Genomic DNA, 57,671 nt, shown 5'->3' with positions numbered 1-57,671 from the left:
ACGGCCTACTGGAGCACGCTCACCACCGTTACTTCAACCGGTTCTGTTAATGGGATGCACGACAGCACCATGCCGCTTACCGGCTTGTGGGAGCTTTTGGCCATGATGATCAACGGATTTTTTGGCGGCTGCGGCGTAGGGCTGCTCAACTACTTTATTTACCTCATCATTGCGGTGTTTATCTCCGGGCTAATGGTAGGCCGTACACCAGAATTTTTAGGCCATAAAGTAGAAGCCAGGGAAGTTAAAATTGCCGCTTTGATTACGCTCCTCAGCCCGTTTTTGATTATGGCAGGTACGGCTTTGTCTTCCTATATCCTCACAGAACATACCAACATCAATTGGGCGGTTAAACCTTCAACCTGGCTGAACAACCCCGGCTACCATGGTTTTTCGGAAATGCTGTACCAATACACTTCTTCCAATGCCAACAACGGTTCTGGCTTTGAAGGTTTGGGCGACAACAACATTTTCTGGAATGTATCTGCAGGCATCGTTATCCTGCTTGGCCGCTTTTTGCCCATCATCGGCCCGGTTGCTATCGCAGGTTTACTGGCACAAAAGAAGTATGTGCCCGAATCTGCCGGTACGCTTAAAATTGATACCGTAACCTTTGGCCTCATGACGTTTGCCGTTATTATGGTATTAAATGCTTTATCCTATTTCCCTGCACTGGCTTTAGGCCCGTTGGCAGAGTATTTTTCAATGCCTAAGTAAGCCAGAGCCTCACCCCAACCCCTCTCCTTTTTAGAGGGGCTTTTAGAAATGAAATATTAAAATGAAAGCTTCTAATAAATTATTTGAACCGGCCTTAGTGCAAACTGCGCTAAAAGAGTCGTTCATCAAACTCAACCCAAAAGTAATGCTCCGCAACCCGGTGATGTTTACGGTTGAGATTGGTACAGTCATCATGCTGTACGTTACCATTTACAGTTTCAGCCACCACGACCAGGGTTCTTTCGGCTACAACTTCGTGATATTTTTGGTGCTGTTTTTAACCGTGTTGTTTGCAAATTTTGCCGAAGCCATTGCCGAAGCACGCGGCAAAGCACAAGCCGACAGCCTGCGCAAAACCCGCGAAGAAACACCCGCCAAATTAATCGGCGAAGATGGCAGCATTTCTTCTGTTTCTTCCAGCCAACTTAAAAAAGGCGATGTGTTTGTGTGTGAAACCGGCGACACCATTCCAACCGATGGTGAAATTATAGAAGGTTTGGCCACGATTGATGAATCGGCCATTACGGGAGAATCTGCACCGATGATCCGCGAAGCGGGCGGCGATAAATCATCGGTAACTGGCGGAACGATGGTTTTGTCCGACAAAATCAAAGTGGTGGTTACCACCGAACCCGGCGAAAGCTTTTTAGACAAAATGATTGCTTTGGTAGAAGGTGCATCGCGCCAAAAAACACCAAACGAAATCGCCCTGACCATTTTGCTCGCCAGTTTTACGCTGATCTTTATCATCGTTTGCGTAACCTTAAAACCTTTTGCCGATTATGCCCATACGCCAATCACCATTGCAGCTTTGATTTCGCTGTTTGTTTGTTTGATCCCAACGACAATCGGCGGTTTATTATCAGCCATTGGTATTGCCGGGATGGACCGCGCTTTGCGTGCAAACGTGATTACCAAATCCGGTAAAGCGGTGGAAACGGCTGGCGATATTGATGTTTTGCTGCTGGATAAAACCGGAACCATCACCATTGGTAACCGCAAAGCCACCAATTTTTGGCCGGCAAAAGGAGTATTGCCGTTTGATCTGATCAAAGCAGCCGTACTTTCTTCTTTGGCAGATGAAACTCCGGAAGGTAAATCTATCATCGAGCTGGCCAAAGAAGGCAACGGCAAACTGGCGTTGGATGCGCCTGCCGGTTCTGAGTTTATCAAGTTTACGGCCGAAACCCGTTCCAGCGGCATCAACACGCCTCAAGGTTTGCGCATCCGTAAAGGCGCTTCGGATTCGATCCGTAACATGACGGTTACTGCCGGAAATGCTTACCCGGAAGATGTGGACGAACGTGTAAAAACAGTTTCCAAAAACGGTGGAACGCCGTTGGTAGTTTCGCAAAACGAAGTGGTTTTAGGAACGGTTGAATTGCAAGACATCATCAAAACCGGAATTGCCGAACGTTTTGAACGCCTCAGAAAGATGGGCATAAAAACAGTAATGGTTACGGGCGACAACCCGCTGACTGCAAAATTTATTGCCGAAAAAGCCGGTGTGGACGATTTTATTGCCGAAGCCAAACCGGAAGATAAAATGCACTACATCAAACAAGAGCAAAACAGCGGAAAATTGGTTGCCATGATGGGCGACGGAACAAACGATGCGCCGGCTTTGGCTCAGGCTGATGTTGGCGTGGCGATGAACAGCGGGACACAAGCTGCAAAAGAAGCAGGCAATATGGTGGATCTGGACAACGACCCAACCAAGCTGATCGAGATTGTAGAAATCGGCAAACAATTGCTGATCACACGTGGCACGCTCACTACCTTTTCTATCGCAAATGATGTGGCCAAATATTTCGCCATCGTTCCGGCTTTGTTTATTGCTTCCATCCCGGCCCTGCAAAGCATCAATATCATGCGTTTGCACAGCCCGGAATCTGCCATTCTCTCGGCCGTAATTTTTAATGCGATCATCATTCCGATGCTGATCCCGCTGGCTTTGAAAGGCGTAGAATACAAACCGATTGGCGCCAGTGCTTTGCTTCGCCGCAACTTGTTGATTTATGGTTTTGGCGGCGTGATTGCTCCTTTTATCGGCATTAAATTAATAGACCTGCTGATTGGTACAATGGTCTAATACACATGCTTCTTTTACCTATATAAAATCATTATAATGAAAAAATATATTGTTCAATCCATCCGGTTAACCTTGGTACTCACGGTTTTACTGTGTGTGGTTTATCCCGTGCTGATCTCTTTTATCGGCAAATTATCCAAAGGCCAGGGCAACGGCGAAACCATTACCGTAAACGGAAAAGTGGTTGGTTATGCCAACATCGGCCAAAAGTTTGACAAGCCGCAATACTTTTGGGGCCGTCCTTCGGCGGTAGCTTATAATGCGGCCGGTTCCGGTGGATCAAATAAAGGCCCAAGCAACCCGGATTATTTAAAAGATGTGAGCAAACGCATTGATACGCTGCTGAAATACCACCCGTACTTAAAGAAAAGCGATATTCCGGTTGATTTGGTTACCGCATCAGGCAGTGGTTTAGACCCGGATATTTCTCCGGAAGCCGCGCAAATCCAAATCAGAAGGGTTGCTGCAAACCGAAAATTAAACGAACAGCAAGTTGCTTCGCTGGTTGCTTCACACACCGAAAAACCCTTGCTTGGCTTGTTTGGCCCGGCAAAAGTAAACGTACTTAAACTTAATGTAGCGTTAGATGCGCTTCAAAAATAACCTCGAATTAATACATTCCCACCTTAACAAAAAATGAAAAAACTAATCCTTACAGTAGCCGCATTGGCAACGATAGTTTTTAATGTGTGCGCACAGCAAGAAACTACCATAACAAAATTAGACAGTACAAATAAAAACCCTGTCCATGACCCTCACAGCGATCCGTTTTCAACAGGGGACTATACCTGGCTTAATGGAAACGACCGCAGGCATAGCAACCCGCTTGACACTAAATTTTTCACACCGAGAATATTGGTGGATGTAAATTACACCATATCTAACCAGCACCCTATTGACCATACTGTTGTTGGGTCAACAGCCCTTGCCCGCAATAATGAATTTGAGATTGCCCTGGCAGCACTGGGCGGAGATTTTCACATGAACAACGTTCGCGCCAGTATCTTAACCCAATTTGGAACGCGTTCAACAGAAGTTCCCAGAAATGATTACAGCGTGTTGCATGGCCAGTTTGATTTGGCAAACGCTTACCGTTATTTTAGCGAGGCCAATGCAGGTTACCATTTTAATGTTTGGCATGGCATCAATGTTGATGCCGGCTTGTTCATGTCATACGTAGGGTTGTTTTCTTATTATAATATAGAAAATTGGGCATATCAGCCTTCCTTTACTTCTGATAATACACCCTGGGATTTTACCGGTATCCGCGTACAAATATTCCCAACAGAAAATTTAAAAATTGAACCATGGATAACAAACGGTTGGCAAACGTATGGTAAATTTAACAGTGGGTTTGGGCTTGGAGGCCAGATCAACTACCGCCCGCACGATTGGCTTGATTTGGTAAGTAATAATTATTACGGGCATGATACCCAAAATGCACCTCACCGCGCCCGTTACCATACCGATAACAGTATAGAAATGCGTTTGTACAACGATCCAACAACAGTAATCAGCCGGGAAGCATTTTCTTTAACTGCTGATTTAGGATGGGAAAAAGGCCCTGCCGAAAATGGCGTAAGTGCTGTAAACGGGTTTAGCGACGGCGGCCCTAATAACCCTGCCCAATATTTTGTGAGCGGGATGATTTACAACCGATTAGAGTTTCTGAAAAACCATATCGGCTGGACAGTTGGTGGCGGTTTTATCAACAATCCGGGGCGCTATCTTGTGCTGCCTCCAAGTGGTGCTGCAAACCCTGTTCCTGCTATCAACAACATAACAACAGGCACTACCGGTGTTGGCTTGTACCCTTATTCCCTCAATCCCGGCGACACATTTAAAGGTTATGATATGTCAACAACGGTTGATTTTATGCCAACTGAAAATATCACGTTCCGTCTTGAATTTGTTCACCGCCACGTTAATAACCCGTATTTTAACGGCCCTGGCGGTGTTACCTCTCCTGATGGCTACAGCAATACTCCTTACGGGCCCGGAACAGCTAACCCTGACTGGAGGCCTAATTTGGTCAATTCAGAATCAAGGTTTATAGGCGCCTTATTGGTGCGTTTTTAAAACATTGGATTAAGCCGAAGGAATTTCTAAAACTTGCTAACCTAAAACCTGGCCCATGCTTCTTTTACCACCCTAAAATTTATGTTTGTACAAAAGCAATTTTTAGGTGGTAAAAGAAGTATTGCCACCAGTGCCAAACAGCAAGTTGATAAAAGCCTAAATCTTAAAAATTGAAAAAAATTATTGTAAATGTGGTGATGATTTGTTTAAGCCTTGTAGCATCGGCCCAGGATAGTACTTCTACAGTTGGCAAGCTGAAGGAAGAAACCAAAACGGTGGGCAAAAAAGACAGCACCAAATCGCCCGGTAAGCTCACCATCAGCGGTTATGCTGAAATTTACTACGGGTTTGATTTTAACCGTCCGCCTAATAACAACCGGCCTGAATTTGTGTACTCGCACAACCGCCACAACGAGGTAAATTTGAACCTGGGTTTTATCAAGGCCAACTACGAAAGCAGCCAGGTGCGTGCAAACCTGGCCTTAATGGCCGGTACTTATGCCAACGCTAACTTAGCTGCCGAACCCGGCGTTTTAAAAAATATCTTTGAAGCCAATGTTGGTGTTAAAGTATCTAAAACAGCAAATTTATGGGTGGATGCCGGTATATTTTCTTCGCACATTGGTTTTGAAAGCGCAATCTCGAAAGACGATTGGACAGTTACGCGCAACATTTTATCCGATAACACACCTTATTACGAATCGGGCGCGAAACTGACTTACACAACGAAAGACAACAAACTCACTTTAGTTGGTTTGTACCTGAATGGATGGCAACGCATTAACCGGCAATCGGGCAACAGTCAGCCCGCCGGAGGTTTGCAGGCAACCTGGAAACCCAACGAAAAAGTAACCTTAAACTACAGCAATTATTTAGGGACGGAAGGCGCAGATTCGATCCGGGTACGTAGGTTTTACAACGATTTTTACGGCATCTTTCAGCTAACAAAATCCTTTGGCATTACGGCCGGGTTTGATTATGGCATCCAACAGGAAACCAAAGGAAGCAGCAATTACTACCAGGTGTTTTTGCCGGTTGCCTTGGCGCGCTACCAGTTTTCAGACCAATGGGCAGTGGCCGGACGGATCGAGTATTATCAGGATAAAAACAACGTGCTGATTGCCACCAATGCGCCAAACGGCTTTAAAACAAGTGGTTATTCTGCCAATGTAGATTACAAACCGGTGGAAAACGCCATCATCAGGCTGGAAGGAAAATTGTACGACAGCCAGGACGCCATTTTTACCCGGATGGGCAAACCGGTAAAAACCAGCCCGCTCATCACCGCAAGTTTTGCAGTGTCGTTTTAAACATCAAAAGGAGTGCGTGCACTCCTTTTACAGTTAAATAAAAAATGGATTTACATTCGGTCATACCCATCATTATTTTGATTGCCGCGGTTTTGCTGCTTGCTTTGGCTTTTGGCAAATATATGGCTGCCGTTTACCAGGAAAAACAAACCTGGTTAAACTTTTTGAAACCAGTGGAAAGTTGGATTTGCCGTTTCTGCGGCATCAACCCAAAACAGCAAATGGACTGGAAGCAATATACGCTTGCTTTAATTGCCATCAATTTAATTTGGTGGCTGATGAGTTTTTTACTGCTGGTTTTTCAGGCGCATTTGCCGCTCAATCCCGCAGGAAACCCTTCCATGAGCTGGGATTTGGCCTTTAATTCTTCCGTTAGCTTCCTCACCAGTACCGATTTGCAACATTATTCCGGCGAAAGCGGCGCAACTTACTTCACCCAAATCAGCGTGTTTACCTTTTTACAATTTGTAAGTGCGGCAACAAGTTTGGCCGCCGGTGTGGCTATTGTGCGCGGGTTTGCCAAAAAATCAAGCCAAAGTATCGGCAATTTTTTTCAGGACCTGCTGCTTTCCGTAACACGCGTGCTTTTGCCTTTGTGTATCCTGGCTGCCGTTTTGTTGCTGTTTTGCGGTGTGCCGATGAACTTTAACAGACCCGAAACCATCACCACTTTGCAGGGCGAACAGGTTACGGTTGCCAATGGGCCAGTTGCCGCCATGCTTCCGATCAAAGAATTAGGTTCTAACGGCGGCGGTTTTTTTGGGGCGAACGATGCACATCCTTTCGAAAACCCAAACATTTCCTCGTTCATCATCCACGTGGTGATGGTACTTCTTTTACCGGCATCTTTTTTGTTTTTCGTGGGGTTTTATTTAGATGAAAAAAAGCTGGCACAAATGGTCATCGGCATTATGCTGATCGGTTTGGTCATGCTCACTATTCCGATTATGCTGGGCGAAATTTACGGAAACCCGGCGCAGCAAAAACTCGGCATCAATATTTCACACGGCAATATGGAAGGCAAAGAAGTGCGCTTAGGTTCAACTTTATCTTCTTTTTATGCCGGTCTAAACATTGTTGTTCCAGCCGGAACCACCGTTTCCGCGCACGACAGTTATATGCCCCTGGCCGGAATTTACATGTTGCTGGGGATGCAGATTGATGCTTTTTTTGGCGGCGTTGGCAGCGGCTGGATCAACATGCTCATCTTTTTAATCATTGCTGTTTTTATCGGTTCGTTAATGATCGGAAGGACACCGGAACTTTTTGGGCGGAAAGTAACGCTGCGGCAAATTCAGGCGGCCATGATCGTTTTCCTGTTTCAGCCTTTGGTTTGTTTAGGGCTGACCGGGCTGGCAATCTCCGTTTTTCAATATATCTTCCACGGAAACAACGGCTTAAACTGGTTTGGCAACAATGGCCCGCACAATTTTACTACGGCTTTATACGAATTCACTTCCTCCTACTCCGGCAACGGGTCAAACTTTGCCAGCCTTGGCAACAACACCGTTTTCTGGAATTTAACCACTGCTTTTGCCATGCTTTGCGGCCGCTTTATCCCGATTTTTGGCGGCTTGTACATTGCCGGTTTAATGCGCCATCAAATTTATACGCCAGCTTCGGCCGGTACTTTAAAAACAGATACGGCGAGTTTTGGCGTGCTGCTGTTTTTCGTGATTGTGGTGCTGCAATCGCTTTCCATGTTTTCGTGCTTTGTGTTAGGTCCGATCAATGAACATTTACATTTGATACACTAATGGCAGAAGAAAAACTTCCCGATACTTCCGTCAGGGATTTTATCGAGCTTGTCAAAAAATCGCGCCGCGGCAAGTTTAAGATATACATCGGCATGAGCGCCGGTGTGGGCAAAACTTACCGCATGTTGCAGGAAGCGCACACTCTTTTGCGCAACGGGATTGATATCCAGATTGGTTACATCGAAACCCACAACCGCGCCGAAACACATAGCTTACTGGCCGGTTTGCCTGTAATTCCCAAACGGAAAGTTTTTTACAAAGGAAAAGAATTGGAAGAAATGGATTTGCAGGCCATTTTAAACCGCCACCCGGAAGTGGTGATTGTAGATGAACTGGCACATACCAATATTGAGGGCAGTAAAAACAGCAAGCGCTGGCAGGATGTGCTGGATATTCTGGAAGCCGGCATCAGCGTAATTTCTGCCGTCAACATCCAGCATTTGGAAAGCATCAACGAAGAAGTGGAAGCCATTACCGGCGTTGCGATTACGGAAAGGATCCCGGATAAAATACTGGAACTGACCGACGAAATCGTCAACATTGATTTAACCGCCGATGAATTGATTGACCGTTTAAAAGAAGGTAAGATTTATAATAAAAGCAAGATCAACCTGGCGTTGCAAAATTTCTTTCAGCCCGACCGGATTTTGCAGTTACGGGAACTGGCCTTAAAAGAAGTAGCGCATCACCTGGAACGAAAAATCGCCATCGAAGTACCGAAACAGATCAAGCTTCGATCCGAAAAATTTCTGGCCTGCATTTCAACCAATGCCGAAACGGCCAAAATCGTGATCCGAAAAACGGCGCGGCTGGCCTCTTATTACCGCTCCGGCTGGATTGCGCTTTATGTGCAAAGCAGCGGCGAAAGTTTGGATAAAATTAAGCTGGACAAACAACGCCATCTCATCAACAATTTTAAATTGGCGACAGAACTGGGCGCCGAAGTATTAAAAATAAAAAGCGACGATATTTCGCAAACCATCGTTCAAATAGCCGAGGAACGGGAAATTACCACCATTTGCATCGGCAAACCGCATATCAATTTGTTCCAGGTGATTTTAAAAACAAACGCATTTAACGAGCTGCTTAAAAAGTTAGCTGTTTCTGAAACCGATTTAGTCATACTATCATGAAAGTAAAAAATAAACTCCGCTTAGGCTTCGGCTTTTTGTTTATCGTTGTGCTTTTTTTTGGCACCGTTTCCATCTTTTACATCAACGAAATTTCAAATAGCGCCAAAGTGATTTTAAAAGACAACTACGAAACATTGAACTTCGCCCGCGAAATGCGGATGGTTTTGGATGAGAACACTTTGCCATTAAACGCTTCGGCACAAACGGCTTTTAACCAGCAATTGGTGCGCGAGGAAAATAACATTACGGAAGTTGGCGAAGCCGAAGCGGTGAAAAACCTGCATGCTTCTTTTACCGGCCTAAAAAACACCTCGGCCCCCTTAACGCAACAACAAGATGCCGCGAGAAATGCCCGGAGAAGTTTGCGCAGTATCGAGATATTGAACATGAAAGCCATCGTCCGTAAAAACGACCAGGCGCAGGCATCCGTCAACAAAGCCACGTTGTTTTTGGGCCTGGCCGGCACGTTTACTTTTTTGGTATTGTTCAGTTTCAGCGTAAACTTTCCCGGTTTTATTGCCAACCCTTTAAATACTTTGCTGGATGGTATCCTTGAAATCAGCCGGAAAAACTACAACCAGCGCATCCATTTTGAGAAGCGGGACGAGTTTGCCGAAGTGGCCAATGCTTTTAACGATATGGCAGCGCGGCTGAACGAGTGGGAAAACAGCAATTTGTCGAAGATTATGTCGGAAAAGTTGCGCATCGAAACCATTATCGAGCAAATGCACGATGCCATTATCGGTGTGAACGAGAAACAGGAAGTGCTGTTCATCAACACAACAGCCAAGAACATTTTGAATTTGGCCGACCAAAAGCTGGAAGGAAAATCTGTGGCAGAGATCACCAAAAGCAACGATCTGTTTAAATCTATCATTGATGATGCAAAAGCCCGAAAACCGTTTAAAATTGTGGTTGATGGAAAAGATTCGTATTTTCAATTAGAAGCCAGCGAAATTACGGTTCCGAACATGGACAACAACATTAACGAAACGCTGATTTTCGCCAATAAATCTGCCGGGAAAGTTTATATTTTGCGCAACATTACCGAGTTTAAAGAACGTGATGAAGCGAAAACAAATTTTATTGCCACCATTTCCCACGAGTTGAAAACACCAATTTCGGCCATTAAAATGAGTTTGAAGTTGCTGGCGGACAACCGCATCGGCACACTGAACAAAGAGCAGGAACAATTGGTGCAGCACATCAACGAAGACAGCGAACGTTTGCTGAAAATCACTTACGAATTGCTGGACCTTTCTCAGATTGAAACCGGCAACATCCAGCTTAATTTCATCCCAACACAACCCGAACAAATTGTGCAATATGCCATCAAAGCCATCCAGTTTGAGGCGCAGCAAAAAGGCGTTGTGATTGAACAGTTGATCCCGGCAAAGCTGCCAAACATTCATGCCGATGTAGAAAAAACGGCCTGGGTAATGATCAACTTTTTATCAAATGCGTTACGGTACAGCGCGCCGAAATCAAAAATCCAGGTCCGGGTTGCGCCAGTTGGTAAAATGATCGAGTTTTCGGTAAAAGATTTTGGCAAAGGCATTGAAGCGAAGTACAAAGAACGCTTGTTCGACCGCTATTTCCAGGTTCCAACAGACGGGCAAAATAAATCAGGCTCAGGTTTGGGACTGGCCATTTCCAAAGATTTCATTGGCGCACAAGGCGGACAAATTGGTGTAGAAAGCGAAGTTGGCGAAGGCAGCCGTTTTTATTTTGAACTGCCGGCGGTAAATGTTTAGGTTTTGGTGGATGCTTCTTTTACCGCACTAATTTTGGTGTGGTAAAAGAAGTATTGGAGGATTGGTGGATTGGTGGATATTTTGAATTTTTAAATAATAATATTTATCAAATATTTTGAACTTTACCTGATAAAATTAGTTTTTAAAAAACTATAACTCTTATAGTTTAACTTTTGCGTAAAAGCTGTTAAATAATTAAAATTGCCTGTGATGTTTACTCAATCATTAAATCATAAACATGCTCCTTGGTTGTCTTTTAGGTTATGGGCAGCAGAACACTTAGATAATTTTTCCGGTAGTTTAAAAACAGTCGTAAACAATAGTCTTAGTCATAGCTTTAATTCAATTGAAAAAAATATTATAACGCGAACAAAACAAGCCGCTTTATTAACTCCTTCTGATGCAAAAGAAAAATTGGAAGCATTTAAAGATGACATTAAAATTTTCGAAAAAATCAATGACAAATCTTATCTGTCAAACTCTAAAAACGTTAGGTTAAGGAACAGTTATAAAGCAATACTTAAAGCTGCTTTCAAATACGAGGCAACATTACACAAAATAGCATTTTCAGAATCCCCTATTATAAAAACCCCTGATCATATTAAAGAAGCATTATCAGAAACTGGTAAATCATCTTTGAGAGAAACTACTGAATCTTCTAATGTCTTTTAATCAGGGGGAAATAATTAATTACGAATTTCAAATACCAGGCAACGCAAGGCTTGAATACCATCCCGGTATTATACTTTCCTGTAATGATGTTTTTATTGATGACGAATGTTACGTTATTGCAATGATGTCATCAATACAAACCATTGATAAATATTCTTTCTGTTTAAATAATGATATGCTAGAAAATCCCATAGATTCTAAAAATGGCTTTTCACAAGTCAGGTGTCATTTAATAACTTATGCTTTAAAAAAATTTATTACGGATTTACGTCCGAAAAATAAACTTAAAGCATTTGCTTTTGAAAGACTGATCGCACACATTAATGTAGTTGTTTTTGATGTATGATTTTTGATTTTATTACTTTCAATTTCTTAAATAAACATTTCGATTTTATGTAAATGATAATGGACTTGTTTAAACTTATTCCTTGGTTCTTGACATCATGCTTTTTTTATCACCTAAAATTGGTATTGCCTGGTTTTGATTTGTTAAGGCTGATAAAAGCACCAATTTTTATAGGGTAAAAGAAGCATCAGCCCGAAAAAGGCCCGAAAAAAATTTAAACAAGTTCAATAGCTGCATTGGCAAATAGTTTAAAAATCAGGATTATTCAAAAGCTTATTCTCACCGCAACCGATGACTCAATTTCCCAATCGTTAGTCCCTGGATCATGATCGAAAAAACCACAATGATATAAGTGATCAGCACAAATTCGTTTTTGTGCATTGTTGCCGGAATAGATAAAGCCAGCGCAACAGATAAAGCGCCGCGCAAACCGCCCCAGGTCAAAATTGTTAAGGCGTTTTTTTCAAACTTGATCTTCCCTCTTAACAGCCAAACCGGGAAAAGCACCGAAACCCAACGGGCAAAAAGTACCGCCAAAATCATGGCCAGGCCAATGCTGACGATGGGCAAGGTAATCTCGACGACCAGCATCTCAAAACCAATCAGTAAAAACAGTACAGCGTTGAAAATCTCATCAATCAAACCCCAAAATTTGCCGAGGTAATCCCAGGATTTGCGCGACATGGCCGTGTTCCGAACCTTGTTGCCCAGCATCAAACCGGCCACTACCATCGCCAACGCACCGGAAACATGCAGGTAGCTGGCCAAAGCATAACCAGGCATGACCATGGATAAAGTAATCAAAACTTCTACACGGTAATTATTGATTGACCTCAAAATAAAATAACCGAGATAACCGAGTGCCGTGCCAAAAACCAGTCCGCCAATAGCTTCCCGCAAAAACAAACTTCCTATACGCCAAACGGTCATCTGGTCGGCACCCATCACGGCCACTTCTGTAACGGTTAAAAACAGCACCACGGCCACGCCATCGTTAAACAAAGATTCGCCCGTAATTTTAAGTTCCAGGCTTTCCGGGATGCCGGCTTTCCGCAAAATCCCCATTACCGCAATCGGGTCGGTTGGAGAAATCAACGTGCCAAAAAGCAAACAATAGATATAAGGAACGGGCAGTTGGAACAAAGCAAAAAGATAGTACGAAAGCACACTCACCAAAAAAGTGGATATGAGAACGCCCAGCGTAGCCAGCACCAAAACCAGTAAAACTTCTTTGCGCAGCTTCTGATAATCTACCTGCATGGCACCGGCAAAAAGCAGGAAACCAAGCATCACCTGCAACAAAACCTGCTGAAAGTCAATGGTTTTGATTAGCTTTACCAAACTGGCGGTTGTTGCGGGCACAAAACTGCCAAACATCACGATGATGAGCGAGGCCATTAAAGACAGCGCCATAATGCCAATAGTTGATGGCCATTTGATGTACTTATCGTTTACATAGGCAAAAACCGTAGTGAATAAAATAATTACAGTGATAATTTGATAAATGAGCATTATAGTTTGTTGAAGGGAAAACGCATCGGGTAAAAGTAAGTGTATTTCAAGGATTAACAGGGTTGTAAGCATTGATTTTGGAAAGCAAAAACAATTTTAAAAACAGGCAATTGTAAAGGCATGTCAAGTTTTTGGAAACCTTGCGTTGCTTGCTGCCTGCCCGGTTTGGCGATGCTTCTTTTACCGGATAAAAATCTTTTTATCAATTTTGCTGTTAATCCTTACACTCATTTTTAACCGATAAAAGAAGCATGGCCATTATAGGTGAACTCATTAAATCAGCAATCGAATTTACCGACAAGTTTGTAAAAGACCCGGACCCGATAGAATCACAAAAACGCGTTCTGGAAGATTTATTGGAAACCGCTGCCAACACCGCTTTTGGCCGCCACTACGATTTTGAAGCCATTTTAAACAGCGAAAACGCGGTCAAAGCCTTCGCCCAAACCGTTCCCGTTTTTGATTACGACAAGCTGTACAAAGAATGGTGGCATTTGGTTATCGAAGGCAAAAACGATATTACCTGGCCGGGCAGCACGCCATATTTAGCTTTAAGCAGCGGCACCACGAGCAACAGCAAACAAATCCCGGTTACGGATGATATGCTGGCTGCGATCCGCCGTTCGGGTTTGCAGCAGGTTGCGGCTTTGGCCAACTTTGACCTGCCGCCGTCTTTCTTCGAAAAACAAATTTTGATGCTGGGCAGCAGCACCGATCTGAAAGATATTAACGGGCATTTGGCAGGCGAGATCAGCGGCATCAGCGCCAGCAAAATCCCGTTTTGGTTCCGTGGTTATTACAAACCGGGAAAAGACATTGCCAATATTGATAACTTTGATGAACGCATCAAAGAGATTGCCAAACAGGCTGCAGATTGGGACATTGGCAGTTTGTCGGGCATCCCGGCCTGGATGGAATTGATGCTGAAAGAAGTGATTAGCTACCACAAACTCAACAACATCCACGACATCTGGCCAAACTTGGCCGTTTACACAACCGGCGGCGTGGCTTTCGAACCTTATAAAAAAAGCTTTGAAAAACTGCTGGCCCATCCGCTAATTTATATTGATACTTACCTCGCTTCCGAAGGTTTTTTGGCGATGCAAAAGCGGCCGGATACTTCGGCAATGGCTTTGGTAGTTGACAACGGCATTTATTTTGAGTTTGTGCCTTTTGAGGAAAAGAACATGAACGAGGACGGAACCGTTGCCGAAAACGCGAAAATTTTAACTTTGGCCGATGTGGAAACCGATAAAGAATATGTTTTGCTGATTTCAACGGTTTCTGGTGCCTGGCGTTACATGATTGGCGATACCGTGATGTTTACCGATTTAGAACGGCACGAAATCAGGATCAGCGGCCGGACCAAACATTATTCCAACGTGGCCGGCGAACAGCTTTCGGTGATCCAAATGAACGTGGCTATCCAGGAAATGGAAAAACAGTTTAACGTTTGCATCCACGAGTTTATCGCTTCGACAGTACACCGAAATGGCGAATTTATCCAGCAATGGTACATCAGCACGGATAAAGATTTGGATAAAAATGCGGTTGCAAAAGCGTTGGACGAGCACCTCCGCCAAAACAACAAAAACTACAACGTTGCCCGGACGCGCGCATTAAAAGGTGTGGAAGTAGAACCAATCCCGGTGGAAGTTTTTTATAAATGGAGCGAAGAAAATAAAAAGCTGGGCGGCCAGGTCAAAATCCCGCGGGTGATGAAAGAAGAGCAGTTTTTGGAGTTTGAAGCTTTTGTAAAGGAACATGTTTGATTTTTTGTCATGCTGAATTTATTTCAGCATCCCACAGGATTGATGCTTCTTTTATCGGCATAAAATCAATGCTTAGTGGGATGCCGAAACAAGTTCGGCATGACAAAGCAAGTTGATGGATGCTTCTTTTATCGGCATAAAATTGGTCTATAGAGAGATGCCGAAACGAGTTCGGCATGACAAAGCAAGTGGTTTGATGCTTCTTTTATCGGCATAAAATTGGTGTATAGAGAGATGCTGAAACGAGTTCGGCATGACAAAGCAAGTGGTTTGATGCTTCTTTTATCGGCATAAAATCAATGCTTAGTGGGATGCCGAAACAAGTTCGGCATGACAATCGGACTAAACTTAAATCGGCTTTTTAACCTTTTTGATCAAATCCATAATTTGTTGTGGGGAAAGGTAAAGCCGTTTGATCCGCGCTTTATAAGCCAAAGGCAAATCGCCGTTGTTTAAAATAAAGTTTTTGGTTGCCAGGATGTAAGTGCCCAAACCGTGGTCAACCGCGTACGTGTCTGCATTGCGCTCGGCCTGCATTAAAAAACGGTCAGAACATAAATAGCCGACCCCGAAAACCAACATCTTCCAGTTGCTGCGCTGGCTATAATCCATCACGTGGCCCAATTCGTGCCCAAACCAGCCTGTCAAAATATCCTGCGGCACGTTTTCAATCGGCATCGAACGGTGTACCATCACAAAACGCGGGTTGATTTTGATGATGTAAGTCCGGTTTTTTTGTCCGCGAAAAAACGATTTCAAAACCGGCTGCGACAGCATGATGGATTTGCTGGTGTTTGGGTCGAACACAAAATCAATCGGCGTATCTTTTAATTCAGGATAAAAAGACAAAGCTTTGACCACTTCCGGCTCCACTACTTTCGGAATGGTTTTATGCTGATAAAAAACGTTAAGCGGTTTGGCACCGGTTAATTCGGCAGGTTTGGAAGAGAAATAAACGATGGCATAAATAAAAACAACGGCTAACAACAGCAGTACTACGATCACGGAAACGGCTTTAAAACGCATGTTGGCACAACAGCTTTTTAAAAAAAAGGTTCGGTTTTGTGGGCAGGTATTTTGTTTGCCGATACTGTTTTTACCAGGCAATATTTAGTGTAAAAGAATTTCCGCCTGGCTGGTATTTGTCCGCGCTGGTCAAACTTTAAAAAACACTTTAAAACAGGAACCCTTTCCAACCTCACTTTCAACTTCAACCTTACCGTCGGCCGCATTTATTATTTTCCGGATTAAGTAAAGGCCGATTCCCTGCCCTTCAACTTCTGTGTTTACCCGATGGTACATTTTAAAGATAAAGTCAAGCCGGTCTTTGTTGATGCCGATCCCGTTATCGGTTACGGTTAGCAAAATAAACTGATCAACCTGCTCGGTTTTGATGATGATTTTTACCTGCCGCTCTTGAGACCGAAATTTGATCGCATTTGTAATCAGGTTTAACATAATACTTGTTAAGTATTTTTTAGAAAACCGGACTTCCTTTGCCAAAAAATCAGTGCTAAAAACAGTATCTGTATCTTTTATTTTTTCGGATATCAATCCTTCAATACTTAAAAAAACCGATTCAAAATTCTCCAGAGAATAGCCTTCCTGCATTTCGGCTTCCATCTGCCCTACTTTGCCGAGGTCTTTCACAACGTCTTTAAAGTTTGAAACAGCACGGTTAACCATATTAGACAGATTTAAAACTTCCGGGTCTTTTAAATCCATTTTCTTGTTCAAAAAACCAAGCACCATTTCTATGTTTAATATTGGTGCATTCAAATCATGTGAAGCACCATACACAAAGTTGTTCATGTCTGCATTTATCCGCGTTAAACTTTTATTGCTGATGTCTAATTGTTTGTTGCTGATGTCCAAATCATAGAGCAGCTTTTTAAATTCGGTAATGTCATAAAAGCTAACAATAGCACCGTTTGCGGTATTGCTGTTTTTCCGGATGTAAGGCAAGGTCATCACCTCGTATATCCTTCCGTCTATAGATTCTACTTCCCTGGTAACCGCTTCTTTATTTTGTATTACTTTTTCAATATCCTCAATTAAAGTTTCAAATTTAATATTGGTTGTGATGTCGTTTAGAGGTCGGCCAATATCACTTTCGCGGAGGTTGATATGTTTTACCGTACCGGGAGAATATTTTTTTAACAGCAAATTATCGTCAACAAACAATTGCCCGTTGATATTGCTCCGAAAGTAATTGTTCAGGTCATCGTTCAATTCTGTTAATTCATCATTGGCAAGCTGGTGTTCCCTGTTTATATTTTGCAGTTCTGCATTTACAGAATGCAGTTCTTCGTTGATGGATTGCAGTTCTTCATTGGCACTTTGCATTTCTTCATTGGCGGATAGCATTTCTTCGTTAAAAGATTGTATGTTTTCGTTTGATGATGCTATCCGGTCATTAGCTACTTCAAGCTGGTGCTTTGCTTCGGCAAGTTCTGTTTCCAGGCTTTCGATATGTTCCCGGGTGATTTTATTTAATGCGGCCTGATCGGCAATATTTATCCCGGTTGCTTTACTTGTATTTTCTTTGAACAGGATAAGGAGTGATTGTGTATCCGCTTGGTTTATAAAAAAGGGCTTGATCACGATGTCGGCCAGATGAAATTTTGCCATATCTGTTCCGCCAAAACGCAGCCGTTTAAGTATAACTTTCTGGTTTAACTTTAAAGCCTTGTATGCTGCGCTTTTAAATGCAATAGAAATATCATCGGGCAATAAGCTGGTGAGGTTTAAATTAAAAATCTCATTCTTGAGATAAGCCGAAGGATCGCCGAAAGAACGTATTACATTTAAGTTTTCATCCGTACAAACACAATACCCGGATTCTTCCAGGATAGCCATGTTGATTTCATCAGCTACCACAAGTTTAGAAAACGGGGCCTCATCTTTCGTGCTTACTTGCATGGTGTTTGTTTTTATCCGTTCGATAACCGGTGCCGATAAAAAATTATCAAACCTTAATGTACTGCTGTTTTTATTGCTTTTCAATATATTCCATTTGCCCGATATCTCCGTAAAACCCTCGTTCAAAATTGCTGTACTTTCAGTTGGGCCTAAAAACAAATACCCGCCTTTTTTTAAACCGAAATACATCATAGAAAGCACTTTTTTCTGTAAAACGGGGTTCATATAAATCAGTAGGTTGCGGCAACTGATGAGGTCTGTATCGCAATAAGGCGGGTTTTTAACCAGGTCGTGCTCCGCAAAAATGATCATCTTCCTGATCTCGTGCTTTATTTTGTAGTTCTTGCCCTCGGGTGTAAAAAACTTGTGCAGCCTTTCTGCGGATACGGTGTTTTCTATTTTATTCGTATATATTCCTTTTGAGGCAACATCCAAAGCAGCCTTGTTTAAATCGGTCGTAAATAGTTTAACTTCTATTTCTTTATCAATTTTGTTTAAATATTCATTTACCAAAATGGCTATCGAATAGGCTTCTTCGCCTGTAGCGCAACCGGCTACCCATATTTTTAATACATCGCCATTTTTTTTACGGTCTATAATATCCGGCAAAACCTGGTTTTCAATAACTTTAAATGCTTCGGCATCTCTAAAAAACGAGGTTACGCTAATTAAAAAATCATCGGCCAAAAGCCCGATTTCTTTCGGGTTGTTTTTTAAATACGCATAGTAGTTATCTACACTATCAAAGTTATGCTCCAACATCCGCTTTTTAATCCTTCTTAAAATTGTTGGCCGTTTATAATCGGTAAAATCGAGCGGTGAGTTTCCTTTTATTAAACTTAAAATTTCTTTCAGGCCTTCGTCGGATATTTCGTCGTCCTTGTCGTCAATAAGTATTTCGAGCACACCGTCTTTCACATACTTTTCGATAACCTGTGGCATCGCTTGCGGCGAGATAACCCGGTCGGCACAGTTTGTAGCAATGGCAGCTTGAGGCATCCCGTCAAAACTTGCCGTATCCGGGTCTTGTACCATAACAATTCCGCCTGCCTTTTTAATCGCTTCCACCCCTTTAGACCCGTCTTTGCCGGTGCCGGATAAAATAATCCCGATCGCTTTATCTTGGCGTTCTTCTGCCAGGGAAATAAAAAAATAATCAATGGTTAAATGCGGTGCCTGTTTATCTTTTTTATTGGATAAAAGAAGCTCGCCATTGTTGATAACCATGTATTTGGTATTGGGGATGAGGTAAACTTTATTGGCCTCAACTTTCATCAGGTCTGTAACCTCAACAACTTGTAGCTTACTATGGGGCCTAAGTATTTGGGCCAGATGGCTTTTAAAATCAGGGGAAAGATGCTGGATCAGGATATAAGATACACCATCCATTGGTGTGTAATCAAAAAAAGCCGAAATAGCTTCTAATCCTCCGGCAGATGCGCCAATAGCAATAATGTATTGCTTTTCATCAATCTGGGCCATAATTGTTAATTTAGAAGTAAGTAGCAGAACGTAAAGTCAATCAAACATAGTTATAATAAACCAAAAGATATTTAAAATCTTAATTTACAGCTAAATACTTTTCAAAGCTTTGAAGAGGAGCTTATATTTCATCTTCAAAAACAGGCTATAGTTTTCTTTTTATCTGCTAACACCAATTTTTACCCGATAAAAGAAGCATTTAACTTTTCTACAAATTCCTTCTTCCTTTAAACTTTGCTGCAATATGTATCAGCAATAACAATATTTAATTTAAAATTAAAACTATCTGGGTAAATACAGGTTTTTTGTGGGAAGCTTTAAAATAACAATTTAGCTTTTATCGTCTCAGCAGCTCCTTTTTCGTTATGGTATTGTAACCCAGTTTTTTTTGGTCCGTTACAAAACCAGACAATACATGCCCCAGCCCGGTTTTATAACACAATCAATTTTATTATAAATTTTACTTAACCGTTTATTATGTTTTATCATGACAAAAAACTACAGTACGAGGTACGTGTAGAAAAACCAAACCCGGCGTATGCCAAATTATTGCAACAGGCCATTGGCGGTATCGAAGGCGAGATCAGGGTATGTTTGCAATACCTTTTCCAGGCCTGGGGGTCGCGCGGCGAAACCAAATACCGCGATATGTTATTAGAAACCGGTACTGAAGAAATTTCGCACATCGAAATGTTAAGCACCGCTGTTGCATTGAACCTGGAAGGCGCTACGAACGATTTAAAGGATCAGATTGCCGGCTCCAACCCAATTGTGGGCAGCATTATGGGCGGCATGGACCCGCGGCATATTTTATCGTCCGGTTTATCGGCCATGGCGGTTGACAGCAATGGCGTACCTTTTAACGGCTCATGGGTGGTTGGCAGCGGCAATATTGCTGCCGATATGTATGCCAACGTAATGGCAGAATCAACCGGCCGCGTTTTGGCCACACGCTTATGGGAGTTGACCGATGATGCAGGCATGAAAGATATGCTTGCCTTTTTAATTGCCCGCGATACGATGCACCAAAACCAGTGGCTGGCCGTGATCGAAGATTTGGGCGGTGTAAAAAACAACCTTCCAATTCCTAATTCTTTCCCGATGACGGAAGAAGTTAGGGCGTTTGAGTATGCTTTTATCTCTACCGATATCCACAAACCACAACCGCCAAACGCACGTTGGGCAAGCGGCCCTTCTATTGATGGCAAAGGCGAGTTCAGTTTTGTTTATGCTTCGCCGATGGGGCAAGAGCCTAAATTAGGCGCGCCGGATGTTCGCGGACATGCGCAAACCCAACAAATGAAAGGTGCGGTTGCTGATAAAGGCATCATCGAAAATATCAAAGACACACTGTTGCCATAATACCAATTTTATGGTGCTAAAAGAAGTATTGGCCTAAAAACCGGATGCTTCTTTTAGCACCTGTTTTTTATCCAATAAAAATTGTCAATTTAGTTTTGCTGTATCATGAAGCAAACATCCAAAGGAAAAATTTGGGGCTGGGCAGGCGGCATTTTGCTTGTTTTATTATTGGCAGGATACGCTGGTTGGCATTTTTTAAAGAAAAACCTGGCCAACCCTAAAAATACAGCGGCAAAAGAAGCAATCACTGATCAACTGAAAAAGCTGGTAACCGAAGCCAGCGACAGCCTTTACCATATTGAGTACGACCATTTTGAAGTGAACATTGATGCCGGAAAAGGACTCATCACCAACTTCAAGCTGCTGCCGGATTCGGCCGTTTACCAGCGTTTACTGGCTGCGCGAAAAGTGCCAAACGATGTGATGCGCATTGTTGCCGATAGTTTGATTTTGGACCAATTTGGTTTTGCCAAAACACCGCAAGGAAGGCGGTTTAACATTGCGGGAATGACGATGAAGCACCCGCAAATACGCATTGTTAACAAACGGCTTGCTTACAACGATACAATTAATGCCGAAAAAGCTGCACACCCGCCGGCTTTGGTAAAAATGATGAAAGGGATTTTGAAGATCACTTCGATCCAAAAACTAAACATTAGCAACCTGAATTTTACTTTTGTCAACCAAAACGAAAGCAAGGAGAAAACCACTTCGCTAAAACACTTGAATATTTTGATGGATGGTTTTACCTGCGATAAACTGGCCGATCCAAAAGACACTTCCAAAAAAACGCTGTTTGCAAAAGTGCAGCTTTGCCGCATTTCTACGCCGGATAGTTTGTACCGGCTCAATTTCAAAAACATTTACTTTTCCCCGGAACAAAAAACAATGTCGGTAAACGAAGTATCGCTGGTTCCGCGATTGGACAAAGTTGCTTTTTATAAAGCGGCCAAGTTTGATAAAGACCGCATCCATTTGGTGTACAACAATATGGTGATGCGCAACATTGACCTTAAACATTTTTTGCAGAGGCAGGAAATACACATCGGTTCTGCAACCATTGGCAGCAGTTGGGGCGAGGTTTTTAACAATTACAACTGGCCAAAACGGACGCCGCCGCTGCGCCCGGAACCTTTTCCGCACCAAAAACTACAGCAACTGGCTTTTGATATCACGATAGATACCATGAAAATGCACAAAGGGTATTTCAAATATGTGATCGCGGCGCAAAAATCCGAAGAAAACGCAACGTTGTTTTTAACAAATTCGGAAGGCCTGTTCCTCAACATTACCAACAATACGGCAGTTAAAAAACGCAACCCTTATGCGTTTGCAAACATGCGCGCCAAAATGATGGGCGCCGGGGATACGCATATGAGCTATAAATTTAACCTGGCCAGCAAAAACGGGGCATTCAGCAATACCATCGAAATGGGGCCGATGGACGGAACAGCGCTAAACCCGCTGGCAAAACCGCTGGCAATGATGGCGATCCAATCGGCAAAAATCAATAAAATGCTGATGCAAATTGATGCGACCGACCGCGGGGCAAAAGGCAATTTGGATTTGTATTATACCAACATGAAAGTGGCTTTGTTGAAGCACGATGACAAAAACGACGACCTGAAAAAGCGCGGCCTGCTTTCTTTTTTGACCAATACCTTTATGCCGAACGACAACCCGAAAAAGAACGGCAAGTTTAGAAAAGGGCCGATCAATGTTACGCGCGGGCCGCGGGAATCTTTTTTCGGATTGTTGTACAAATGTTCAATGGATGGTATGTCATCGGCCATCATGGGTTTCGATCAGCATAAACAAAAACCGAACGAAAACATCGTGGTCAAAGCCTTGCAAAAGAAAAACCATTAGCCAATACTGTTTTTACCGCACTAATTTTAGGGTGGTAAAAGAAGCATGGAAAAATATTTCTTTTCAAGCCAAAAATCCACTAAAAACAAAACAGGCAGTTGTCCGATTTCGGAAACTGCCTGTTTTGTTTAAATACTGTTTTGCTGCTTTTTCTCTACGTTTTTTGATGATTCCCCGTCAGAGTCATCTTTTTTGTGTTTACTTTCTTTTTTGCTTACGCTTGGCGCGCCTTTTTGTTGGCTTTGCTGGCTTTCGCCTTTGTGTTTGGTTTTGGTGCCGTCTGTTCCCTGGTCGGCCACGTTTGTTTTGGTACTCATAATCTTAATTTTAATTAATAATTAATACGCTGTTTAAATTATTATAAAGATCATGCCAACGCTTTTTTGATTAACAATTACAGTTCAAGTCAATAAAAACTATTGGGGTTTTTGAAAAAAATCCAAAAAACGGAATGCTTCTTTTATCGGCATAAATTGCATGACCAATAATTTGCCATTGATTTTTGGTGGATAAAAGAAGCATGGACACGCTTTTTTAGAATCCGTACAGAAACGGCTACAACAATCAAAGAAACGGCTACAACAAACAATCAGGAAGTGCCGACACTTGTACAGCAAACAAAACCAAATTTTATGAAAATTATCGTAACAGGTTCTTTAGGGAACATCAGCAAGCCGCTAACAACAGAATTGGTGCAAAAAGGACATCAGGTTACGGTCATCAGCAGCAAGGCCGAAAAACAAAAAGAGATTGAAGCTTTGGGGGCCACTGCTGCCATCGGCTCGCTGGAAGATGCCGGTTTTTTGACAGCTACTTTTACCGGTGCAGATGCCGTTTATGTGATGGTTCCGCCGAACAACTACTTCGACCCAAACTTTGATCTGATGGCTTTCTACCAAAAATTAGGAAATAATTATGCACAAGCCATTAAGCAATCAGGCGTTAAACGGGTAGTCAACCTCAGCACTTTTGGTGCGCATTTAGATAAAGGGAACGGGATTTTATTGGGCGCGCACCAGGTAGAGCAAATTTTGAATGAATTGCCTTCGGATGTAGCCATTACGCACATGCGTCCTACTTCTTTTTACTATAATTTATTGGGCTATGCGCCGATGATAAAAGCACAAGGTGTTATTGCCGCAAATTATGGTGCAGACCACATAATTCCCTGGGTTTCGCCGGTTGATATTGCGGCTGCCATTGCCGAAGAATTTGATACTTCTTTTACCGGCATAAAAGTTCGCTACGTAGCAAGCCAGGAACTTACCGGTGATGAAACTGCCCGCATTTTGGGCGAGGCCATCGGAAAACCGGATTTAAAATGGGTGCTGATTTCCGACGAAGAAGCAGAAAAAGGCTTAGTTGGCGTAGGGATGAACCCTAAAATTGCCGCTGAATTAACCGAAATGTACGCCGCACTTTACAGCGGTTTGTTGGCAGAAGATTATAACCGCCATAAACCTGTTATGGGCAAAGTAAAGCTCAAGGATTTTGCAAAGGAAACTGCTGCTGCTTTTAAATAAGCACCATAAAAACAGTAATGCACCAAAGCCTTTATTCACAAAATAAATTTTCAATCCGTAAAAAACTATTATTATGCGTGTATTTGTTACAGGGGCCACAGGCTTCATCGGTTCAGCCATTGTTCAGGAATTAATTAATACCGGCCACCAGGTTGTTGGCCTGGCGCGGTCAGATGCAAATGTAAAATCACTTGAAGCAGCCGGTGCCGAAGCGCACCGGGGCGACCTGGAAGATTTGGAAAGCTTGCGGAAAGGAGCAGCAGCTTCGGATGGCGTAATCCATGCGGGATTTATCCATGATTTTGCACGGTTTAAAGAAGTTTGCGAGATAGACAGGCGCGCTATTGAGGCAATGGGTGCTGCGCTCGCCGGCTCTGACCGGCCTTTGATCGTTACCTCCAGTACCTCTCTGGTCAGCCCTGGCCACCTGGCAACCGAAGAGATGCCGCCAGAGTCCGACTCCTCCTTACATCCGCGTGTGGCTTCGGAAGAGGCTGCTGCTGTAGCGGCGGCGCAAGGGGTACGGGTATCGGTGTTGCGCCTTCCTCTGTCTGTTCATGGCAAGGGGGATTCAGCCTTTGTTCCGATGCTCATCAATCTTGCACAAGAAAAAGGCGTTTCGGCTTACATAGGCGATGGACTGAACCGCTGGACGGCTGTTCACAGGCTTGATGCTGCCAATCTCTTTAAGCTTGCATTAGAAAAGGCCGCCGCACCAGGAACCAAGTATCATGGCGTTGCGGAAGAAGGAATTGTTTTCAAAGATATTGCTGAAGTTATTGGCAGGCATTTGAATATACCGGTTGTATCCATATCGCCGGAAGAAGCAGTCAATCATTTTGGCTGGCTTGCTTCCTTTGCCGCATTTGATGCCCCGGCCTCAAGCAAGTTGACCCAAGAACGCCTCGGCTGGCAGCCGGTACACCCTACACTTTTGGATGATATGGAAAAGGGAAGCTATTTTAAAAGCTGAAAGGATTGATCCTAAAATCCCTAATTTGATTACCTTAGAAAGTCTGTACATTTAAACAGAAAATCGAATTATAGCATGATAAACATTCAACCTTATCGGATTAAAACAATTAGTCAATACCATCATACTATGGGGCTTCCAAAACCAGAACACCCATTAATCAGTGTGATTAATATGGAATTGATTAAGCGCAACCTCAACAAAGAGCAGGTAAATTTGGTGTTCGATTTTTATTCCATCTCGCTTAAAAAGAATTTCAATGCCAAAATAAAATATGGGCAACAGGAATATGATTTTGATGAAGGCGTCATGTTTTTTATTTCGCCGGGTCAGGTTTTTGGGATTGAGGTTGAAAAAGGTGCAGCCATAAAATGTTCGGGTTGGATGCTGCTCGTCCATCCCGATTTTTTATGGAACACGCCACTGGCCAAAAAAATAAAACAGTACGAATATTTTAGTTATTCGGTGCACGAAGCTTTGTTTTTGTCGGAAAAAGAGGAAACTACGATCATCGGCATGATGCAAAACATGGAGCAGGAATACTGTGCCAACATGGATAAATTCAGCCAGGATATTATCATTGCCCAATTGGAATTATTGCTGAATTATGCCGACCGTTTTTACCACCGCCAATTCCTGACCCGCAAAATTGCAAACCACCGTATTTTAAACCGGCTGGAAGAAATCCTCAACGAAAACTTTAAAAGCGAAACCATTGCAAAACATGGTTTGCCTGCCGTTGCCGACGTTGCCCAAGCCTTAAACATTTCGCCCAATTATTTAAGCGCGATGCTGAAAGTACTGACCGGGCAAAGTACCCAGCAACACATCCACGAAAAACTGATCGAAAAAGCAAAAGAAAAACTCTCCACTACCGAATTATCCATCGGCGAAATTGCCTATGAATTAGGGTTTGAACATTCGCAGTCTTTCAGCAAATTGTTCAAAAGCAAAACCAATCTTTCTCCTTTGGAATTTAGAAATGCTTTTAACTGAATTTTACCCGATAAAAACAGCATCTCGCTTCGATGCTTCTTTTAGCACCTAAAAATCAGTGGCCCCCTGATGCTTCTTTTACCGATAGATTTTCAGGCACAAAAATTAATACACTTTATTTTAGTTTAAAAAACGGTACTCCTGCGGCGAATGGCCAACCCGTTGCTTAAACAAGCGTGCAAAATGCGTTGGATATTTAAAGCCAATTCGTAAGCAATCTGGCTAACAGTTTTACCAGGATCAAAAATCTTTTCCTTTGCCAGTTTGGCTTGAAAGTACTCCTGCATCGTTTTACCGGTTTCCTTTTTAACCGAACCGCCAAAATACTTCGGGTATGGTAATGGTATTTACATCTCTTGTAAAACTATATTGCCATGAAAAAATACCTACTTTCTTTCTTGTTTTTTATCTCCTGCAAAGCACAAAAAACATACATTTTTAAACCCGGAGACACGGTTAAAGTACACAGCACTAAATTCTTAATTTTGGATTATAATAAAAGCCGGAAAGGGCTTTTTTACAATGCCCAGGATTTAAAGCGCGGTTTTTTTGTTGAATATTTTTCGCAGGAACGGTTAAAAAACGTAAAGTAATTTCCCCAAAAAAACAGTACCAGCAGGAAAATTTTTGGTCAGGAAATACTTTTGAAGAAAAATCACGGGTATGGCAATGCTGTTTTTACCGGATAAAAATTGTTGTTCAGCTTTGTTGTACCAACTGGTTTAAACTGATCAGATTTTTAACCGCATCGCCGGCCGTATTGTTAAAATAAACGAAAACGCTTTTGCCTTCTTCCTGCCAGGTTTTGATGTACTGCGCATATTCGCTCAGAAAATCATCATCGTAACCATCTTTGTAATTGCCATTTGGGCCATGGAAGCGCAGGTAAACAAAGTCCAGATCATTTTCTAAAAACGGCGTTGCCGATGCTGGCATATCCTGCAAAACGACGTTGGCTTTGTGTTGATCAAGTAGTTGGTAAACTTCGTCGTTGTACCACGAACGGTTGCGGAATTCCAAGGCCGGTTTCCATTCCTGCTGCGGGTCGGCTTCCCGGATCACGTTCAACAATTTTTCTAATTGCGCCAGGTTTGCAGCCGTTAAACTTGGCGGAAACTGCACCAGTAAACATCCTTTTTTTGTTCCTGCCGAAGCAATGGTTTGGATGAAACGAAGCACGTCTTCCGGTTTAAAATCTAACGCTTTGTTATGCGTAATTTCCCGCCAAAGTTTAAACGTAAACTTGAAATCTTCCGGCACGCTTTCGGCCCAATTCGCAACCGTTTTGGCCATCGGGATTTTGTAAAACGAACTGTTGATTTCGATGCTGTTGAAAATCGAAGCATAAAAAGTCAAACGGCTTTTATCCTGAAACGCTGGTGGAAAAGCGGCTTTATTCGGGACAGGCAATACCAAACCGCTGGTGCCTGAATACAACTTTCCATTTTTTATTTCTTCCATTTTATTTGATTTTATGTTGAAGTTTGATGCTTCTTTTACCGGCATAAAATTGGTGTTCACTCGCCCGGATGATAAGTTTTCTCCGCATGTTTCAACACATCTTCTTTGTAAAACAGCACATCTTTAAACTTTCCGTCCAAGTACATTTCGGTCTGATCGGTAAAATGTTTGGAGTTCGATGCCTTTAAAGTTTTCCTCGCATTGCGCGTACATCAACCCGAAAACCACGCTTGCATCGGTTTTGGCATAAATATGCGGCACGTCCCAGTTGTCGCGCATAATGGTTACGCTTTTTGCTTCGGCCTGAAACCTGGCAATTTCTTTTGGTGTGAATTTTTGGGCGTTAGAAAATACAGGCAGCAGCAAAAAGGCAACAAGTAAATTTTTCATTGATAAAAGAAGCATTGTAGTTTTAGAAAAGTACACAAATTTTCGTTTAATCAAAAAAACAGAGGCAAAAGATAAAAACCACTAACGTTAATACTTAAAGAGCATATTTAAAATTTGGTTACTATGTTTTTGTGCTTCTTTTATCACCTAAAAAATTGGGGTTGTGTTTTTAAATGTATGATGGATTTCTTTTGGTTGAAAAAACAAACAAATTGGAACAAGTTATTTTTAATTATTACAGCTAAAAAGAGTTGCCGACTTAAAACAATAGTATCGGCTTTTATAGCCATCATACATTTGAAAACAGTACCAGACTTGCTACTTCTCTAATAGCAACTATAACGGTTATTAAAAAATCAAAGCTATTAAAATTTCAAGATCCTTACTTATGATGTTATGTTCTGTCATAAAACATGATGTAACTAAAACGAAATAATCACAAAACAAAAATTAATTCAATCTGTCATTAACTTACAAATGTTGTATATATATTAAAATTATTTGCCAAGGCAAGATTAAACTTCAAAAAGTAATTATGTAAGCTTAAAGCAGTATTTTAAATTAGCTAAATCAGTTTGATAAACAATAAATGGAAAACAGCATGAATAACGAAACGAAAACAACAGCCGTTAACGAAGATGAGAACCTTGGCGGCCGCTTACCTCTGCTTAAGCCTGAGCAGCTTAACCCCGAGCAGAAAGAATTGTACAAGCTGATAAGTGACAAGCAGGTTCCATGGGCAAAAAAGAACAATTTCGAAATTTCTTTACAAGATGGCAGCCTGATCGGACCTTTCAATTTTCATCTTCGAAGCCCGGCAGTAAGCAAGCAATATTTAGGATGGGCGAATGCGGAGTCGGCAGGTTCCAAGCTGTCGCCAAGGATGAGGGAAATTATAATACTAACGGTAGGTTTTTCATGTAATGCAGAATATGAAGCTTATGCCCATACGGCAGTTGGCAAAGCTGTAGGCCTTACCGATGCCATTATCAATTCCATTAAGTTAGGCCAACAACCTGAAAACCTTGAGCCAAATGAAATTGCCATATATCAATTTACCCACCAACTTGTAAACAACCGCCGTATTGACGACCCAACTTACCAAACAGCTATTAAAATACTGACTGAGCAAGGTGTGGTTGATATAGTTCATTTAATAGGCGCCTATCTGGCCACTTCAGCGTTTTTAAATGCTTTTCAGGTTCCCGCTCCAAAAAAATAATATTGAATGGCAATCAGCATACAATAATAAATTAACATTAAGGGCCTGTTTAAGATTTGTTCAATTTTTCTACATGCTTCTTTTACCGACTAAAAACCGTTGCATTTTTATGTTATAACATTTGCCTCAAATACAAAAATATAAACAGCCGCTTTGAGCCTTGCTTTCAATATATTTCCAAAATTTTAACTGTCTCCCTTGATTAGTTACTTGGTTTGCTTAAAACATTAACCGGACGAAACGCTTAACAACACGTCCATAAAAAATTGATTTAAAAAGCAAAAGAAAAATTATCTACAACTGGTTTATCCGTAAGTGAAATTGTGTATGAATTAGGGTTTGAACACCCTCAGTTTTTCAGCAAACTGTTCAAAACAAAAACCAACCTTTCGCCTTTGGAGTTCCGGGCTTCTTTTAATTGACGGGGCCACTAAAAAAACACCGATAAAAGAAGTATTGATCAACTACTTAAATACCATGCGCCGTTCAGGGCGATGACCGTCGCGCACAAACTTTGCCAACCCCTCGGCCCACTAGCAACCAAAATATTTTTTGGACAGAATCAATCTGCATTGTTTCAAATTCGGATAAAAACAAACCGTTGATGCTTCTTTTAGCACTATAAATTTGGTGCCTTTTATATTTGGTTTATCAACCATCATAAGTTTGAACGGGTTTTATCCATGTAAAAAACTGCCGCTGCCGACATGGCGTTTCGCCATCAACCAAAACTTTTGTGCTATGCTTCTTTTATCGGTATAAAAATGTTGTGCCGTTTTTATAGGAAGCAGAAAAACACCGCAACGCTTAGTTTAAATGCCTGTAATTTCATAAAATTGTTCTATCTATTTTTTTGAATGAAAAACAGTGCTGCACATCTGCCGGAAACCCTGAAAGTTTTTGAAACTTTGCCTGGTTTGTACCTTGTCCTGTCTGAAGGGCTGACCATAATTGGTGCAAGCAACGATTACTTAAAAAGTACCGGTAAAAACAGTATTGATGTTTTGGGCCAGCCGGTTTTTGATCATTTCCCACTCAATACCGATGAACTTAAAGTGCAGGGTTTAGGCCAGTCTTTGGCGCAAATGCTTCAACCTGTAGCGCTTCCGGTTTTTTGCATCGAACAAAATAATTGTGCCGGTTACTGGAAAACAACGCATACACCAATTAGAAACGAAGCCGGCGAACTGCAATACATCATCCAGCAAACCATCAACGTTACGCAGCAAACCCTGGCCGAAGAGCATTTAAAGCTGAGTGCAGAACGCGAAAAAAACGCGCTGTTGGAAGCCCGGCAGTTAAGTGTGCGTTTGGAAAAGTTTATGACGGAAATCCCGGCGCAGGTTGCCGTGGTTTCCGGGCCCGAACTGGTTTACGAGTTTGTGAACAGCCATTACCAGGAACAACTTTTCCCCGGGCGAAAACTGGTTGGCAAACCACTTTTAGAAGCTGTGCCCGAAATTGCCGGGCAACCGGTAGAACAGGTTTTTCGGCATGTATATAAAACCGGCAAAACTGTTGAAGGAAAAGAAATGTACATCCCGCTGGCGCCAAAAGACGGCGGGCCGCTGCAAGACCATTATTTTAACCTGATCCACCAGGCGCGGTTTGACGGGCAAGGCAACGTAACCGGCGTTTTTACCTTTGCCTACGACATTACCGCACTGGTTTTGGCCAGAAAAGAGGTCGAAAAAAACGAACAGCAACTGCTCCTGCTCAACAACAACCTAGCCGAGGCCAACGAAGAAGTGCAGGCATCGGTAGAAGAACTGATTACCACGAACCAGGAGCTGTACCAGGCCCAGGAAACGCTACGGCAGTTAAATTTTGAACTGGAAGAACGGGTTGTTTTAAGAAACCATCAGGCTTTAACGGCACAGGCCGAATCGGAAAGCCAGCGTTTGCGCTTAAACCAGTTTTTGATGCAGGCACCGGCAGGCATCTGCATTTTGGACGGGCCTGATTTTGTTTTCGAACTGATCAACCCGCTGTACCAACAGCTTTTTCCGGGCCGAAAGCTTTTGGGAAAACCATTGCTGGAAGCCCTGCCGGAAATTGCAAAGCTACCGGTTTGGGATATTATCCAAAACGTTTATCAAACCGGTAAGCCTTTTGAAGGGAACGAACTTTTGGTCCCGCTGGCAAAATACGACAACGGGCCTGTGGAAGACCACTATTTCAACTTTATTTACCAGGCCAGGTTGGATACGCAAGGCCGGGTAGACGGTTTGCTGGTTTTTGTTTTTGAGGTAACAGAATCCGTGATCGGCAAACGTTTGGTAGAAGAAAGCGAAAAACGCTTCCAGTTTTTGCTAAATGCCATGCCGCAGCAGGTTTGGACGGCCAATCCCGACGGCGCTTTAAATTATGTAAACCAGGTTGTTTGTACCGATTTTGGCAAAAGTCAGGAAGATGTGGTTGGGCCCGGGTGGAAAAATTTCATCCATCCCGATGATTTGCCGGGCTGCATACAAGCTTGGACAGTTGCCCTGCAATCGGGCAATGAATATGTAACCGAGTTTCGGTTGCTGTTGCAGAACGGCGGGTACCAGTGGTTTTTGGCCAGGGCGGTGCCGTTGGTTGAAAACAACCAGGTCAAACTTTGGATCGGCACCAATACCAACATAGATTTCCAAAAAAACAACGAGCAGAAAAAAGATGAGTTCATTTCCATCGCCAGCCACGAACTGAAAACGCCACTGACCAGCATCAAGGCGTTTAACCAAATGATGAAGCGGACTACGGATACGGCGAAACTGCAAAACTTCGCACAAAAATCTGCCGAACATATCCTGCGTTTGGAAAGGCTGATCAGCGATCTGCTCGATGTAACCAAGATCAACGCGGGCAAAATGAATTATACTTTTCAGCCCTTTCACTTCGGCGAAATGCTGGCAGCAAGTGTAGAAAGCGTACAGCATACGTCGCCTTCGCACCAAATTATTTTAGAAAGCACGGTGGATGTACTTTACACCGGCGACCGTTTCCGGATCGAGCAGGTGATCAATAACTTTTTGACCAATGCCGTTAAATATTCCCCTGAAGGAAAAATTGTGTTGGTAAACAGCGAAATCCAGTTGGACAACATCATCGTTTCGGTCCGGGATTTTGGGATCGGCATCGCCAGCCACAACCTGCAACACCTTTTCGAAAGGTATTATCGGGTGGACAATACCGCGATGAAATACGAGGGCCTGGGTTTAGGGTTGTTTATTTCTTCGGAAATTTTAACGCGCCACAACGGCAGTTTTTGGATCGAAAGCGAACTGGGGCAAGGCTCTACCTTTTATTTCAGGCTGCCGCTGAGTATGGTTAAAGGGCCGGTGCCGGTGATCCAACAAAACGGTTTTTATAAAGATGCTTCAGTTACAATGAGTTACAACCGGGCCCAACAGCGTTTGGATGCAGACTGGACAGGTTTCCAAAACCTGCAATCGGTAAAACACGGCTGCCTGCTGATGCTGGACATGCTGAAAAACAACAAAGTGAATAAGGTACTGAACGACAATACGTACGTTTTGGGAACCTGGTCTGACGCGGCAGACTGGGCAGGAACAGAGTGGCTGCCGATGATGGAAAAAGCAGGCTTAAAATACTTTGCCTGGATTTATTCGCCCAGTGCTTTTAGTAAACTCTCTGCCCAAAAAAGCGGGAACATGGGCGTTGGCAATGTCATTATTCAGTTTTTTACTGATATGAAAACGGCTGAATCATGGATCAACAGCCAGGCGTAAGTTTTGCCGATGCTTCTTTTATCGGTTAAAAATTGGCCTGTATTTTTAATGCTTCACCAATTTTGCAGGGATAAAAGAAGCATCAGGCCGAAACTTAGAATTCCAAACAAATGCAGTTTAAACTTTGGGCCCACGCTTGTAAATAATTAGGCCGTTCAAAAAATTACGTAAAATCTGGTCGCCACAAGGTTTAAAGTTGGGGTGGTCTTCTTTCCTGAAAATGGCGCCCAGTTCTGTTTTCGTGATCCTGAAATTGGCCAGTTCCAAAACTTTGATGATGTCGTCATCGGTAAACTGCATAGCCACGCGCAGCTTTTTCATAATATCGTTGTTGCTCATTTTGCTTGATCCGGTTTACCTTGAAATTTCAATTTTAACCTTTTTGTTCTTCAGTTTTTCGCCTTTTATCTTTTGCAAAGTTGCTTCTGCCCTATCGCGTTTGATGGCCGCGTACGAGGCATGGTCTAAAACTTCAATCAAGCCCAAATCATCTTTTGGCAGCCCGCCTTTTTTCAGCAGCAAACCCACAATATCTACTTTGTTTACCTTATCTTTTTTGCCTGCCGCCAGGTACAACGTAACCCAGGGCGAAGGTTGCGGGATAATCGGTTTCTGCGGCAGCTCTTCGATCTCCGGCATTTGTTTTAAGTAAGCCGGTTTTTCGTCGGGCGTTAAAATCAGGTACGAAGTCCCTTTGGCATACATGCGCGCGGTACGGCCGTTGCGGTGCAAAAAAGCTTCCTCGTTGTGCGGCAACTGGTAATGCACCACGTGTTCAATTTCCGGAATGTCCAGCCCGCGCGAAGCTAAATCTGTGGTAATTAAAATTTTATAACTGCCGTTCCTAAATTTTAACAAAGCGCGTTCCCGGTCGTCCTGCTCCATGCCGCCATGAAAAACGCCGTTTGGCAAACCCATTTCCCACAACAAATCGCTAATGCGGTCAACCGCTTCGCGGTGGTTACAAAAAACCAAAGTTGCGCGGTCGCCAATCTTGCAGATCAGGGCAAACAAGGCTTCCAGTTTATCGGCGGCTTCGGTAATTACCGCTTTTTGTTTGAGATCGGGAATGGCAGCCGAATTCGTCAGAAAATCCAGTTCCACCGGTTTTACCATGCCGGTAAACGCTGGTATTTCTTTCATTTTGGTGGCCGAAGTCAGTATCCGCCTTTTTAAGTTGGGCAATTGTTTGATGATAAAAGCCATATCTTCCTGAAAACCAAACTCCAGCGCTTTGTCAAACTCATCCAGAATTAAAGTTTGGATGAGGTTTGTGCTGAAACTTTCCCGGCGCAAATGGTGCGCAATCCTTCCCGGCGTACCAATTAAAACCGCCGGTGGTTGCGATAAATTGTTCCTTTCCGTTTTTACATCGTGGCCGCCGTAGCAGCAGTTCACTTTAAAACCGCTGCCCATCGAGCGAAAAACCTGTTCGATCTGCAAAGCCAATTCGCGCGACGGAACCAGAATCAGTGCTTGCACGTTTGCAATTTCAGCATCAAGTACATCCAGCAAAGGCAACAAAAAACCCAATGTTTTACCCGAACCTGTGGGCGAAAGCAGGATCACATCGCTTTTTTTGGCTGCGCTGATGGCCGCCTGCTGCATTTCGTTCAGGGCGTTTATTTTCAGGTTTTGAAGGGCTTGTTTGATCATCAATTTGATTTCGGGAAAAAACCAAAGTTAAGCTAATTGCGGGGTTTATGGTGATAGTTCATTGGTCATGGTTCATTGATAATGGTTGATGGTTCATAGGTCATGGTTCATGGCCAGCCTGAAATTTAGGGCATAAAAGAAGCATTGGCATTATCGGCATAAGTTTTAATTGTGAACTTGTTTAAACTTTTAAATAAGAAGAAACGATAGAAACCAGTCAATGAAAACAACTCATCCCCCTCACCCCCTTCAAAGGGGGAAGCCTGTCGCCTACCTTTTTATCATTTAGAAATTTGGAGATGAAAAGGTTGGAAATGAAAAGGTATGCGCCCTGGCCCTCTTCCCCCTTTGAAGGGGGCCAGGGGGATGACCCTTAATTTTTTACCCGGTAAAAGAAGCACCACGAATATATTTAAACAACTTTTATGCATATTTCCTTTTTATCGAAAAGAATTTAAACTAAAACCGGTTGTGGATTTCCGTCATCACCCGCACCATTTCTGCACGGATTTGTGCAGTTGGCCGCGTAAAATTGTTGTTTAGGTAACAAAACAGCAAACGTTTACCTTTCCGCGTGATCAAATAACCGCTTTGGTTGTGGTTGTTGGACAGGCTGCCGGTTTTTCCCCACACAAACGGAACGCCGTTGTCCGTTTTGTAAGCGTTTTTGAGCGTACCCGAAACACCGCCGGTTGGCAGTAAATTGTGCAGTTTTTGCTCGTTGCCAACCTTGTCCCAAATCTTCTGCAATAAAGCGATCATTGTCCGTGGCGTAAACAAATTTTGGCGCGAAAGTCCGGAGCCATCGGCCCACTGCGGTTCATCGGGCAAACCGTTTAAAAAGTTTTTCTTGCTGTACGCGATGGCGTTTTGCGTACTTAAAACACCGCCGGGCAATGTAGATGAACAAACCAGCAACAATTGCTCGGCCACAAAATTATCGCTTGGCAAAAGCATTTGCTTGTAAACAGAATCCGCAGCAATGCTATAAAGTGTTTTTGCTGAAGTTGGCATTTGCATTTGGATCAATCCAATTGGTTTTTTCAAAGTATCCTGCAACAATTCCAAAGTTAAACTTGGACTTGTTTTCCAGGGAATTTCCTGATGAAACTTGGATGGAATTGGGTCGGCAGGATATACAAACTTGTTTTCTTCCAATGCTCTTTTTACCCTATAATTTTTAGGGTGAAAAGAAGTATCAACTTGCAAATACATTTTCAAATATTTAGGCTTGATTTGCAAGTTGCCTTGTGCATCGGCATCAATAAAAGCAACGTTATCTTGTATAGGCATGGCGGTAATATCAACCTGATAATAATCATTGTAATCACCATAAGGCCAGCCTTCACCATAAAAGTTGCCGGTATAATTAGATGCCGAATAGCACAATTTTAGTGTCGAGCTTTTCAAAAAATCAAAAGCTTTGGTTGATTTTAAAACAGAATGCAAAAAAGCAGGGTCGCCGGTTCCCCAAAAAATCAAAGAATCATTTCTAACCAAATAACGCAAGCCGGGAATTGAATCGCCCAGCATTTGCAACGCAGTATAAAAAGTAAAAAGTTTGGTGTTGGAGGCCGGTGTAAAATACTTATCCGCATTTTCCTGATAAACCATTTTCTTTTGATCCTGATCGTACAAAGCAAAACCTGTAAAATGATCTTGGTTGATCTTGGTTTCATTAAAAATCCTGACAATCTTGTGCTTTGTAATTTGATGCGAACAACCAGAAATTGCACCAATTATAAGGGCATAAAAACAGTATGCGGATATAATTTTAAAGCAGTGTTTTGAAGAAAGGAAAAGTTTGTACATACAATTTTGATCGGCTTAAAATTACGAAGCTTATTTTTACTTTGCGGTTGTTTAAACTTAATCCTTTTTGTAAATGCTTCTTTTATGGCATAAAAATAAAGGACACACCCCTTGCCCCTCTCGAGAGGGGAACCTGCAAACGCTGCCTTTCTAAACGTTAGAAAAGTAGCAAACCATGCTTCCCCTCTCGAGAGAGGTCAGGGGTGTGTTCTTTAATAAATATCAGTAAATGAACGATGTAATCAAAAAAAATTTAAATAACCCTTATATCAATTTTAGTGATCAGAAACCCAATTATCGTATAATTGTAACCCAACCGGAAAGTATCTTCCGACCTTGTTTTGGGTTGATGATGTAATAGTAAGTACTTACGGGAAGATCAATTCCTTTAAACCTGCCGTCCCAGGGAACCGGATACCCCACGGAGAAATAAACTTTGTTTCCGTAACGGTTAAAAACCTCAACCGTGCCATCCGCATAAGTGTTTAAATATTTAATGTTCCAGGTATCGTTGATGCCATCACCATTTGGCGTAAATGTATTGGGCACAACCGGTGCTTTTAAAACCGATACCAAAACCCGGCTTGAAGCAGAACAGCCTTTACTGCTGGTTACGGTGAGCGTATAAGTTAGATCAGACGTGGGCGTTACAACCGGGTTTAATATCGTTGTACTGCTTAAACCTGCGGCGGGCGACCAGGCATAAGTCAGGCTGTCGCCGCTTGCCGTAGCTTTCAGTTTGGTATTTCCGCCTTCTAATACCACCATATCCGCGCCTGCGCTTACTTGCGGAAGCGGGCTGACTGTAATATTTTGGCTGATGGTATCGGCACAAGTATTAGCAGAAGCAAAAATATACCGGACAGCAAAAGTACCCGCACCGGCAACAGCAGGATTAAACAAACCGGAAGCGCTAACACCTGTACCGGCGTAAACGCCTGTTCCTGCCGTTCCGTTTCTTTCACCTGCAGTTAATTGAACCGGTTTTGCATCCAGGCAAATCCCGGAAGGAACAGGAAAAGTTAACTGCGGCGTTGCCAAAAGCGTTATCGTTTTAACTACTTCTGAAACACAGGAACTGCCGGAATAGGCCAGCATCCGCACCTGGTAGTTTTGGCTGGCAGGCGTATAAAATGGCGTATAAGTATGCCGGTAAGTTTTGCCATAAGCCGGGTTAATGTCTGTTTCTGACACGGTTGGGTTATTGCCGTAATCAAAAAACCATTGCACTTTGGTAATGCTTCCGAAATCTACCGTAGCCTGGTTAGTAAAAAAAACCTCCTGATTACTGCACAGTCCACCGGAATTTAATACGGTAAAAGAAGCAACCGGCGCAGCACCATTTACAGTAAAACTTTTTGTTGCGGCAGCCGAACAACCGATAGCTGAAGTTACGGTAAGGCTGACCGGGTAAACTTCCGCCCGGGCGTATTTGTGCGCCGGGTTTCGCAAAGCGGAAGTCTGGCCATCGCCAAAATCCCATAACCAGTTAGTCAAAGTACTTCCGTTTGAAACAGACTGGTCTTTGAAATAGGTTGAATCGCCCACACAAGTGGCACCGGCCGTAGAAAATACCACGGTTGGCAAAGCTAGCACCGTTAAAGTAAGCGTATTTGAGGCAACTACACAGTTTGACGAACCAATGTTATTGGCCTGGGCCGAAACCAAGCGATAGTAATAACTGCCCGCATTGGATGGAGAAGAAAAGGTATAAACTGAACTTGTACCGGCCGGGGATTGATCGGTCCAAACGCCTTTAACCAATAGCTGCAATTTTTGAAGATAGCCTGTTGCCAGCGTTGTTGCAGCATTGATGTTTATATTTTGAGGCGTGCCTGCACAAGTAGCCATATCCATTGCCGACTGGTTAAAAGCAGCCTGCACCGGCGCGCCGTATGGCCTGAAAGTGATGTCATCAATAGCAATATCGTTCCCGATACCTCCCGGTGCATTATTGGTCATTTTGATCACCACACTTTCGGTGCCAACAGGTGTGGTAAAGGTAAAAGGGTATTGCATCCAAACATTGGCTTCAGGGATATTTCCCGTAGTGCCGGAAACCAAAACTGTCCCGCCGGTTGTTTCGATGGAAAAACTAACGTTGGGCAAAATGCCATTATAGTTTAACAGGTTTTTGATCCAGGCTGCAAACTGATACGTGGTATTGCCGCACAAGCCGCCAACAGTGCGGGTATAAAAAATACCGGGATCGTAACTGCCGTTCACCACCATCATATAACCGCCCGGGTTGCCGGTATGGTCGCTCGTTGTCCACCAGCCACGGTTTAAACCGATGGTAGAATTTACAATGGTGTAATAACCATCGTTGGGGAAAGCAGCACTATACAAATAAGTGGTAGAACCAGAGTCAGCAGCCAAAGCGCCCGAACTTCTGTTGGTGCCGGAACCAAAAGTAATGTTAACAATCGGGTCGCCTAAACTTTGTGCGTACACTTTATTGCTCATTAAAAACAGCAGCAATCCAATCCAAATAACCTTTCTTTTTAAAGTATTTATCAATCTGCCAGCTACTTTACCGAACATACAGGTTTTTCTTACCAATCAATTTTTGCCACCGTTATTTAAGGTTCTGTTCCAATTTACGTAGGGTTTTTGCTAATGCCTGGTATTGATGGCATACTTCTTTTACCCTATAAAAATTTGTATTGGCATCCCGTGGTTTAAAAAAACACAGGAAGCATAATGATTTTTAGGGCATAAAAGAAGCATCGGCTCGGCCCAAATAAATTTAACAGTTTTAAACAAGTGGCTGTTAAGATAGGTAAAGTTTTCAGGATTACAATTGGTGATAAACCAGCCATTGTTCCGGCCTTTAGGTTTTGGATAAAAAACAGGAAACAAAGGCTTTGGCCAACAATCCAAATACAATCAAAGTACAGGTTTATAAATGAACATCCATAAAAAGATTTTGGCTAAAGCCAGTGCCTAATTTCTATTTATCCACGGCCTAAATGCCGCGGCAATTTAACTTCACCAATTTTATAGGGATAAAAGAAGCATTGCTGTTATTTTAGGATAAAAACCTACAAGACCTTTATCAACAAAACTTTATTTTTAAACTGATACAGCAAATTTTTGATCAACTACCTTTTCCAACGCTTCCCGATGGTCTTCGCCCCAGCGTACAATTGTTTCAATTACAGGCATTAATGTTTTTCCAAGTTCGGTTAATCCGTATTCCACTTTTGGGGGCGATGCTGTAAAAACTGTTTTCGAAATCAGCCCTTGTTCTGCCAGTTGTTTTAATTGCGTGTCTAATACCCGCCGTGTTGCCTTCGGGATTTTTCTTTGCAGTTCGCCCGGGCGTTTAATGCCTTTGGAGATGTGATAAATCAGTTCTATTTTCCATTTGCCGTTCACTGCTTCTTTAAACAAATGAAGGCCACAATCAAGCATGACAGGTATTTTTCTTTCGTACATAATAATCATAAACAACAAAAACACAAGGTTGTGGCAAAATTTTAATATAGATAAATTTATCCGTACTTGTGCCGTGTTTTTTATTGATGGAGATTTGTATTTTATTAATCAGTTTCAACTTTAAAAAACATGAAATACAAATTATTCGGGACAACAGGTTTATATGCAAGTGAAATGGTTTTGGGTGCAGCTATGTTTGGCACTGGTTCTGATTACGGTTCAAACCCGGAAGAAGCGCGTGCCATTTTTGAGCATTATGCCGAAGCAGGGGGAAATTTTATAGATACTTCAGATCAGTATAAATTGGGCGAGTCTGAGCGGCTGATCGGTAAATTTATTGCCGCCAACAGAAATGATTTTGTTATTTCTTCCAAATATACCCGTACCAGCCGTTCAAACCCGCCTTCAGGTGCCATCGGAAACAACCGCAAAATAATGGTCCAATCGGTAGAAGAAAGCCTAAAGCGTTTGAAAACCGACCATATTGATATTTACATGGCGCACTTTGACGATGGCGTAACGCCGGTTGAAGAAATTGTGCGCGGTTTGGACGACCTGGCAAAAGCGGGCAAAATCAATTATGGCGGCCTGGCCAATTTTTCGGCCTGGAAAACGGCAACTGCTTCAAATACTGCTAACATCCGAGGTTTAGTGCCGATGGCAGCGCTTCAAATAGAATACAATCTTTTACAGCGGACGGCAGAGCGGGAACTGCTTCCGATGGCGAAACACTTTGGAATGGGTTTGATGACTTATTCGCCTTTGGCAGGCGGAATCCTTACGGGAAAATACCGAAAAGGCGAAACCGGCCGCATCAATTTGATGGGCGGTTTAGAAAAAACAAAAGCTGCAAAAACAGAAGCTGTAATGGATGTGCTTATTTCGGTTGCTGATGAAATTGGCGCTAACCCCGGCCAGGTTGCCATTGCTTGGGTAAATGCAAAAGGCGGCTTTACCATTATCGGGCCCAGGACAAGTGCACAATTGGAAGATAATTTGGGGGCAATCAACATCCAACTTAACCAGGAACATTTAAACAAATTAGATGAAGTCAGCGCCATTTCGCTGGATTATCCGCACGAAATAAATAATGCCCAACAGCAAATGATACAAGACAAGCAGTTGAATTAAATGTCTATTTTTTGAAAGATAAGTTTGATGCTTCTTTTATGCACTAAAAATTAGTGAACCTTATTTTTTAATTTTTTATGTTAAATTTATAATTGTTATCCGCGGCCTCAAGGCCGCGGCAATGAAACTTCACCAATTTTATAGGGATAAAAGAAGCATCAAAACAAACATCAATTAAATCACAATATGTTCCAAACCATCCAAGTAACTTTGATCCACATCCGCCCCAATCCCTGGCGTATCTTGGATTTCTAATTGTGCAATATTGTATTTGCAACCACCAATAACCGGATCAATTTTGTGGCCCAACAAACAAGTGTCCAAATCAAAGAAAACAATATTTTTAAAAGCCATGGCGAAATGGACGTTTGCGGTTAAGGCCAACCGGCTTTCCAACATGCCGCCCTGCATACAATGTATGCCGTTTTGTTCGGCAATTTGGTTGATTTTGATAGCTTCGCTGATGCCACCGCTTTTTGCAAGTTTGATGTTAATATAACTTGCGGCTTTGTTTTGGATAATGCGTTCGGCATCGTGGTGTGTGTAAACACTTTCATCGGCCATAATTGCAATGGGTGAAAGCTGACAAAGTTTAGGCAACAAACTATCATTATAAGTGCGCATCGGCTGCTCGCAAAATTGGATGTTGTAGGGCGCTAAATTTTGCAAGGTAAAAACAGCATCGTCATAAGTCCAGCCCTGGTTTGCATCCAACCGCAACTTAATTTCTGGGCCGATGGCATTCCTGATTTGTTTGATCCGCTCCACATCTTCAACCGGGTTTTTGCCCAATTTTACTTTGATCATGTTGTAGCCTTGTGCCTTAAATTGGATGGCCGTTTGCGCCATTGCTTCCGGCGTTGCAATCCCGATGGTAATATCGGTTTCGATCTTTCGCTTTTCCCCGCCCAAAAATTGGTACAAAGGCTGGTTGGCTTGCTTGGCCGCCAGATCGTACAACAGCATATCGAAGGCACTTTTTATGGTGTAATTTCTGGCGATAAATAAATCCAATTCTGCCAATCTTGCATCCAAGTCTAAAGCATCTTTATTTTTCCATAGTTTGGCAAAATCTTTGGCCAATTCATAACATGTGTTTTGTGTTTCGCCAACGATCATCGGGAAAGCAGAACATTCACCAACACCAGTTAAACCGGAATCGGTGTGCGCACGGACAAAGATATTCTGGGCAAAATCCATGGTGCCGGTTGCAATGGTAAAAGGCACCATCGGGATGGCATATTTATAGATTTCAAAAGCGGTGAATTTCATGGTGAAATGTAGTTGTTTTGATCATCTTTTTTAGAATAATTGGTTCAAATATTTGTTATCGGTACTTTATCTGATGCTTCTTTTATCGGCATAAATTAGGTGAATGAAAAAGCAGCTTCTTGTTTTTTTAGAACTTGCAGGGCCGTTTGCAAGGTATGCGCCCAGGAGCGTGGGGAGGAATGCCGCCCGGAGGTGATCCGGCATTCTTGACTTTTTGGTTCTTTTGTGTCAAGACAAAAGAACGTAAAGACAGGGCGAAGACCCGTTAATGATCGTGGTTATTATTTTAGCAAACCTGTGTTTGTTTGTATTATGTTCTTTTTGCTTGAACAAAAAGAACCAACGAAATCAAGACAAACCCGATCCCTCCGGGCGTTTTGTCCGGCCTTTCCGCGCCTGGGCGGCTACCTGCCGCTTCGGAGTATTCAAGGTGTTATCCTGCAAGTGTTCTTCAAGCGGATGGAGGTTAAAATATATACCTATCGCCTTATCGTAAAACCCTCGGATTCATTTTTTATATTAGGAATGTGAGAACCCATCAAAACAAGGCTGCCATGTGCATCCTTAGAAATAAACAAACCATATTTGTCTTTTGCGCCAACGCCATAAGTTGAAATATTTATATTTTTCAGGATGGCATTGGAAAGCACGCCTACTTTTTCACCCTCATTTTTAGCAATCACGCTCAGTCCGTTAGATAAGCTGTTTTCGATATTTAAGTTATTCATTTCGATCCCTGAAATGCTTCTTTTATCAATACAAATTTCTACTGCGGCGCGCCAGTCCCACTCGTGGTCAAAGCCGCCGCTGGTTTTTATCGTACAATCTGCAACAACCGTTGTGCCGCTAAAATTATTGTTGATGCTTTTATCTTTACTTTCTGTAGGAAAAGTGGTGCTGATGAGAACAGCCGAACCGGGAGAAATATCGGTAAACAGGCAATTTTCTATCCGGTTGCTATCACCGCCGTAAATGGCCGACCCGTTTGCCAGAAATGGCAGTTGGGCAGTGCAATGTGTAATTAGGTTATGCCCCGGAGAAAATAGCTGTTTGTCATAAACGGTTGGCCAAATGGCAAAGCAATCATCGCCTGTACCTCGCGCCGTGCAGTTTTCTATGGTTGATTGGTTCATCCCCACACAAAAATTTATCCCGTCGGCAATGGTGTTCCGCATCCGGCAACCGGTAATCTTCAATTTGCTGGAGTTCTCGATCCACATCCCAACTTTTGTGTGTTCGATCCAAAGACGGGAAATAGTAGAATTGGTTCCGTAAGACCCAACAATGCCGTCATTAGCCTCACTGTCGCTTCTGTAATTCAATTTACCGATGATCGCAAAATCCGATAGATGGATATTACTGCCGTTGCCCTTTATCCGTACCCGTTTGGTTGCATCGGTATAAAGCGTTTCATCTCCGGTTAAAATGGTATGCCACATGCCGGCACCTTGAATGGTAATATTTGCAGGGACAACAATATCACCGGTAATTTTGAAAGTGCCGGCCGGAATAAATACGCTTTTTCCAGTCTTTGCAGCCTCGGCAATGCACTTTCTGAACGCTTCGGTATAATCATCCTTAAAATCACTTCCTAAAAAGCTTTTGTCATTAATTGATAAAGAATTGGCAGGTGCTTTTAGTGCCGGTGCAACATTTTCAAGATCAGCCAGATCAATGATGCAGTACGGGGCTTCACCCGGTTCGCGGCCGTCTTTTTGTATTTTGATCACATCGCCTTTTTTGATTTGAATGCCGGTTATCCTTATCTCGTTATAAAAATTCCGTGCTTGTCCTGCTTCAGGGTTATTGGTGAAAGGATATTTTCCATACAACCAGGAATAGCGGGATGTAACGGTGTAACGGCCCGCAAGTTTTCCGTTTTTATAAATGCCCAAGGTTGCGTTCAGGCCGTTCCCTTCTTTTTTATCGGGAAGATTACACCTGATAACCAGGCTGTTGGCCATAACCGAAGAGGTAAACTCAACAAATTGCCCTTTGGCATTCAGTTTTACACATTTTTGTCCGGATGATTCTGTTTCAACCTGATAAGGGTCATATTTTGGGCCGAGGACTGTTCCGTTTGTTTTCATCTGCTCTGCTTCGAAGGTAGTCCAGGGAACAGTGGCGCCGTATTTTTCCTTCGCGAAGCAAATACAAGTGCTAAAAACCAGCATAGTTACAAGGCATTTATGTTTGATATTCATGATTTTGATGTAATTGAGAACTTGCCCGGATTTTATTGTAGTTATTTTCAATGCTTCTTTTATCACCTAAAAATTGGTGAACATTTGGTTTTGAGTTTTATTTAGATTGATGCCGCCACCAATTTTTATAGGGTAAAAGAAGCATTGGCATTTTTTATAGTTGCCGGTTCTGTTACAAAGGTTTTATGCTGATTGCCGCGCCGCCGCCTTTTGCCAGTTTCAGGTTTAGTTTTGTTGCTGAGGTAACCGTCATCTTTTTGATTTGGTACGATTCGGGGTTTGATTTCCAGTCGGCCGTGGCACCATCGGCATAAACAGTTGCTACATACTTTTTGCCTTTATCCAAAAAGTTTAATGAAATTGTACTGTTCCGACTGTTTTCATCCGTAATGGCACCGATAAACCAGTTGTTGCTGTTTTTTTCTTTGCGGGCAATGGTGATGTAATCACCAGGTTCGGCCTCCAGTATTTTTGTATCGTCCCAATCGGTGGCCACATCTTTGATAAACTGAAAAGCGTCGGGATGGGCATTGTAGTTTTCGGGCAGGTCGGCAGCCATTTGCAAAGGGCTATACATCGTAACATACAAAGCCAGTTGCTTGGCCAGCGTGGTATGTACCTGCCTTTGAGGGTCTGCTGAAGAATAGCCTTTCAATTTAAATATACCCGGCGTATAATCCATCGGACCGCCCATCAACCGGGTGAACGGCATAATGGTTTCATGCTCAGGAGGGCTGCCTATCGTAAAAGCATTGTACTCGTTTCCCCTGCCCGCTTCGCTGGCCATCCAGTTTGGGTAAGTCCTTTGAAGCCCCGTTGGGCGTACAGGTTCGTGCGCGTCCAGCATTACGTGGTGTTCGGCAGCTTTTTGGGCAACGCGCAAATAATGGTCCACCATCCATTGCCCGTCGTGGTACTCGCCGCGTGGGATGATCTTGCCCACATAACCGGTTTTAACCGAAGTATAGCCGTACTTGTTCATGTATTTATAGGCCGTGTCCAACTGCCGTTCATAATCGGTTGCCGAGCCGGATGTTTCGTTGTGCATGATCATTTTTACGCCTTTTGATGCCGCGTACCGTGTGATTTCCTCAATATCAAAATCAGGATAAGGCGTTACAAAGCTGAACACGTTTTCCTTCCAAAACCCAAACCAGTCTTCCCAGCCAATGTTCCAGCCTTCCACCAAAACACCCGGGATACTGTTTTTAGCAGCAAAATCTATGTAATGTTTTACGTTTGCCGTGTTGGCGCTGTGCTTGCCGTTCGGTATCAATTTCCCGTCGGCCGACAAAGAATCCGGGTAATCGGTATAGTTCCAGGTGCCTTTGCCGATTTGCATTTCCCACCAAACGCCTACAAATTTCATGGGCTTTATCCAGGAAGTATTTTCGATTTTGGAAGGGTCGTTCAAATTCAAAATCAATTTGGAGGCCAAAATATCGGTGGCCTTGTCGCTTACCACAATCGTTCGCCACGGCGTATTAAACGGTGCATGGACGAAAGCTTTAGTTCCGACTGCATTTGGCACCAAACTGGCGGTGAGCTTGTAAGAATTGTTGTCCACATGCAGTTGCATGGCAGGAAAATCCACCAAAGCAGCTTCATGGATGTTGATGTACAGGCCGTCTGCCGTTTTCATCATCAACGGTGTTTGTACGGCTTGGGCGTCCGGCGCAACACGAACGGCAATTTCGGTTGAATTTTTGACCATTTGCCGGTTGTCTATTTCGCTGATTTTGGATGTGGTATAAGGATATTCGTTGGTGTCGTAATCCCCCGGGATCCAAAAAGTTTTGTGGTTGCCAGCGAGGGCAAACTGCGTTGCCTCATCAGCAATGACAAAATACTGCAAATTGTGCTGCTTCGGGAAAACATACCTGAAACCTACGCCATCGGCAAACACACGAAAAACAATGTCCATTGCCCGGGCAGGGTTTTTTTGTGTGAGATGAACAGTAAGCTGCCGGTAATGGTTGCGGATGCGGTTTACCTCGCCCCAAACCGGGCTCCAGGTTGTGTCCACTGTTTTGGTTTCGGAAGAGGAAAGCGAAAAACTATCGGTAAAAGAAGCATTGCCGGCAAGTTTAAAACCCATTGCAGAAGGTTTGATGATCGGTTTCCCACTGTAGTAAACTGCATATTCCGGTTTCCCGTTATTCAGCTTAAATTCAAGTTTTACCTTGTCCATGCTGGCGCTTAAAGTGTTGTTTTGGGCGATCAAATGGCCAGCGGCAAAAAGGCTAAGCAAAAGGGTAAAGATTTTTTTCATTTTTTAGTTCTTTGTTAAATTGTCAAACTTTGTCCGGATGGCAGTGTAAACTATATTGCGCCAGTGTTATTGTCCGATTGTTTTACAGGTGTTTTTTGATCCTGACTTCAAACATAATAAAAAGCCGCGATAAGGCCATATTCCGGTTTTGTAATGGCCTTAATATCCCCTGTACGTTAGGGCAACTGGTTTTAAAAGGGCGTTGTCCGGCGGAGAAAACCATAATTAGCCGCACCAATTTTATACCGATAAAAGAAGTATCGGCAAAAAACCAAAAACCTGGTTGTTTAAATTTAAAACAAGCAGGTTTTACTGGTTCTAAATCAAAAAACTCACTATAAAATCTATTTCAGGTAAAAAACCAACTTTCGATTGTTCTTTTTTTAGGTTTTATCTCCGCAAAACTTTAATTTTTTCTTCTTTTTGTTAAAATTTTCTTAAAAAATGATTTTAAATTATACAATCAATTGAAATAATACTAAAAATAATTGATTTAGTATGATTTTTATCATAAATACCTATCATTGTATATCGCACAAAGCGGTTTTAAAAAAGAAACAACAGTTTCTCTCAAATTTTTTATCAAAATTCAACAATTATGAAAACCGGAACAGGTCAGCAAACAATTATTGTCATCGGAAACGGCATGATCGGCTATAAGTTCTGTGAAAAACTGGTCAAAAAATCCAGTAATTTTAATTTAATTGTTTTTGGGGAAGAACCGCGCCGCGCTTACGACCGTGTTCATTTAAGCGAATACTTTAACGGCAAAACGGCCGATGACCTTTCGCTTTCTGCCGAAAACTGGTACGAAGAAAACGGCATCACGCTTTATTTAAGCGATCCGGTACAGGAAATAAACCTGGCCGAAAAGAAAGTGCATTCGCGCAAGGGCACCAGCTTAAATTATGATTATTTGGTTTTGGCCACCGGTTCCGGTGCTTTTGTGCCGAATATCCCGGGTATAGAAAAAGAAGGCGTGTTTGTTTACCGCACCATCGAAGATTTGGAAATGATGAAAGCACACGCGGCCAAATCAAAAAACGGCGCAGTCATGGGCGGCGGCTTATTAGGGTTGGAAGCCGCTAAAGCCCTGTTAGATCTCGGCATCCAAGAAACACATGTGGTAGAATTTGCGCCGCGTTTAATGCCGCGGCAAATTGATTCGGCGGGAAGCAACCTGCTTCAAACCAAACTAAAAGAACTGGGCTTGAACATTCATCTCAATAAAAATACGGCAGAAATAGCGGGCGACCATAAAATTGAATCTTTAAAGTTTAATGATGAAACCGAGCTGAAAATTGATATGCTGGTGATTTCGGCAGGGATACGCCCGCGCGACGAACTGGCAAAACTGGCCGGACTGCAAACTGGGACTCGCGGCGGGATTGTAGTGAACGAAAAGATGCAGACCAGCAACGAGTTTGTGTATGCCATTGGCGAGTGCGCGCTGTACGAAAACATGATTTATGGTTTGGTGGCACCGGGCTACGAAATGGCGGAAGTTGCCGTGAACCAGATTTTGGCCGGCGAAAAAGCTTTTTACGGGTTTGACATGAGCACCAAACTGAAACTGATTGGTGTGGACGTGGCCAGTTTTGGCGATAATTTTATTACCGAACCGGATTGCCGCACAATCATTTTTGAGGACACGCACAAAGGCGTTTACAAACGTATCAACATCAGCAATGATGGAAAATATTTGCTGGGCGGCATTTTAATCGGCGATGCCGAAGCGTACAATATGCTGCTGCAAACGGTGAACAACAAACTGGTTTTGCCGCCAAACCCGGAAGATTTGATTCTTGGTTCGCGCGGCGGAGAAGCCAGTGAAGGCGCAGGCGTAATGTCGCTCCCGGATACGGCTTTGATTTGTTCCTGCGAAGCCGTTTTAAAAAGTGCCATTTGTGATGCCGTAAACTTGGAGGGCGTAACCTCAGTGGATGGCATTAAAAAATGCACCAAAGCCGGGACAGGTTGCGGCGGCTGCGTTCCGCTGATCAAAGATTTGGTGGTGGGCACGATGAAAGAAAATGGCGTTTATATCAAAAACGTGATTTGCGAGCATTTTGATTATTCCCGCCAGGAACTGTTGGACCTTATCAAACTGCACAAAATCAAAACTTACGACCACGCACTCGACCTTTTAGGCCGCGGCGATGGCTGCGAAGTTTGCAAACCAGCCGTCGCCAGTATTTTGTCGGGTGTTTGGAACGATCTGATCATCAAACAAGATACGATCCAGGACAGCAACGACCGCTTTTTGGCCAACATACAAAAAGGCGGCACTTATTCTGTTGTCCCGCGGATTGCAGGCGGCGAGATTTCCCCGGATGCTTTGATCGTGATTGGCCAGGTTGCCAAAAAATACAATTTGTACACCAAAATAACCGGCGGCCAGCGGATTGATCTATTCGGTGCGCACTTGAACGACCTGCCCGACATTTGGAAAGAACTGATGGATGCCGGCATGGAAAGCGGCCATGCTTACGGCAAATCTTTGCGCACGGTAAAAAGCTGTGTGGGCAGCACTTGGTGCCGTTTTGGCTTGCACGACAGCGTTTCTTTTGCCATCCAAATTGAAAACCGGTACAAAGGGATCCGTTCTCCGCATAAACTAAAAAGTGGCGTGAGCGGCTGCGTTCGGGAATGTGCCGAAGCGCAGGCCAAAGATTTCGGCATTATTGCGACCGAAAAAGGCTGGAACTTGTATGTGTGCGGCAACGGCGGCTCAAAACCACAGCACGCGCAGTTGCTGGCCAGCGATATTGACAGCGAAACCTGCATCAAATATTTAGACCGCTTCCTAATGTTTTACATCAAAACGGCCGACCCGTTGACGCGCACGGCAACCTGGCTCAACAAAATGGATGGCGGCATGAGCTATCTCAAAAACGTGATCATCAACGATAGTTTGGGGATTGCGCAACAATTGGAAGAAGAAATCCAACACCTGATGAGCACTTACCATTGCGAGTGGAGCGAAGTGGTGAACGACCCGCAACTGCGCAAAAAATTTGCGCACTTTGTAAACGCACCGGAAGAAAAAGACCCTTCGGTGGTGTTTGAACCGCTGCGCGACCAGGTTAGGGCGAAGGAATGGTAGGCGCTTTGCCGCGTGAGGGATTGTAGCGGAAAGCCCACAGCGAGGCACGAGCGAGGACTTGGAGCGGAAAGCCCGACCCGCAGGGGCACGCCCAAAATGTTAAAAAGAGCGGAGAGCGAGGAGAAGTTGGAAAGTTTAAAAGAGCGGGAGAAGTTGGAACGAAACATAAAATTTGAGGAAATGCCGATGCTTCTTTTATCCCCTAAAAAACCAGCAACAAAAAAAATACCGATAAAAACAGTATCGCTTAAAAGAGCGGCTAACGGGAACTGAATCAACATAAAATCAGATACATGCCGATGCTTCTTTTACCACCTAAAAAACCAGCAACAAAAAAACACCGATAAAAACAGTATCGCTTAAAAGAGCGGGAAGCGGGAACTACATCAACATAAAATTAGATACATGCCGATGCTTCTTTTACCACCTAAAAATCAGCAACAAAAAAACACCGATAAAAACAGTATAGCTTATGGAAGTTGAAGTACCAACGCAAACTACATGGTTTATGGCCTGCAGCACGGCAGACGTTCCGGAAAATGGCGGCGCCTGTGTAAAATACCAGGACGGGCAGATTGCCATTTTTAATTTCAGCCGGAGGAAAGAATGGTACGCCACGCAAAACCTTTGCCCGCACAAACAGCAGATGGTGCTTTCGCGCGGCATGATCGGCAGCGCAGGCGATGCAATGGAACCAAAAGTGGCTTGCCCGTTCCACAAAAAAACATTTTCCTTGATCACCGGCGAATGTTTGAACGCGGAGGAATGCGCCATCAAAACGTATCCGGTAAAAGTTCAGGACGGGCGGGTTTACATTGGCGTGGATTGATTAAATGCCAGTGTCTTGGGTGAGCCGGAGCAGTTTTTCGGGGTCGAGGATTTTAAATTGCTTGCCCGAAATCTCAATTGTGCCGTCTTCCGTCAGCTCGTTGATCACCCTGAAAAGTGTTTCGTAAGTGGCGCCGATGTACGAAGCCAGGTCTTGCCGACTCAGTTCAATATCAATAAAACCGGCAGCCGTAAAACCGAACTGCTTGCCGAGGTTGATGAGTGCCTGACCGATGCGCCCTTTGACAGGCATATGGGCCAGGTTGCGCATTTTCCGTTCGGAAACCTGGAGTTCATCGGCAAAAAACTGAAGCAGTTGGTACGTCAGTTCGTGGTTCACTTTTAAGGTAGAGGTAAAAAAATCAAGCTCAAAAAAACAAACCAGGCCAGGCTCGAGCGCGGTAGCCGTAACCGGATATTGCAGATCGCTGCCCAAACCGCGGTGGCCCAAGATCGCGCCATTTTTAACAAAACGGATAATCAACTCTTTATCGCCCCATTTTTTATGGACTTTAACATTGCCCGAATAAACAAAGTACACGCCGGTAACGGGGCCGCCTTCGTTAAAAATAATGTCGCCGCGCTTCACCGCAAAGTTCTTCCTGGAATCGGCCACGGCAGGCAGCCATTCCTTGAGACAGAGCTTGCACAAAAAACAGCTTTTCAGGTCGCAGGCTATTTTACTTGGTTTCATTCAAAAGCTTTCGATAGGATAAAAGGCTACAATAATAGCTATTAATTTTTGCGGTGGCCGATCACAAACCTGAAAAAAACCAACCTAAAACCACACCACACGATGAATAAAAAACTACTCCTGTTGCTTACTGTTTTTATGCCGATAATTTTGGGCTGGAACAATGTTTCGGCACAAATATCCTTGACCGGGCAGTTGCGGCCGCGCGCCGAGTACCGCGATGGCTACGGGACTTTGGAACCCAAAACATCCAAACCGGCTGGCTTTGTTTCGCAGCGCGCGAGGCTGGTTTTTAATTATAAATCCAGCCGTGTCATCTTCCAAACCAGCATCCAGGATGTGCGCGTTTGGGGCCAGGATGCTTCTTCCATCAGCAATGCCGACGGCAACAAATTGTTTTTGCACGAAGCCTGGGCCGAACTGGTTTTATCCAACAAAAAAGATACTTCCTTTAAAAAACCGCCGGTTGATTATTTGGGCTTGAAGATTGGCCGCCAGGAACTGGTTTACGATGACGAGCGTTTGCTGGGCGGTTTCGACTGGCAGCAGCAGGGCCGCCGCCACGATGCCGTTGTTTTGAAAATGCTGGACAAGGGTTTTCAGGTAGATTTGGGCGCGGCCTACAACCAAAATACGGATGCGGTCAATTACAACGGCACGTATTACACACCGGCCAATGTGCCGGCAACCATCAAAGACAGCAAAGGCAATTTGGTAAATACGCCTGCTGGTTTTATCCCGCTGCTTAACACGGCCGGCATCAGTTCTAAAACCGGAAGCCCTGGTTTTAGCAATCCGCCGAGTTCTAACGCGGCTTCGCAGGATTATAAAGCGTTCCAGTATTTGTATGCGGCCAAAACTTTTCATCAAACTAAAATCTCCGGGCTGTTTTTTGCTGATCAGTTTGGCAAGTACGTCTTGGATTCTGTTAAAAATACCGCAGGCACTGATGTGGGTTACGTTTACGGACGGCGGTTTAACCAAACGGGTTTAAACACGCGCTATACCACCGGTTTGATGTTGGTTTCCCCGCTGGGGAACAAAAGCCCGTTTGGAATAAGCACGGCGTTTTATTATCAGGGCGGCCATGACCGCGATGGGCTTTCGTTAAGCGCCTACACTTCTACCCTTGCTTTGTCTTATCAGCAAAAACTGTTCAGGTTTACGCCTGGCTGGGATTATTTGTCCGGGAACGATGCTTTTTCGACCTCAACCACCAACCACCGTTTTGACCCGCTTTATGGCACGCCGCACAAGTTTTGGGGCTTTATGGATTATTTCTACGCCGGTTCCAGTTCTCCGGCCGGTGGTTTAAGCGATGCTTACTTCAAAATCAAATACCTCAGCCTGAACAAACGCTTTAATGCCGGTTTAGACTACCACTGTTTTGCCCTGGCACAAAACCAAAAAAACGTTGCAGGCGATGCCATCAAAAAATACCTGGGCAGCGAGTTGGATTTGGTGGGAAATTACAGCCTCAACAAATTTACCATGGTAGAAGCTGGTTTTTGCGTGATGGCCGCTGCCCAAAGTATGGAATACGCCAAGAACTTAACGCCTTTGTCTGCCCATTTAAACAACGTTTGGAGCTACCTCCAGATCAACATCCGCCCTGACTTTTTTAGCAAGTAAAAACAGCATTATCCATAAAACCATCAACCTCAAAAATTAAAAACCATGTTTACAAACGCACAGCACCAGCTTACCAAGTTGAACGTATTTTCTGCAAAAGGAATCCAGATGCGGACGTTTCAAATCACCTGGCTCATGTTTTTCGTCTGCTTTTTCGGCTGGTTCGGCCTGGCGCCGCTCATGCCGACGATCCGTGTAGAACTCGGCCTGACCAAGGCACAAGTGGGCAATACCATTATTGCTTCCGTGGCTTCCACTATTTTTTTCAGGTTGATCGTTGGCAGGCTTTGCGATACCTGGGGGCCGCGCAAAACGGCCGTGCGCCTGCTGCTGGTAGGTTCGCTGCCGGTTTTTCTGGTGGGTTTGGCGCATGATTACACCACGTTTTTACTGTTCCGTTTGGCCATCGGCATGATCGGCGCTTCTTTCGTCATCACCCAATACCACACTTCCATGATGTTCGCGCCCAACATCAAAGGCACGGCAAACGCGGTAACCGGCGGCTGGGGAAACCTGGGCGGCGGCGTAACCAACATGGTGATGCCGCTGATTTTTGCGGCCATCGTTGGTTTCGGTTATACCAAGGCCGAAGCCTGGCGTTACGCCATGATCGTTCCGGGAACGATGATGCTGGTTATTGCTTTTTTGTATTGGAAATATACCAAAGATACACCGCTGGGAAACTTTGATGAAATTGGGCATGTAAAAACAGCATCGGCAAAAACAGACTGGAGTGTGCTGGCCGACTGGCGCATTTGGGCTTTGACCCTGGCTTACGCGATGTGTTTCGGCATGGAAATCACCTTCGATAACGTGGCCTCTTTGCACTTTGTGGACAACTTCCACTTGTCGCAAAGCAATGCCGGTTTTTGGGCGGGCATTTTCGGGATGATGAATATTTTCGCCCGCGCTTTGGGCGGTTTTGCTTCGGATAAAGTAGGTTTTAAGTTTGGCATGAAAGGAAAAGGCCTGCTGCTGGCCGGTATGCTGCTGCTGGAAGGATTGGGTTTGCTGCTTTTTGCCCAGGCTGGAAGCTTGGTTGTGGCCATCATCACGATGCTTACGTTTGCGCTTTTCCTCAAAATGTCTAACGGGGCAACTTACGGCATCGTGCCTTTTATCAACACCAAAAATGTAGGCATGGTGAGCGGCGTGGTTGGCGCAGGCGGAAACCTGGGCGGCATGTTGTTCGGCTTTTTGTTCAAATCCGAAACGATCACTTATGTACAGGCATTCACTTATATTGGTTTTGCGGTGATCGCCGTTGCGCTGATCGTGCTGGTTACGCGCTTCTACAAAACAGAAAATGTGGAAGAAACGGATATTGATTTTAGTGCGGTAAAAGTAGCATAAGCTTTTCGGGGAAAAGACTTCTAAATCAAACCAAATGCCCGCAAAGGATAAGGAAAAAAACCAGTACACCTCTACCTGCTGCTATTGCGGCGTGGGCTGCGGCGTGGTGGTGAGCAAGGAAAAGAATGGCACGATCACTTTGGAAGGCGATCAAAACCATCCGGTGAACAAAGGGATGCTTTGCAGCAAAGGCTTGAACCTGCACTATACCGTAAACGATAAAAGCGACCGGCTGCTGTACCCGCAAATGCGCTACAACAAAAGTATGCCATTGCAGCGCGTTTCCTGGGACGAAGCGATGGAACGCACCGCCGCCGTTTTTAAAACTTTTATCCAAAAGTACGGGCCGGATTCGGTTGCTTTTTATGCTTCCGGGCAATGTTTGACCGAAGAATATTACGTGCTGAACAAGCTGATGAAAGGCTTTATCGGCAGCAATAACATAGATACCAATTCGCGTTTGTGCATGAGCAGCGCGGTGGCGGCCTACAAAATTGCTTTGGGCGAAGACAGCGTTCCGATTTGTTATGACGACATCGAACTGGCAAATTGCTTTTTGGTAACCGGTGCCAACCCGGCCTGGTGCCATCCTATTTTGTGGCGGCGGGTAGAAGCGCACAAAGCGGCGCACCCGGAAGTAAAGGTGATTGTGGTTGACCCGCGCGTTACCGATTCTTGTGCGCTGGCCGATCTTCACCTGCAAATCAATCCCGGAACGGATATTATTTTAAACCATGCCATCGGCCGTTTACTGATCGAAAATGGTTTTGTGGATTCCAATTTCGTTGCCCAACATACGCAAGGCTACGAGGATTATGCGCGAAGTGTTTTTGGCAGAACGATTAGCGAAGCCGCTGAAATTTGTGGCATAAAAGAAGCATCGCTCCGTTTGGCAGCGCAGTACATCGGCGAAGCCAAAGGGTTTATTTCGATGTGGACGATGGGCCTGAACCAGAGTTCCATTGGCGTAAACAAAAACCTCAGCCTGATCAACCTAAATTTGATTACCGGAAAAATTGGGAAACCCGGTTCCGGTCCGTTTTCGCTGACCGGCCAGCCCAATGCCATGGGCGGCCGTGAAGTTGGCGGGATGGCAAATATGCTGCCCGCGCACCGCGACTTGAGCAACCCGCAGCATAGGCAGCAAGTGCAGGATTTTTGGGGCGGAACCATCATCTCGCCAAATCCCGGGTTTACGGCAACCGAGATTTTTGAAGCGTTGAACGACGGCCGGTTAAAAGCCGTTTGGATCATTTGCACCAACCCGCTGACGAGTTTGCCCAACGTCCGCCTGGCCGAAGAAGCTTTGAAAAAAGCCAAGTTTGTGGTCGTTCAGGAAATCAGCAACAAACCCGAAACCCTGAAATTTGCCGACGTAGTTTTGCCCGCCGCCGCTTGGACGGAAAAGGAAGGCACGATGACCAATTCCGAAAGGCGCATCAGTTACTTAGCAAAAGTTTTGGAACCGCCGGGCGAAGCTTTGCCGGACGCAGAAATTATTTGTCGTTTTGCCAGAAAGATGGGCTTTCATGGCTTTGACTTTAAAGAAGCTTCGGAAATTTTTAAGGAGCATACAAAACTCACCGCAAAAACCAATATTGATATTAGTGCTTTAGATTACAACATCTTAAAGGCTCAAAAAACAATTCAGTGGCCGTACCGCAAAAAAGGCACACCGCAAGGAACGGCGCGTTTGTTTACCGACAACCAGTTTTACACGCCCACCAAAAAAGCAGTGATAAAAGAAGTATCGGATGGTTTTGCCGGCGAAAAGCCGGATGCCGATTTCCCTTTTGTGCTGACGACCGGCCGCATCCGCGACCAATGGCACACCATGAGCAAAACCGGAAAAGTAAGCAAGCTGAACAAACATATTTCCGAAGCTTACTTGGAAATCCACCCGGAAGATGCGGCATTGCTTAGAATCAAAAACGAGGAACTTACAACGATCAAATCCCGCCGCGGGGAAGTGCGCGTAAAAGCAAAATTTAGTTCTTCCATCAAGCCCGGCGTTGTTTTTCTGCCGATGCACTGGGGCAAAATCCTGAACAGCGACCTCAACCGCGCCAACAACCTGACGAACGATTTGGTTGACCCTATTTCCAAAGAACCTGATTTTAAGTTTTGTGCCGTTAGCGTCGAAAAATATGTAAAACCTGTTCAGCGCATCGTGATTGTTGGTGCCGGTGCCGGTGCTTTCGGTTTTGTAAAATCGTACCGCGAACTGAACCAGGACGACGAGATCATCATCTTCAGCAAAGAAAACCACCCTTTTTACAACCGCGTGATGCTGCCCGATTACATCAGCGGCGAACAAAGCTGGCAGCAGTTGGTGAAGATGACGGACGAGGAGGAACCGGGCTACAACATCCGTTTGCTGCGCGGCGTAAGCGTGGAAAAGATTGACCGCGAAGCAAAGTTTGTGGTTGATTCAAGGGGGGTAAAAACAGTATATGATGTGCTGGTGATGGCTACCGGCAGCCGCGCCGCCGTCCCAAAAAACATCCCTGCCTTGCCCGGCATTTTTACCATGCGCAGCCGTATGGATGCCGATGGTTTTAAACAGCATCTGCCAAAAAACGCCCACGTTGTTATTGCTGGCGGCGGTTTGCTGGGGCTTGAAATGGCGGCCTCCCTCCGCGAAATGGGCATCAAGATAACTTTGGTGCACCGGGTTTCGCGTTTTTTGAGCAAGCAGTTGGATACCTTGGGCAGTCAGTTGCTGCACGAAGAAATGGCCGACCAGGGCTGCGATATTTTTTACAACGACGAAGTGCAACTGTTTTACGGCCGTTCTAAACTGACCGGCGTGGGTTTAAAAAGCGGCCGCAAAATCAATTGCGATGCCATGGTTTTGGCCATCGGCACTACGCCCAATTTAGAATTGGCGCGCGATTGCGGGTTGCTTTGCAAACGCGGCGTTTTGGTGAACGAACGCCTGCAAACCAACGACCCTGCTATTTATGCCGTTGGCGAGATTGCAGAATTTAAAGATAATTTATACGGCATCACGGCAGCGGCCGAGCAGCAGGCGCACATCGTTGCCCGTTTTTTAAGCGGCGATATTGCGGCTTTTTACCAGGGCAGCTTGCTGATGAACATCATTAAAATCCATGGTTTTGATTTGTGCAGCATCGGCCTGACGGAATGCCCCGAAGGAAGCGGTTATGAAGAGATTGTGTTTATTGACAA

43 protein-coding genes and 1 pseudogene (1 of these 44 running past the window's edge) are annotated in these 57,671 nt (G+C 43.8%); 27 read left to right on the top strand and 17 right to left on the bottom strand.

The genetic code is table 11. The features are described 5' to 3' along the window. The 10 genes from kdpA (V5804_RS14630) to V5804_RS14585 all read left to right on the top strand — a co-directional run. Nucleotides 1–717, top strand: partial view of a potassium-transporting ATPase subunit KdpA gene (kdpA, locus tag V5804_RS14630; protein WP_369592140.1) — the 3' end only. It extends 1,002 nt beyond the left edge of the window; 717 of the gene's 1,719 nt are visible here — the last part of the coding sequence; its start codon lies beyond the left edge, outside the window; the stop codon is at nt 715–717. Nucleotides 718–778: 61 nt separating this feature from the next. After that, on the top strand, nt 779–2,809 hold the full coding sequence (gene kdpB, locus V5804_RS14625) for a potassium-transporting ATPase subunit KdpB (RefSeq protein ID WP_369592139.1): 2,031 nt from the start codon (nt 779–781) through the stop codon (nt 2,807–2,809). 36 nt (nt 2,810–2,845) lie between these two features. Further along, nucleotides 2,846–3,412 carry a K(+)-transporting ATPase subunit C gene (locus V5804_RS14620; protein ID WP_369592138.1) on the top strand — a complete coding sequence of 189 codons (567 nt, stop codon included), beginning with the start codon at nt 2,846–2,848 and terminating at the stop codon, nt 3,410–3,412. A gap of 33 nt (nt 3,413–3,445) precedes the next feature. Next, entirely contained in the window at nt 3,446–4,888 is a 1,443-nt protein-coding gene (locus tag V5804_RS14615; protein ID WP_369592137.1) for an outer membrane beta-barrel protein, read from the top strand. A gap of 170 nt (nt 4,889–5,058) precedes the next feature. Next, entirely contained in the window at nt 5,059–6,198 is a 1,140-nt protein-coding gene (locus tag V5804_RS14610) for a porin (protein ID WP_369592136.1), read from the top strand. A 44-nt stretch (nt 6,199–6,242) separates the two neighbouring features. Next, the gene (gene kdpA, locus V5804_RS14605) at nt 6,243–7,955 is read left to right on the top strand and encodes a potassium-transporting ATPase subunit KdpA (RefSeq protein ID WP_369592135.1); all 1,713 of its coding nucleotides are present in this window, start codon (nt 6,243–6,245) and stop codon (nt 7,953–7,955) included. Continuing rightward, nucleotides 7,955–9,088, top strand: a complete 1,134-nt coding sequence (locus tag V5804_RS14600; RefSeq protein ID WP_369592134.1) for a sensor protein KdpD — start codon at nt 7,955–7,957, stop codon at nt 9,086–9,088. The genes kdpA (V5804_RS14605) and V5804_RS14600 overlap by 1 nt, the downstream gene beginning before the upstream one ends. Then, a complete protein-coding gene (locus V5804_RS14595; RefSeq protein WP_369592133.1) occupies nt 9,085–10,842 on the top strand; it encodes an ATP-binding protein in 1,758 nt (585 codons plus the stop codon). The genes V5804_RS14600 and V5804_RS14595 overlap by 4 nt, the downstream gene beginning before the upstream one ends. 210 nt (nt 10,843–11,052) lie before the next feature. Then, nucleotides 11,053–11,514 carry a hypothetical protein gene (locus V5804_RS14590; RefSeq protein WP_369592132.1) on the top strand — a complete coding sequence of 154 codons (462 nt, stop codon included), beginning with the start codon at nt 11,053–11,055 and terminating at the stop codon, nt 11,512–11,514. After that, nucleotides 11,504–11,860 carry a hypothetical protein gene (locus V5804_RS14585; RefSeq protein WP_369592131.1) on the top strand — a complete coding sequence of 119 codons (357 nt, stop codon included), beginning with the start codon at nt 11,504–11,506 and terminating at the stop codon, nt 11,858–11,860. Before V5804_RS14590 ends, V5804_RS14585 begins: the two co-directional genes overlap by 11 nt. A gap of 279 nt (nt 11,861–12,139) precedes the next feature. Here the strand turns inward: V5804_RS14585 and V5804_RS14580 are convergent, their stop codons facing one another. Continuing rightward, nucleotides 12,140–13,372, bottom strand: a complete 1,233-nt coding sequence (locus tag V5804_RS14580; RefSeq protein WP_369592130.1) for a cation:proton antiporter — start codon at nt 13,370–13,372, stop codon at nt 12,140–12,142. Nucleotides 13,373–13,623: 251 nt separating this feature from the next. Between V5804_RS14580 and V5804_RS14575 the strand changes: the two genes are divergently transcribed. Next, on the top strand, nt 13,624–15,144 hold the full coding sequence (locus V5804_RS14575; protein ID WP_369592129.1) for a GH3 auxin-responsive promoter family protein: 1,521 nt from the start codon (nt 13,624–13,626) through the stop codon (nt 15,142–15,144). Nucleotides 15,145–15,151: 7 nt separating this feature from the next. On the opposite strand, the gene V5804_RS14570 is transcribed toward V5804_RS14575, so the two are convergent. The 3 genes from V5804_RS14570 to V5804_RS14560 form a co-directional block, all read right to left on the bottom strand. After that, nucleotides 15,152–15,322, bottom strand: a complete 171-nt coding sequence (locus tag V5804_RS14570; protein WP_369592128.1) for a hypothetical protein — start codon at nt 15,320–15,322, stop codon at nt 15,152–15,154. 170 nt (nt 15,323–15,492) lie between these two features. Next, nucleotides 15,493–16,170 (bottom strand): hypothetical protein, encoded by a 678-nt coding sequence (locus V5804_RS14565; protein WP_369592127.1) that lies wholly within the window; start codon nt 16,168–16,170, stop codon nt 15,493–15,495. A gap of 129 nt (nt 16,171–16,299) precedes the next feature. Then, nucleotides 16,300–19,548, bottom strand: a complete 3,249-nt coding sequence (locus V5804_RS14560) for a chemotaxis protein CheB (protein WP_369592126.1) — start codon at nt 19,546–19,548, stop codon at nt 16,300–16,302. A gap of 477 nt (nt 19,549–20,025) precedes the next feature. Between V5804_RS14560 and V5804_RS14555 the strand changes: the two genes are divergently transcribed. Both V5804_RS14555 and V5804_RS14550 read left to right on the top strand, forming a co-directional pair. Further along, nucleotides 20,026–20,910 (top strand): manganese catalase family protein, encoded by an 885-nt coding sequence (locus tag V5804_RS14555; RefSeq protein ID WP_369592125.1) that lies wholly within the window; start codon nt 20,026–20,028, stop codon nt 20,908–20,910. Nucleotides 20,911–21,015: 105 nt separating this feature from the next. Next, complete coding sequence (locus V5804_RS14550; protein ID WP_369592124.1) at nt 21,016–22,779, top strand: hypothetical protein; 1,764 nt, start codon at nt 21,016–21,018, stop codon at nt 22,777–22,779. A 128-nt stretch (nt 22,780–22,907) separates the two neighbouring features. On the opposite strand, the gene V5804_RS14545 is transcribed toward V5804_RS14550, so the two are convergent. Beyond that, nucleotides 22,908–23,096, bottom strand: coding sequence for a hypothetical protein (locus V5804_RS14545; protein WP_369592123.1), 189 nt, complete (start codon nt 23,094–23,096; stop codon nt 22,908–22,910). A gap of 315 nt (nt 23,097–23,411) precedes the next feature. On the opposite strand from V5804_RS14545, the gene V5804_RS14540 reads away from it, so the two are divergent. The 3 genes from V5804_RS14540 (at nt 23,412) to V5804_RS14530 (ending at nt 26,271) form a co-directional block, all read left to right on the top strand. Then, nucleotides 23,412–24,302, top strand: a complete 891-nt coding sequence (locus V5804_RS14540; RefSeq protein ID WP_369592122.1) for an NAD(P)H-binding protein — start codon at nt 23,412–23,414, stop codon at nt 24,300–24,302. A 73-nt stretch (nt 24,303–24,375) separates the two neighbouring features. After that, a complete protein-coding gene (locus tag V5804_RS14535; protein ID WP_369592121.1) occupies nt 24,376–25,275 on the top strand; it encodes an SDR family oxidoreductase in 900 nt (299 codons plus the stop codon). 75 nt (nt 25,276–25,350) lie between these two features. Then, entirely contained in the window at nt 25,351–26,271 is a 921-nt protein-coding gene (locus V5804_RS14530) for a helix-turn-helix domain-containing protein (protein WP_369592120.1), read from the top strand. Nucleotides 26,272–26,396: 125 nt separating this feature from the next. On the opposite strand, the gene V5804_RS14525 is transcribed toward V5804_RS14530, so the two are convergent. Then, nucleotides 26,397–26,558, bottom strand: a complete 162-nt coding sequence (locus V5804_RS14525) for a hypothetical protein (RefSeq protein ID WP_369592119.1) — start codon at nt 26,556–26,558, stop codon at nt 26,397–26,399. A gap of 87 nt (nt 26,559–26,645) precedes the next feature. Between V5804_RS14525 and V5804_RS14520 the strand changes: the two genes are divergently transcribed. Beyond that, complete coding sequence (locus V5804_RS14520) at nt 26,646–26,864, top strand: hypothetical protein (protein ID WP_369592118.1); 219 nt, start codon at nt 26,646–26,648, stop codon at nt 26,862–26,864. Between the two features lie 106 nt (nt 26,865–26,970). On the opposite strand, the gene V5804_RS14515 is transcribed toward V5804_RS14520, so the two are convergent. Both V5804_RS14515 and V5804_RS14510 read right to left on the bottom strand, forming a co-directional pair. Then, a complete protein-coding gene (locus tag V5804_RS14515) occupies nt 26,971–27,732 on the bottom strand; it encodes a DUF72 domain-containing protein (RefSeq protein WP_369592117.1) in 762 nt (253 codons plus the stop codon). A 123-nt stretch (nt 27,733–27,855) separates the two neighbouring features. Continuing rightward, a complete protein-coding gene (locus V5804_RS14510) occupies nt 27,856–28,122 on the bottom strand; it encodes a penicillin acylase family protein (protein ID WP_369592116.1) in 267 nt (88 codons plus the stop codon). A 601-nt stretch (nt 28,123–28,723) separates the two neighbouring features. Here V5804_RS14510 and V5804_RS14505 point away from each other — a divergent pair. The 3 genes and pseudogenes from V5804_RS14505 to V5804_RS14495 all read left to right on the top strand — a co-directional run bounded on the left by V5804_RS14505 (nt 28,724) and on the right by V5804_RS14495 (nt 33,078). Then, nucleotides 28,724–29,344, top strand: a complete 621-nt coding sequence (locus V5804_RS14505; RefSeq protein WP_369592115.1) for a carboxymuconolactone decarboxylase family protein — start codon at nt 28,724–28,726, stop codon at nt 29,342–29,344. Between the two features lie 167 nt (nt 29,345–29,511). Continuing rightward, nucleotides 29,512–29,766, top strand: a pseudogene (locus V5804_RS14500) (helix-turn-helix domain-containing protein); the annotation flags it as partial. 435 nt (nt 29,767–30,201) lie between these two features. After that, nucleotides 30,202–33,078 carry a PAS domain-containing protein gene (locus V5804_RS14495; RefSeq protein WP_369592114.1) on the top strand — a complete coding sequence of 959 codons (2,877 nt, stop codon included), beginning with the start codon at nt 30,202–30,204 and terminating at the stop codon, nt 33,076–33,078. A gap of 117 nt (nt 33,079–33,195) precedes the next feature. On the opposite strand, the gene V5804_RS14490 is transcribed toward V5804_RS14495, so the two are convergent. From V5804_RS14490 to V5804_RS14470, 5 genes are all read right to left on the bottom strand, one after another. Then, nucleotides 33,196–33,417, bottom strand: a complete 222-nt coding sequence (locus tag V5804_RS14490) for a DUF1456 family protein (RefSeq protein WP_299289488.1) — start codon at nt 33,415–33,417, stop codon at nt 33,196–33,198. Between the two features lie 15 nt (nt 33,418–33,432). Continuing rightward, nucleotides 33,433–34,734, bottom strand: coding sequence for a DEAD/DEAH box helicase (locus V5804_RS14485; protein ID WP_369592113.1), 1,302 nt, complete (start codon nt 34,732–34,734; stop codon nt 33,433–33,435). Between the two features lie 459 nt (nt 34,735–35,193). Beyond that, nucleotides 35,194–36,546, bottom strand: coding sequence for a D-alanyl-D-alanine carboxypeptidase/D-alanyl-D-alanine-endopeptidase (locus tag V5804_RS14480; protein WP_369592112.1), 1,353 nt, complete (start codon nt 36,544–36,546; stop codon nt 35,194–35,196). Between the two features lie 294 nt (nt 36,547–36,840). Further along, complete coding sequence (locus V5804_RS14475; RefSeq protein ID WP_369592111.1) at nt 36,841–39,090, bottom strand: gliding motility-associated C-terminal domain-containing protein; 2,250 nt, start codon at nt 39,088–39,090, stop codon at nt 36,841–36,843. Between the two features lie 531 nt (nt 39,091–39,621). Next, complete coding sequence (locus V5804_RS14470) at nt 39,622–39,987, bottom strand: winged helix-turn-helix transcriptional regulator (protein WP_369592110.1); 366 nt, start codon at nt 39,985–39,987, stop codon at nt 39,622–39,624. 129 nt (nt 39,988–40,116) lie between these two features. On the opposite strand from V5804_RS14470, the gene V5804_RS14465 reads away from it, so the two are divergent. After that, nucleotides 40,117–41,118, top strand: coding sequence for an aldo/keto reductase (locus tag V5804_RS14465; protein WP_369592109.1), 1,002 nt, complete (start codon nt 40,117–40,119; stop codon nt 41,116–41,118). A 174-nt stretch (nt 41,119–41,292) separates the two neighbouring features. Here the strand turns inward: V5804_RS14465 and V5804_RS14460 are convergent, their stop codons facing one another. The 3 genes from V5804_RS14460 to V5804_RS14450 all read right to left on the bottom strand — a co-directional run bounded on the left by V5804_RS14460 (nt 41,293) and on the right by V5804_RS14450 (nt 46,866). Then, a complete protein-coding gene (locus tag V5804_RS14460; protein ID WP_369592108.1) occupies nt 41,293–42,390 on the bottom strand; it encodes a mandelate racemase/muconate lactonizing enzyme family protein in 1,098 nt (365 codons plus the stop codon). A gap of 479 nt (nt 42,391–42,869) precedes the next feature. Continuing rightward, nucleotides 42,870–44,594: a glycosyl hydrolase family 28-related protein gene (locus V5804_RS14455; protein WP_369592107.1), complete on the bottom strand. Its 1,725-nt coding sequence runs from the start codon at nt 44,592–44,594 to the stop codon at nt 42,870–42,872. A gap of 172 nt (nt 44,595–44,766) precedes the next feature. After that, nucleotides 44,767–46,866, bottom strand: a complete 2,100-nt coding sequence (locus V5804_RS14450) for a glycoside hydrolase family 97 protein (RefSeq protein WP_369592106.1) — start codon at nt 46,864–46,866, stop codon at nt 44,767–44,769. Nucleotides 46,867–47,464: 598 nt separating this feature from the next. Between V5804_RS14450 and nirB the strand changes: the two genes are divergently transcribed. The 3 genes from nirB to nirD all read left to right on the top strand — a co-directional run bounded on the left by nirB (nt 47,465) and on the right by nirD (nt 50,801). Next, nucleotides 47,465–49,972 carry a nitrite reductase large subunit NirB gene (gene nirB / locus V5804_RS14445; RefSeq protein ID WP_369592105.1) on the top strand — a complete coding sequence of 836 codons (2,508 nt, stop codon included), beginning with the start codon at nt 47,465–47,467 and terminating at the stop codon, nt 49,970–49,972. 96 nt (nt 49,973–50,068) lie between these two features. Next, nucleotides 50,069–50,245: a hypothetical protein gene (locus tag V5804_RS14440; protein ID WP_369592104.1), complete on the top strand. Its 177-nt coding sequence runs from the start codon at nt 50,069–50,071 to the stop codon at nt 50,243–50,245. 199 nt (nt 50,246–50,444) lie between these two features. Next, the gene (nirD, locus tag V5804_RS14435; RefSeq protein WP_369592103.1) at nt 50,445–50,801 is read left to right on the top strand and encodes a nitrite reductase small subunit NirD; all 357 of its coding nucleotides are present in this window, start codon (nt 50,445–50,447) and stop codon (nt 50,799–50,801) included. Here nirD and V5804_RS14430 read toward each other — a convergent pair whose 3' ends face one another. Next, on the bottom strand, nt 50,802–51,494 hold the full coding sequence (locus tag V5804_RS14430) for a Crp/Fnr family transcriptional regulator (RefSeq protein ID WP_369592102.1): 693 nt from the start codon (nt 51,492–51,494) through the stop codon (nt 50,802–50,804). Nucleotides 51,495–51,596: 102 nt separating this feature from the next. On the opposite strand from V5804_RS14430, the gene V5804_RS14425 reads away from it, so the two are divergent. From V5804_RS14425 to V5804_RS14415, 3 genes are all read left to right on the top strand, one after another. Beyond that, nucleotides 51,597–53,126: an alginate export family protein gene (locus V5804_RS14425; RefSeq protein ID WP_369592101.1), complete on the top strand. Its 1,530-nt coding sequence runs from the start codon at nt 51,597–51,599 to the stop codon at nt 53,124–53,126. Nucleotides 53,127–53,171: 45 nt separating this feature from the next. Then, on the top strand, nt 53,172–54,479 hold the full coding sequence (locus V5804_RS14420) for an MFS transporter (RefSeq protein ID WP_369592100.1): 1,308 nt from the start codon (nt 53,172–53,174) through the stop codon (nt 54,477–54,479). A 34-nt stretch (nt 54,480–54,513) separates the two neighbouring features. Beyond that, a partial coding sequence (locus tag V5804_RS14415) for a molybdopterin-dependent oxidoreductase (protein ID WP_369592099.1) occupies nt 54,514–57,671 on the top strand: 3,158 nt, incomplete at its 3' end.

The organism is Mucilaginibacter sp. (assembly GCF_041088075.1).
GTDB lineage: Bacteria > Bacteroidota > Bacteroidia > Sphingobacteriales > Sphingobacteriaceae > Mucilaginibacter_A.
The sequence above is the reverse complement of the archived record's forward strand: the minus strand, read 5'-3'. Positions and strand labels throughout refer to the sequence as shown.

Coding starts and splice junctions, on each gene's coding strand:
- kdpB (WP_369592139.1), top strand. CDS start 779: ATGAAAGCTTCTAATAAATTATTTGAACCGGCCTTAGTGCAAACTGCG.
- V5804_RS14620 (WP_369592138.1), top strand. CDS start 2,846: ATGAAAAAATATATTGTTCAATCCATCCGGTTAACCTTGGTACTCACG.
- V5804_RS14615 (WP_369592137.1), top strand. CDS start 3,446: ATGAAAAAACTAATCCTTACAGTAGCCGCATTGGCAACGATAGTTTTT.
- kdpA (WP_369592135.1), top strand. CDS start 6,243: ATGGATTTACATTCGGTCATACCCATCATTATTTTGATTGCCGCGGTT.
- V5804_RS14600 (WP_369592134.1), top strand. CDS start 7,955: ATGGCAGAAGAAAAACTTCCCGATACTTCCGTCAGGGATTTTATCGAG.
- V5804_RS14595 (WP_369592133.1), top strand. CDS start 9,085: ATGAAAGTAAAAAATAAACTCCGCTTAGGCTTCGGCTTTTTGTTTATC.
- V5804_RS14590 (WP_369592132.1), top strand. CDS start 11,053: ATGTTTACTCAATCATTAAATCATAAACATGCTCCTTGGTTGTCTTTT.
- V5804_RS14585 (WP_369592131.1), top strand. CDS start 11,504: ATGTCTTTTAATCAGGGGGAAATAATTAATTACGAATTTCAAATACCA.
- V5804_RS14580 (WP_369592130.1), bottom strand. CDS start 13,372: ATGCTCATTTATCAAATTATCACTGTAATTATTTTATTCACTACGGTT.
- V5804_RS14575 (WP_369592129.1), top strand. CDS start 13,624: ATGGCCATTATAGGTGAACTCATTAAATCAGCAATCGAATTTACCGAC.
- V5804_RS14570 (WP_369592128.1), bottom strand. CDS start 15,322: ATGCCGAACTCGTTTCGGCATCTCTCTATAGACCAATTTTATGCCGAT.
- V5804_RS14565 (WP_369592127.1), bottom strand. CDS start 16,170: ATGCGTTTTAAAGCCGTTTCCGTGATCGTAGTACTGCTGTTGTTAGCC.
- V5804_RS14560 (WP_369592126.1), bottom strand. CDS start 19,548: ATGGCCCAGATTGATGAAAAGCAATACATTATTGCTATTGGCGCATCT.
- V5804_RS14555 (WP_369592125.1), top strand. CDS start 20,026: ATGTTTTATCATGACAAAAAACTACAGTACGAGGTACGTGTAGAAAAA.
- V5804_RS14550 (WP_369592124.1), top strand. CDS start 21,016: ATGAAGCAAACATCCAAAGGAAAAATTTGGGGCTGGGCAGGCGGCATT.
- V5804_RS14545 (WP_369592123.1), bottom strand. CDS start 23,096: ATGAGTACCAAAACAAACGTGGCCGACCAGGGAACAGACGGCACCAAA.
- V5804_RS14540 (WP_369592122.1), top strand. CDS start 23,412: ATGAAAATTATCGTAACAGGTTCTTTAGGGAACATCAGCAAGCCGCTA.
- V5804_RS14535 (WP_369592121.1), top strand. CDS start 24,376: ATGCGTGTATTTGTTACAGGGGCCACAGGCTTCATCGGTTCAGCCATT.
- V5804_RS14530 (WP_369592120.1), top strand. CDS start 25,351: ATGATAAACATTCAACCTTATCGGATTAAAACAATTAGTCAATACCAT.
- V5804_RS14525 (WP_369592119.1), bottom strand. CDS start 26,558: ATGCAGGAGTACTTTCAAGCCAAACTGGCAAAGGAAAAGATTTTTGAT.
- V5804_RS14520 (WP_369592118.1), top strand. CDS start 26,646: ATGAAAAAATACCTACTTTCTTTCTTGTTTTTTATCTCCTGCAAAGCA.
- V5804_RS14515 (WP_369592117.1), bottom strand. CDS start 27,732: ATGGAAGAAATAAAAAATGGAAAGTTGTATTCAGGCACCAGCGGTTTG.
- V5804_RS14510 (WP_369592116.1), bottom strand. CDS start 28,122: ATGAAAAATTTACTTGTTGCCTTTTTGCTGCTGCCTGTATTTTCTAAC.
- V5804_RS14505 (WP_369592115.1), top strand. CDS start 28,724: ATGAATAACGAAACGAAAACAACAGCCGTTAACGAAGATGAGAACCTT.
- V5804_RS14495 (WP_369592114.1), top strand. CDS start 30,202: ATGAAAAACAGTGCTGCACATCTGCCGGAAACCCTGAAAGTTTTTGAA.
- V5804_RS14490 (WP_299289488.1), bottom strand. CDS start 33,417: ATGAGCAACAACGATATTATGAAAAAGCTGCGCGTGGCTATGCAGTTT.
- V5804_RS14485 (WP_369592113.1), bottom strand. CDS start 34,734: ATGATCAAACAAGCCCTTCAAAACCTGAAAATAAACGCCCTGAACGAA.
- V5804_RS14480 (WP_369592112.1), bottom strand. CDS start 36,546: ATGTACAAACTTTTCCTTTCTTCAAAACACTGCTTTAAAATTATATCC.
- V5804_RS14475 (WP_369592111.1), bottom strand. CDS start 39,090: ATGTTCGGTAAAGTAGCTGGCAGATTGATAAATACTTTAAAAAGAAAG.
- V5804_RS14470 (WP_369592110.1), bottom strand. CDS start 39,987: ATGTACGAAAGAAAAATACCTGTCATGCTTGATTGTGGCCTTCATTTG.
- V5804_RS14465 (WP_369592109.1), top strand. CDS start 40,117: ATGAAATACAAATTATTCGGGACAACAGGTTTATATGCAAGTGAAATG.
- V5804_RS14460 (WP_369592108.1), bottom strand. CDS start 42,390: ATGAAATTCACCGCTTTTGAAATCTATAAATATGCCATCCCGATGGTG.
- V5804_RS14455 (WP_369592107.1), bottom strand. CDS start 44,594: ATGAATATCAAACATAAATGCCTTGTAACTATGCTGGTTTTTAGCACT.
- V5804_RS14450 (WP_369592106.1), bottom strand. CDS start 46,866: ATGAAAAAAATCTTTACCCTTTTGCTTAGCCTTTTTGCCGCTGGCCAT.
- nirB (WP_369592105.1), top strand. CDS start 47,465: ATGAAAACCGGAACAGGTCAGCAAACAATTATTGTCATCGGAAACGGC.
- V5804_RS14440 (WP_369592104.1), top strand. CDS start 50,069: ATGTTAAAAAGAGCGGAGAGCGAGGAGAAGTTGGAAAGTTTAAAAGAG.
- nirD (WP_369592103.1), top strand. CDS start 50,445: ATGGAAGTTGAAGTACCAACGCAAACTACATGGTTTATGGCCTGCAGC.
- V5804_RS14430 (WP_369592102.1), bottom strand. CDS start 51,494: ATGAAACCAAGTAAAATAGCCTGCGACCTGAAAAGCTGTTTTTTGTGC.
- V5804_RS14425 (WP_369592101.1), top strand. CDS start 51,597: ATGAATAAAAAACTACTCCTGTTGCTTACTGTTTTTATGCCGATAATT.
- V5804_RS14420 (WP_369592100.1), top strand. CDS start 53,172: ATGTTTACAAACGCACAGCACCAGCTTACCAAGTTGAACGTATTTTCT.